This is a genomic window from Candidatus Oscillochloris fontis, assembly GCF_004138135.1.
GTDB lineage: Bacteria > Chloroflexota > Chloroflexia > Chloroflexales > Chloroflexaceae > Oscillochloris > Oscillochloris fontis.
This window is the reverse complement of sequence record NZ_RYFD01000040.1, coordinates 1-42,376: the sequence shown is the minus strand read 5'-3', so window position 1 is coordinate 42,376 and position 42,376 is coordinate 1. Positions and strand designations below refer to the sequence as shown.

Sequence of the window (42,376 nt, the reverse complement as noted above, 5' to 3'; positions counted from 1 at the left end):
GTCAACAACCGGGAGGTATGGCTGTTGACCGCAGAGGACGGGGAGGGGCGCAGAGGGAGCGCACATGGGTCTATCCTCTGCGTCCCTCTGTGTCCTCTGCGGTCAATAACCGGGAGGTATGGCTGTTGACCGCAGAGGACGGGGAGGGGCGCAGAGGGAGCGCACATGGGTCTATCCTTATGGCTTCAGGACGCCATCCTCACCTCACCCCCGGTTCCTGGAACCGGGGGTGAGGGCCGTCCGGCGGCAAACTGTAACGTACCTACAAACGATGCCCTACCCCCGTACCGCCGCCGCCACCGCCGCGATCTTGGGCATCAGCGCCGCGAAGTTCTCTGGGTTGAGCGACTGACCGCCGTCCGACTTGGCGCGATCCGGGTCGGGGTGGACTTCCAGAATCACCCCATCAGCACCGGCGGCGATGCTGGCCAGCGCCAGCGGCCCCACGAGGTACCACTTGCCCGTACCGTGGCTAGGATCGGCGATGACGGGCAAGTGGGTGCGCCGCTTGGCCAGCGCTACCGCGTTAAGATCCATCGTGTTGCGGGTGGCGGTCTCGAAGGTGCGGATGCCGCGCTCACACAGGATGACATTCGGGTTGCCCTGGGCGATCACATACTCGGCACTCAGCAGCCACTCCTCAATCGTCGCCGATAGCCCACGCTTGAGCAGCACCGGCATTCCCGTGCGCCCCACCTCTTCGAGCAGTTGGTAGTTCTGCATGTTGCGTGCCCCAATCTGCAACACATCGGCGTAGCGCGCCACCAGATCCACGTCGGTTGGGGTCATCACCTCGGTGACGATGGGCAAGCCGGTCTCGTCACGCGCCTGGGCGAGCAGTCGGAGGCCCAATTCGCCCAGCCCCCGGAAGGTGTAGGGTGAAGAGCGCGGTTTGAAGGCTCCGCCACGCAGCATCGAGGCACCCGCCTCGCGCACCGCACGCGCCGACTCCATAATCTGCTCCTCGCTCTCCACCGAACATGGCCCCGCAATCACCACGGTGCTGCCGCCACCCACCTTCACCCCGCGCACCTCCACGATGGTGTCATCGGGGCGCACCTCACGCGACACAAGCTTGTAGGGCTGGGTGATCCGCACCGTCTCCTTTACCCCACTGAAGTACTCCATCTCCTCGCGTAACGTGGGCGGAATGGTGGCTCCCACCACCGCCACAACGGTGCGCTCGGCCCCGATTGTCAGATGGCCTTGCAGGTTGTACTCCTTCAGGCGCTCAAGAACAGCATCAATATCGGCTTGGGTTGAACCAGTCTGCATCACCACGATCATAGAACGATCCTCCTCGGTTTCAGGTTGGCTAAGGGTTGGCGCGGGCATACGGCACAACGTACCGTTGGATATGGCAGCGGGGACGATCTGGTGCATACGAATCACCCCTCGTGAGGAATACGGAACGCCGCCATCTGGGCGGCAAGTTCGGGGCGCAGGTTACTGGCCCCGCGTAGGTAGATATGGATCACCTCGCGAGCAGTGCGCTCGGTGTTCCAGTGGACAAGCACACGGATACAGCGCGGCAAACTACCGGGAACACTCATCTCGTGGCCACACATCAGCGCGGTATCAACCCAGCCCAACTCACGCGCAGCCACCGCCGGAAATTCAGCATTCAGGTCGGGAGTAGTGGTAAAAATAGCACTGGCAACATCTTCGGGCCGTAGGTCGTTCGACGCGATCATCAGTTGGAGCATCTCGCGGGTTGCAGCCAGAATCGCCTCGCGGCTATTCTCGTCGCAGGTGATCGCGCCACGGATACCCCGGCACCAGATGGTCATACCTCTTCCTCTCTGCTAAACACCGGAAACAACGAAAGGGCGTGAGGCCCGGCTGCCTCACGCCCTCTACACCAATTGTCGAAATGACAGAAGTTTCTAGACAGTGCGCAGCGACCAGGCCATATGTAGGCTGGTAAACCAGTAATAGCTAAAGCTGTTGGCCAGAGTTGGCATTGGGCTAGGCTACTCCAAGAATCATAGCTGCGATGGGCAGACTATACCACACACGGTGTAGATCGTCAATGGATTCTACGAGCCGAGTAACTCCTCAGCCTCGATGATCGCCTGGGCAATATCCTTCATCTTGGCGCGCTTATCGCGGGCACGTTGGCGCAAACGCTCATAGGCATCGCGCTCATTCAAGCCCAAGCGCTGCATCAGGATTCCCTTGGCACGCTCGATCAATTTACGGGCTTCTAACGAGTCCTCAAGTTCATTCACTTGGGTACGCAGGCTTTGCACCTCTTTGAAGCGCGCCAACGCAATATTGATCGCCGGTGGCAGTTCATTCTCATTCACTGGCTTGACCAAATAGGCCAGCGCACCCGCCGCCTCGGCCTTGCGCACGGTCTCTTTGTCGGCATAGGCAGTGAGCATAATAATCGGCACTGCCATCAGGTCGCGAATGCGCGCCGCCGCCTCCGTGCCCTCCATCTCCGGCATGCGGATGTCCATCATGATCAAATCTGGCTTGAGGCGTCCGGCCAGCGTAATCGCTTCGGCTCCGTTACGGGCAATGCCGACCACATCATAGCCTAGTCCCCTCAGTTGCTCTTCGAGCGTGAGTGAGACCAGATCGTTATCTTCAGCGATCAAGATTCTGGTTGCTGCCACGGTGCTGTCCCTCAAGCTATTACAGTCGTTTCGTGAGATCGATCATACCATACTTCCTACGCCTGTGCCTAGGCATTGTGGGACGAAGCATCGGGTATGTGCAACGTCACCTCCGGTGGAGGTTCGAGGGTGGCTTTTCCGCCCTCGAAGATCTTTTTTTGGTATTGTTTGACGGCTTCGCCGCCAAACAATACCAAAAACTGGGTTTTGGGGCGCAGCCCAAGGGCGTTGCACATGCCCTACTTGCGTCTCACGTCGCTTGCGATGAACCAATTTTAATGCTATCATGAACCCAAATGAATTGACGATCTTCGGGGCAGGGTGAAATTCCCGATCGGTGGTAGAGCCCACGAGCGTGTTGCGAGGCACGCATGATCCGGTGAAACTCCGGGGCCGACGGTTACAGTCCGGATGTAAAGGAGATCGTGCAGACGACGGTATGATTGTGCAGCCTCCTGGAGGTTGCGCTCTTCTTCGCCGTATAGTTGCGTAGGTGCGGCAGTGTGCCGTTCCTCTGCGATATCCGTCTGCCTGCCCCGAAGCCAATGGCTGCGGGGTTTTTTGTTGCCCTGCGGCGATGGAGCAAGCCCGTATGCAGAACTCTCTTCCTCTCCAGCGCACCATGATTGATGCCACCCGTCCGGTGCGGCGGCGCTTCGATCTGCATTGGCTCGGTCTGCCAGTGGCATTACTGGGTCTGCTGGCACTCTGGCAGGCGGTGGTTAGTTGGGGCAACTATCGGGCCTTCATCCTCCCAGCCCCTAGCCAGGTCTGGGAGCGCTTTATCGCCACTGCCGCAAGTGGTCTGCTGTGGCGGCACACCTCGGCGACCCTGGTTGAAGCGCTAGGGGGCTTCGGGATCGCGCTCATCCTCGGTCTGACACTGGGCTACCTGTTGGCGCATAGCCCCTGGCTGGATCGGGCATTCAGCCCGATTCTGGCCGCTAGCCAGGCGGTGCCGGTGGTGGCGGTTGCCCCGCTGATTATCCTCTGGTTTGGGCCGGGACTCCAGTCCAAACTGCTGATTGCCGCACTGATCACCTTCTTGCCCATTCTCCTCAGTACGGTGATTGCGTTGCGGGGTATTGCCCCCGAACTGCGTGAGATGGCCCTGATCAGCGGGGCCAGCCGTTGGCAAATCTTGCGTTATGTAGAATCATCGCTGGCGCTGCCGGTGCTCTTTGGCGGTGTGCGGACTGGCTTGGCGCTGGCGACCACCGGCGCGGTGGTGGGCGAGTTTGTGGCCGGGCGAGAGGGCTTGGGTGCGCTGATCAATATCGCCCGTGGCCTCTTCGATACTCCGCTCATCTTCGTGGCGCTGCTCACGCTGGCCACCATGACCCTGCTCTTCTATCTGCTCGCCACCCTGCTGGAGCGTCTGCTTGTGCGTTGGGAGGCATAGGTTTCTGTCTATCGAAGGAGGTCCGTGTGTTCAAGCGTCTCTGGATGGTTCTGACCGTTGCATTCATTCTCGCTGCTTGTGGTGCGCCGGCGGCTACGACTAGCCCCACCGCCGCACCAACCACGCCCCCGACCGCTGCGGTCGCCACCGAGCCAACCCCAGCCACCCCGGAACTGCGCCGGGTCACGCTGGCGATGTCCTACATCCCCAACATTCAGTTCGCACCCTACTATGTCGCGGCGGCCAAGGGCTACTATGCCGAGGCTGGCTTGGAGGTCGTCTTCGACTACAACTTCGAGAATGATGTCGTCACTCGCGTGGCTGCATGGCCGGAGAGTAAGGTTGAATTCGCCACCGCCAGCGGTACCTCAAACCTGCTGGCGCGCCAGAATGGCTTGCCGGTCAAGACGGTCATGACTCTTTACCAGCAGTTCCCGGTGGTCTTCTTCGCCAAATCTACCATTGGCCTCCAGAGTGTCGAGGATCTCAAGGGCAAGACGGTAGGTATTCCGGGCCGTTTCGGTGAGAGCCTGTATGCCCTCATGGCCATCCTCTACGCCAACCAGCTTGACGAGAGCGTCATGAATGTGCAAGAGATCGGCTTCACCCAGGCCCAGTCGGTGCTTGAGGATAACGTACAGGTGGGGATCGGCTATGGCATGAACGAGCCGGTTGTGCTGCGCCAGCAGGGGATTGAGGTTGATGTGCTGCGCGTCGCCGATGTCTATGATCTGGCCGCAAATGGGATCGTGGCCAGTGAACAACTGATCGCGCAAGACCCGGAGTTGGTGCGAGCCTTCATTTTGGCCTCGTTGCGTGGCCTCGCCGACACCCTGGCCGATCCTGATGAAGCCTTCACCCTTAGCCTCAGTTTCATCCCCGAAGCCCAGTTGGGTGATGTGGAACTCCAGCGCCAGGTGTTGGTTGAGAGCCTGCCCTACTGGACGAGCGCTCAGACAGAGGCCGAGGGTTTGGGCTTTACCAATAGTGAGACCTGGGTTAAGACCGAGGAGTTTATGCGGGCGGCGAGCCTGCTCACCCAGCCCGTAGATGTGAGCAGCGCCTTTACAAACGAGTTTATTCAGTAGGGTGACGGCTGCGCCGCCTCCGAAGATCTCTTTTGGTGTTGTTTGGCGGCTGTGCCATCAAACAACACCAAAAAATTAGGCTTTGGGGCATAGCCCCTTGACATTTCCTTCTTGAATGCTGTAAACTATTGATTGATTAGTCAATCAATAGTTTACAGGAATCCCCCTATGCCGCCACGCGATGAACAGGACTACGAACAGCGCCGCCAACAGATCATCGACGGGGCACTGTCCGCCTTTTCGGCCAAGGGCTTTGAGAAGACCTCGAACAAGGATATTGCCGAGGCGGCCAAAATCGGCTCGCCGGGGCTGATCTACCACTACTTCAAGGACAAGGTGGATCTGCTGCACCGGGTGGTTCTGGAGCGCATGCCGCTGATCCAGATTATGGATCATGCCGAGGAGATGTTCGATCTGCCTCCAGAGGTTGCGCTGCCAGAGCTTGCGGCTCGGTTGCTCAAGGCTGCCGAGCAGTGGCCAACGGCGGCGATTGCCAAGGTGATCATTGCTGAATCGATGCACAACCGCCGCGTCGCGCAGTTGGTGAACGAGATTGGCCCAGGGCGCGGGTTGCGTATTCTCGCTACCTACCTAGAGCGCCAAATGGATGCCGGACGATTACGGCGTATGGACCCGCATGTGGCAGCCCGGATGCTGGTGGGGCCGATTGTTTCCTATGCGCTGACCCGCTACATCTTCGAGCAAGCGGAGATCATGCATGTGCCACCGGCAACAATGATTCAGGTGACGATTGAGGGCTTTTTACAGGCAATGCAGCCTGAGTAGTTAGCGCAGATCGCCTTGGATCTCGCGGTAGCTGTTGATGAACCAGCGCGTGACGGTGCGGTAGCGATCCTCACTGCCGAAGAGCAGTTGGCTACTGGCGCTCTCTGGCTCGGCCATGCCCACCCCGCCCAAGCTCTGTTCACTCACAAAGACATACAGCGGCTGGTAGAGCAGGATGCTGGGGGCCAGTTCGATCCAGCGGCGCTGGAAGGCGGCATAATCGGCGCTACGGGCACCGATCTCGCTCTCATCGTGGGCACTCTCTAGCAGATTGTCAAGCTCAGGATCAGCCAAGCCGGCATAGTTGAAGGCTTCGAGCGAGTGCCAGAGGGCGTAGACATCGGGATCGGCCCCCAGGCGCGCCCAGCTATGCAGGGCGAGGGTGAAGGTATGCTCGGCGAGGCGGCGTTGGAGCTCGGCGCTGGCAAGTTCTTCCACCTGCACCGTCACCCCGATCTCGGCCCATTGGCGCACCACCTCATCGGCAGCCGCACGGCGGCGCGGATCGGTATCCACGATCAACTCCAGGCTCAAGCGTTGCCCATCGCGCTGGAGCATGCCATCCGCTCCTGGCGTATAGCCAAGCTCGGCCAACAGCGTTGCTGCGGTGGCCTTATCGTCACGATACCAAGCAATATCCGGGTTGTAGGCCCACGATCCAGGCAGGATGGGGGTCGCAATCGGGCGCGCCATCCCCGCCATGACCTGCTCGATCAGCGCGTCACGGCTGAGACCATGCGCTAAGGCTTGGCGGAAGGTCAGGTTGTCGAGTGGGGTGCTCCGCAGATTGAAGGTGAGCAACGTATACTCATCGAGCGGCACCAAACTGCGCCGCAGTCGATCCGCGAGGCTGGCCTGGGCAAGACTCTGGGATGGGTCGGGACTGACATCCACCCGCTCGCCATAGGCACTCGCATCGGCGCGGGAGATCGCGGCGCGGGCAGCTTCGAGCGAGCCAGTAAAGCGCAATTCGAGCGAATCGAGATAGGGACGCCCCGCATAATAGTCCGGGTTGGCCAGCAAAACCGCCCCATCAGTGCGCAGTTCGCGCAGGCTGAAGGGGCCAGTGCCGACCAACATCGTTGCATAGCCAGTTGTCACCCACTGTTCCGGCGGCATCCCGGCGAGGAGGTGCGCGGGAAGGATGGGCACCCGTGCCACACTCAGGAAAGCCGCCATCGGTGCGGGGAGTGTACAGCGCACGGTAAGGTCATCCACGCGATCCACCAACACATCCTGCCAGATCTGAGCCAAGGCGGGTTCACCGGGTTGCGCAATAGATTGCAGAGTACGCAGCGTGAAGATGACATCATCGGCATTGAACGCATCGCCATCGTGCCATGTCACCCCCTCGCGCAGATGGAAGGTATAGACCAAACCTGCGGGGTCAATCTCGTATCCAGCCGCAAGGCCCGGTTCAGGCAGGCCATCAGCACCGATGCGCATGAGGCCATCGAAGAGGAGCGCAGCCAGATCACGGCCCACCGGATCGGCCAGCGGGTCGTTGAGGATGGGGATGGGCTGAATGGGGGCACCGAGCAACACTTCGCGATAGCTTCCGCCAGAGAGCGGGTTTGCCACCACCGTGTTGCGTAGCGCCAAACGCCCGAGCAGCCCGGAAACAATCAGGATACTCAGAGCGGCAATGACGATCTGCCAGCGGATGCGTCGAGCCATGTTTTAGGGGAGGTGATGATCGCTGCGATGCAGCAACCAGAATTACACCGCAGAGCCGAAGATCGGCAAGCTGGTGATCAGTGCGAGTAGCAAGAAGATAGCAGCCAACACGATGGTTGCCTGGTGCATCGTCTTTTCAAGGCCACGCCGGGTGTGGTAGATCGAACTCGATGCGTTGTTCGACATGCCAGCGGTACGGGCCTGGAGAACCACCAGAGCAATCAGCATCACGCAGATGATAATCATTGCAATATAGAGGGCCAACTCCACGATGATGTTCCTTTGTACTAATGAGTTCCGCGATCATCAACGTAGGGGCGAAGCATCGCCCTCAATGTGGCATGGGGAACATGGACTACATTGGTAGGCGATGCTTCGCCCCTACATGTTACGTTGGGCTAGTATACCACATGTAAGCGACGAAGCCCCTCAGGGTGTGTTATCATTGGATCGCCGCTATTGTTGCGACACGCACACCGCGCAGCGTCCGTTTGCCCCGAGACGAAGCGATGAGGAGGAACAGATATGCAGTTCGAGTTCCCGGCATACATCACACACCCTCGCCTTATGGAGTGGCTCAAGGAGATGGTGGCCCTGTGTGAGCCGGATAGCGTTCATTTCTGTGATGGCTCGCAGGAAGAGTACGATACCCTCTGCAACCAGATGGTCGAGAGTGGTACCTTTATTCGGCTGAACCCCGAAAAGCGTCCGAATAGTTTCCTCTGTCGCTCAGATCCAAGCGATGTGGCGCGGGTCGAGGATCGCACGTTCATCTGCACGATTGCTAAGAGTGACGCTGGGCCGACCAACAATTGGATGGCCCCCAAGGAGATGAAGGAGACCCTGCTGCCGCTCTTTAAGGGAGCAATGCACGGGCGCACGCTGTATGTCATTCCCTTCAGCATGGGGCCGCTGGGATCTCCGATTGCCCATATTGGGATTCAGATTACCGACTCGCCCTATGTGGTTACCAATATGCGGATTATGACCCGCATGGGTAAAGCGGTCTATGATGTGCTAGGCTCGGATGGCGAGTTCATCCCCTGTTTGCACTCGGTGGGTGCGCCCCTGGAAGCGGGCCAGCAGGATGTGGCCTGGCCCTGCAATCCGACCACCAAGTATATCGTTCACTTCCCCGAAGAGCGTGCGATCTGGTCGTATGGTTCGGGCTATGGTGGCAATGCACTCCTCGGAAAGAAGTGCTTCGCGCTGCGTATCGCGTCGTCTATGGCGCGCCAGGAGGGTTGGCTGGCTGAGCATATGCTCATCCTGGGCGTGAAGGAGCCGAGTGGGCGCAAGACCTATGTGGCCGCCGCCTTCCCCTCGGCCTGTGGCAAGACCAACTTTGCCATGCTCGTGCCGCCCAAGGAGTTCCGCGAGGAGGGCTGGGAAGTCACCACGGTGGGTGATGATATTGCCTGGATCAAGCCAGGACCTGACGGTAAGATCTATGCGATCAATCCTGAAGCGGGCTATTTTGGGGTCGCACCCGGTACGTCCTATGACACCAACCCTAGCGCGATGGAGAGTTGTGTCAAGGATACCATCTTCACCAATGTGGCCCTCACCGATGATGGGGATGTCTGGTGGGAGGGGCTGAGCAAGGAGAAGCCCGCACACCTGATTGACTGGAAGGGCCAGGATTGGACGCCGGAAAGCACCACGCCCGCCGCGCATCCCAATGCACGCTTTACCGCGCCCTCAATCAATAACCCGGTGCTCGATCCCGCTTGGGACGATGCCAAGGGTGTGCCGATCAATGCCTTTATCTTCGGTGGGCGGCGCAGCGGGACGGTGCCGCTGGTCTACCAGGCGTTCAACTGGATCTATGGGGTCTATCTGGCTGCAACCATGGGTTCAGAGACGACCGCTGCCGCCTTCGGGCAGCAGGGTGTGGTGCGGCGCGATCCGTTCGCCATGCTACCCTTCACTGGCTACCACATGGCCGACTACTTCAACCACTGGTTGCAGTTTGGGCGCATGATCTATAACCCGCCACGCATCTTCGGCGTGAACTGGTTCCGCAAGGATGAGAAGGGCAAGTTCGCCTGGCCCGGCTTCGGCGATAATATGCGCATCCTCAAGTGGATCGTCCAGCGCTCACACGGCGAAGCCTTTAGTGTCGAGAGCCCGATTGGTTGGATCCCCAACTACGAGCACCTCGATTGGCGTGGGCTGGACTTCAGCAAGGAGCAGTTCAACAAGGTCATGAACATTGATACCCAGGAGTGGCAGCAGGAGATCTTGCTGCATGAGGAACTCTTTATCAAGCTCTATGACCGGCTGCCCAAGGAGTTGCTGGATGTACGCAATCTGATCCTCTCCAGCCTCTGGCGCACGCCGGATAACTGGGGCGCAACCCACGAGTAGGAACATCCGCCTGCGGCGGTGGGGTGTGGGGCGGCTTCGCCGCCCCACACTTTTTTTGTCATGGTTTTGGCGGCTTCGCCGCCAAAACCATGACAAACATGATGCAACGGCACACGCCCTACGGTGCTGCTTCAATCCGTACTTGCGCCCAATCTGTAGCGATGATGCCCTGGGGCGTGAAACTCAACCCCACCACATGTGGGCGAATGAGGATGTTCACCGTGGGGTTGAAGAGCGGCAACCAGCCGACTTCACGCACGGCGATCTGTTCCGCTTGGTTGTAGAGGCGCAGCCGCTCCGCACTGCGCGCCGGATCACCGATCTGGTCGGCGCTGCTGGTGAGTTGGTCAAACTCGGGGTTCGACCAACGCCCGTTGTTGTAGGGCGAGTCGCTCTGGAGTTGCAGCGAGAGGAAGTTGTGCGGATCGGGGTAGTCGGCCCCCCAGACGCTCAGGTAGAGTTGCAGGCTCTCTTCAGCTTTGGGATCGGCTGTCAGCGCATCCAGACGGGCTACAAAGGTATCTATCGGCAAGCCGTCAAGCTCGACCTCGATCCCCAATGTATCGCGCCAGTTGCGTTGGAGCGCCTCGGCTACCTGCTGGGTGTCGGTATCATAGGCGTAACTCAGGCTGATGTTGGGCAGCCGCACCCCTGAACTATAGCCAGCTAACCCCAGTGCCGAACGCGCCCCTAACGGGTCGTAGGCGTGTGGGGTGATGGGTAGCTCGCTACCCAAAAAGCCCGGCGGCAAAATACGACCAGCAGGGAGCGCTTGCTGGGCCAAGACCTGATTGGTCAGGGTCTCTTTATCTATTGCCTGGGCAAATGCCTGGCGCACATAGACGTTATCGAAGGGCGGGCGCTGGTTGTTGAAGCCGATATAGCGCAGCACCGGCGCACTGGCCGAGCGCATATCGGGCAGATTGCGCATCTCGGCAACATGTTGGGCCGGGATACCGTTTTGGATGTTGCCCATCATATCGAGTTCGCCCGCTTGGTAACTGCGGAAGGCGGTGCTACTGTCGGGGTAGAAGATCAGTTCAATGTTACTCACCCCCGGCGGGCCGACCCAGTAGTGCGGGTTGCCCTCTAGCACCAACTTGCCCCCCGGCTGATGCTCCTTGACCCGGAATGGCCCACTGCCAAAGGCGCGGTTGACCCAATCGTCCCCGGCGGCATCAATCTGCCCTGGAGGCACCACAAAGGCCAGCGCATAAGTGAGTTGGGAGAGAAAATAGCCGCGTGGCGAGTCGAGGGTGATCTCCAGCGTGTGCGCATCCAACGCCCGTACCCCACTCAATTCCTGGCTCGCACCCGTGTGGAGCGCCTCGGCACCGACAATATGCTTGAGGAACTCAAAGGCGAACGCGCTGCCCGTATCGGGGGCGATGGTGCGCCGCAGCGCGTCGGCAAAGTCCTGCGCAGTGACGGGCGTGCCATCACCATAGGCCAGGTTTTGGCGCAAGGTGAAGGTGTAGACCGTGCCGTCGGCATTGGTCTGCCAGCGTTCGGCCCCATCGCCCACCACCGCCAAGTTGGGATCGAGGCGCACCAACCCCGCAAAGACCAGATTGATGGCGATGTTGGTCTGGTAATCCGCGACCCGCGCCGGATCAAGGCGGGTAATGTCATTCACCCCCTCGATACTCCAGCGCAACGTACCACTCGGAGCCAGCGGGGCAGGCGGCGGTGCGGGGGTGCATCCGACGAGCAGCCCGATCAGCACCAGGAATGCGACGAACAGGTTGGCAAAACGGCGGGTGCGGTACAAACCATTCATAATACCATTCCAAGTATCTGGGCCAGATCGCGTAAGGTCTGCTGATACCCGGTAACATTGGCCCCATCGGCGGCAGCCGAGACAACACTCCCAGCCATCATATGCAGCACAGCCAGCGCAGTGGGGGTGTTTAGGTCATCCTCTAAGGCGGCCAGGAACTCAGCGCGGGGAACATCGGGCGCGAGAACTGGCCCTGCCCCTCCCTCCAGATCCAACGCCATGTGCAGCAGCCGCACCGCCTCGGCTGCGTGGGCGACCTCGGCACGCTGGTAGTCGAACTCCTGGCGGTAGGGCTGGCTAAAGAGGTACCAGCGCAGCGTATCGGCGCTATGCTCCTTGAGCGCATCGCGCGCAAAGACGAGGTTGCCCAATGATTTGCTCATCTTCTCACCATCGAGCCAGACGAGGCCGGTATGCATCCAGATCTGCACAAAGGGGCGCTTGCCGGTCACGGGTTCAATCTGGGCAATCTCGCAGGGGTGGTGCGGGAAGATCAGATCGGCCCCGCCACCGTGGATGTCAATCTGTTCACCCAGATAGCGAGTGGCCATCGCACTACACTCGATATGCCAGCCTGGCCGCCCCAAGCCCCACGGGCTTGGCCAAGTCGGATCGCCCGGCTTGCCGGTCTGCCAGAGCACAAAATCGAGTGGATCGCGCTTGAACGGGTCGCTGGGGTTATTGCCGCGCTGGTTAGCGACTGCGAGCAGTTCATCGTAGCCCATACGCGCCATCTTGCCGAAGTCGGGGTCACTCTGGACGCTGAAGTAGACATTCCCCGCAACCACATACGCATGACCAAGTTCGATCAGGCGCTCAATGATCACGATCATCGTGCCAATCTCTTCACTCGCACGCGGGAAGTAGGTCGGCATGAGAATATTGAGCGCCGCATAATCGGCCAAGAGTTGCTGAGTCTGATGTTCGGCCAGATCCTGCCAACTAACACCATCGCGGGCGGCGCGCTCAAAGAGCGGATCGTCCACATCGGTAACATTCTGGCAATAGCGCACCTCGGCCCCATGCCAACGCAAGAAACGCACGAGCAGATCGAAGATCAGGAAGGTACGGGCGTGGCCGATATGGGTCGTGTCGTAGGGCGTCACCCCACAGACATAGAGCGTCACGGGGCGATCAGTGGGCAGAACAAAGAGATCTTTCTCGCGTGAGAGCGAGTTATAGAGACGCATGATCACTCCTCAAGTAGTAGGGGCAAAGCAGCACCGACAAATCCCCTGCGGGACTCCGTGGCTCATGATGCGCGATGCTTCGTCCCTACGGGTAGACCCTGGGTATGCAGATCATAGGTAGACGGATCAATCATACAGCGCGTCACCAGGATCGTACTATCATCGTGCGGTTCAGCCCCATCGCTAAAGGCGAGCACCGCATCAATGATCTGTTGCACAATCTCGGCCACACTGAGTGAGCGCGGCAGACTCGCCACGAAGGCTTCGAGACGCTCAAAGCCATACAGCTCACCAACACGATTATGTGCCTCAACGATACCATCACTCATAAAGATCATTGTATCGCCGGGAACCAGATCAACCTGAAGATTGGTATAGGTAGAAGGCAGCGAGGTACCAATCGGGAGGCCACACACATCCAGAAAGGTATACTCGCTGCCACCATCGGGCAGGGTATGAATCAGCAGCGGCGAGATCATCCCCGCATTGGCGATCACCATCTGCTGTTCGCCGGGATCATAGATGGCGATGAGCAGGGCGGCATTCATCTGATTGGCTTGCAGGCGGATACACAGCGCCTCTTGCATGGCATCGAGCATCTCACCGGGGCGGTCGAGCACCTGTGCTTGAGACTCCAGGGTTGAACTGGTGAGAGCCATCAGCAGGGCCGCCGCCACCCCTTTGCCAGAGATGTCACCAATCGCAACCGCAGCGCGGCCACCGGGTAGCGCCATATAGGTATAGAAATCGCCACCCACCTCACTCGCCGGTAATGAGCGGGCATAGACGGTGAGTAACTCACTCTTCCAAGGCGGGCTACTCGGCATCAGTCCCATCTGAATATCGCGGGCCAGAATCAGGCCGTGGCGCAGCCGCTCATTCTGATCGGCAATCTCATTCAGGCTCGCCTGAAGCCGTTCGGCCATCTGGTTGAAGGTGTCGGCGAGATGGCCCAATTCATCGCGGGTGGGCACCAGCATGCGATGATCCAGGTGACCAGCCCCTAGCTCATGCGCACCTTCAGCCAGGGTACGCAGTGGCCGCACGATCCGACCGGCTTGGTAGAAGGCCCAGCCTATCGCCAACAACCCCACCACACCCACCACGCTGGTGAGCAGAATGGCGCTCCGGTAGACCTCGGTCAGAAACTCGGCGGCGGGTTGTTCAACCACCACCGACCAACTCGCATGGGTGACCGGGCTGATCAGGGCGCGCGCACCGACCATCTGTTCGCCATTCGCGCCAGCATATTCGCCCACTGTATCTTGTTCGGCAAAGAGGATGGACATATCAGAGGCAGGTTGCCAGCCCTGAGTGCGCGAGGCCAGCATCAGGGTATGTTGAGGGTCAATCAGGAAGGCGACTTTGGTATTGCCCTGCACTGCGAGTTGTAGAATCTGGCTGATACGGGCCGCACTCACCTCGGCACTCATGGCACCGACGAGGACACTATACTGGTTACGAATGGGCAGCACGACCTGAAAGTAGGGATTCCCATCGGCTCCCAACCGAATCGGGGTTCGCCCACCCTGACCCAGTGTATAGGCTTGGGTAAAGAGCGCCGTATCGCCGGGAGCCGGTTCGATCCGCCCGGCAAAGATCGAGCTTACCGCACTCGCCACCTGGGTGCCGCTGGTATCAACAATAACCAAGGCACGCAGATCCGGTGAACTATCGGCGAGGCGGTGGGTTGTAGCGTTGAGGTAGGGGCCAGGCATCTCAGGATGCAGGTCATAGGAGGCACGCAGGAGCAGTTGCTCAAGATCGTAGAGGAAGGTCGAGACATTACTTGCGATCTGGTCGGCAACCGCCTGTTGCGACGAATAGGCGTGGCGTCGCTCGACATTGAAGAGCACCCCGATCAAGAGTATGCCGACAATAGTCAACGGGAGGGTGGCTGAAATAAGGTATGACCAACGCAGCCATGTCGTAATACTGGTACGACGGCGAGGGGAGGAGTTCTGATTACGTGGCGCACTGCTTGGGCGCACTGGCAAGATGCTTCCCTGGCGATCCATTGCGGTCTGCCCTAGCTAGAGAGTGCCTACTGCCGATCTATCGCGCCCAGATACTTGAAAATGCATTATAGCATAGAGGTAGTAGCCTTAGGGGGCAAGGGGCACCTGATCGATCAGATCGGGATCGATCTTGAGCACGGTACTAGCCATCCAGCCCTCGGTCGCATCGGGGGTGCGGATGCGATACCAATCATCCTCACGTTCGAGGAGGGAGACCCGTGTGCCTTTGCGCACGACGGCGACCACAGATGTATTGGTACTCGGCCCACTGCGCAGATTGGCGTTAATGGTGGCTTCGGCTTGGGGGGGCACGGGCGTAGCGGTTGGGGTTGCACTAGGGCTGGGGGTGGGTGGCCGGGTCGGGCGCGGAGTCACCGGAGTGACACTAGGGAGGCGGGCAAGGGTGGGGAAGGGGCTGGGTTGCGCGGGCAGAGCGGACACGAAGTTGCCACAGCCAGCCAGCACTAAACCTGCAAGGAAGAACAGGAGCGCACGGAGGACAGCGCCACGGTGCATCATAATCGTACTCCTTCAACGCCAACGGCCTACCCGCATAATGCAAAGGTAGGCCGCTGTTCGCTGCTCTACTCTGTGATCCTGGTTGCTCACAGAGAATGTCTCGATATGGTCGGGGCGAGAGGATTCGAACCTCCGACCTCCGCGTCCCGAACGCGGCGCTCTACCAGGCTGAGCCACGCCCCGACGAAACTGCTAGAGCGGCGAATGGTGCCGAAGGTGGGACTCGAACCCACATGAGGTTGCCCTCAACGGTTTTTGAGACCGTCGCGTCTGCCATTCCGCCACTTCGGCGCAACGGGTGGATTATAGCAGAGGTCGCCTACGGCGTCAATTTTTACCCTCCGGTGGGGGTTCGGGGGCGGCTACGCCGCCCCCGAAAATCTTTTTTTGGTGTGTTTTGGCGGCTGCGCCGCCAAAACACACCAAAAATTGGAGTTTGGGGTGCAGCCCCAAGAACGTTGCCCATGCCCTGTCTGGTGAGAGTTCAAGGGCAATTACAATTCATCAGCGGCGGCGAGCAACGCCGCGATCCGTTCCGGGGGCAGAGGCGGATGTTTGCGGCGCAGGTAGATCTCCAAGGCGCGACGCGGCGTTAGCCCCTCTAACAACTCCGCTTCGTTCGCGTAGCGACGACGGCTCGCACGTTCGACCGTAATGGTGATCGCGGCAATCACGAACGCCCCGGCCTGCTCCAGCAGAGTACGGATCTGCTCCTCGCGCAACACGGCGGTCTGCTCGCGGGTGGCCTGGAGTTCGACCCGTACCACCGCATCGTGCAGATTGTGGCGGCCAATCAGCGTCGCTACCAGTTCGAGTGGATCGCTGCTTGAGCGCAGATCATGTTCGATACTCACAAAGGGGCGCGCCGCAAGTTGGTGGAACTGCCAGCGGGCAGCGCCGGGTTCGAGTTCGACGATCACACAGCCTTTGGGTTCTTCGCGCTCACCAAAATCTACCCGCTCGATACTACCGGGGTAAACAAGCGGCGGCTGAATGCCGATCACCTGGTGCTTGTGGATGTGGCCCATGGCCACATAATCAATATTCGCCTGGGCCAACACCGAGCGCGACATGACCAGATCTTGGCCCAGCGTCATGGCCCGTTCGGCCCCCAGTTCAGCCCCGTCCACACTACCGTGAAAGGCCAGCACTGCCGGGATGCTTGGATCGAGTTGGGCCGCTTTGTCGATCACAAAGCCTTCCAGACGGCGGCGCAGTTCATACTCGATCTCAGCGAAGGAGGCTCCACGCATCTCCTCGCGGGTCATGAGGTTGTGGCGGGTGACCCACGGCAGCGCGATGATCTGGAGTGGGCCGGAGCGGGTTTGGATCACATGCAGGCGCAGCCGGTCGGCAATCGTAATGCCATCAATATCGAGCGCCTCAAAAATCTCGACTGAATGGGCTCGCCCCAACGAGGCCGAAATATCGTGGTTGCCGGTGAGGATAAAGACCGGCACACCAGCGGAACGGATGCGATGCAGGCGGCGCGCAAACTCGCGCTGGTGGGTGGGATTGGGCGAACGGTTCTTGTAGATGTCGCCCGCGATCAGTACCAGATCAACCTCGGCTTGCAAGCCCAGTTCGATAGCCTCATCCAAGCGGCTCAGGTAATCGAGCAAGCGGGTATGCATGCCGCTCGCTGGGTCAATACGACCATAGTTCTCGACCCCAATATGGAGATCGGCAAGGTGAAGGAGTTTGATCATAGAGGAATCATAACGAGACGGCTGGTGAGGCCGTCTCGCACCATGGGTGCTGGAGGCTAGAAGATAATCCCAAAGATGACAGCAATCACAAACTGCACAATGAAGGTACCCACCACCGCCAGCCCCAGGGTGATGATCGCCTTGGACTGATCATGGATGTTCATGCTCGACTGGACGGCGATATAGGCGAAGTAGGCTTGGACGAGCAAGATGAGCAGTGTAACCAAGGCACCGAGCAGGATAAAGAGACCACCCAGCAGCGGAATAGCACCCAAAATCCAGACAACCAGTTTCAGGAGAGCAGCAACTAACGTCAGTGGCGCAACAAAGAGTGCAAAGGTATAGGCAACCTCATCCCAGGTTCCGGTACCCTCGGCAATATTGCGCCCAATGTAGAAGACCATGCCGGTAAAGATGAAGAAACCGATCAGCGCACCAAGCGCTGAGGAGAGCAAGCCACCAATGCCGCCCGATAGCCCCAAGATACCGCTAATGATCGCGGCGATACCAACATAGATCGCGGCACTGGTGGTGTTCCCGTGGCGCTCGTAGCGCTCGAAGGTCTCAACACTCGGGTTGGTGATAATATCCCGACTCTGGTTGATCATTTCGGGAATAGAGACTTGTGGATTGGACATAGGGAGCCTCCTTACACATATGGTCGGGCGGGTGTCGTCCGCTTTGCCTGTATAGTATACGCTGTTGCATAGAATTATGTTGCGGCTGAGCGGATCTCTTTACACTTCGTGCGCTCGTTATCCCACATTATCCCACGTTATCCCACATGAAATCGGGCATCTGCGAGGGATAGAGCCTCGATTGCATCTACTTCAAAAAACCGCACGAGTGTTCGTTGATCTGTCAAGAGTTTTGCGAACGTGCGTTCGTTTCCTGGGTGATATGCTATACTTGCAAGGGGGCGCATCGTGATGCGCCCCCTACGGATGCCACATTGCATAACGTGATGTGCATGGGGCTACGCCGCCTGGCTTCGACACGCTCAGCCAGCGGTACCGCTGGCTGAGCGTGTCGAAGCCAGCGTGTCACATTTCCCGTACCCCAGGAGTGCTTCATGGCAGAGCGGATCATCTATCTCGATCATGCGGCGACCACCCCGCTCGATCAGCGGGTTTTGGCGGCAATGCTGCCCTATCTCAGCGAGCAGCCGGGCAACCCATCGAGTATCCACCAACTGGGGCGGGCGGCGCTGCATGCGATTGACGATGCGCGGGAGGCAGTAGCGTTGGTGCTGGGCTGTGCGCGCAAGGAGCTCATCTTTACGGGTGGCGGTAGCGAGAGCGATAATCTGGCGATCAAGGGTGTGGCCCTGGCCCAGCAGCAGCGCGGGCGCGGCAACCACATTATTACCAGCGCGATTGAGCACCATGCGGTGCTGCACGCCATCGAGTACCTGGAGCAATTCGGCTTTACGTCAACGCAACTCCCGGTTGATGCGGCGGGCCGGGTGCGCCCGGACGATCTGCGCGCCGCGATCCGCCCGGAGACGGTGCTCGTCTCGGTGATGTATGCCAACAACGAGGTCGGGACGATCCAGCCGCTTGGCGAACTGGGCGCGATCTGCCGCGAGCGGGGTATCCCCTTCCACAGCGATGCAGTGCAGGCAGCCGGGCTTTTGCCCTTGGATGTCGAGAGCCTGAATGTGGATCTGCTCACCCTGACCGGGCATAAGTTCTACGGGCCGAAGGGATCGGGGTTACTCTATGTGCGCCACGGTACCCCACTCCTCCCCCAGATCAACGGGGGGGGCCAGGAGCGGCGGCGGCGCGCTGGTACCGAGAATGTGCCGGGGATTGTCGGGCTAGCCACGGCCCTGACGCTGGCCGAGGAGCAACGATCTGCGACGGTGGCCCGCCTGCGCCACCTGCGCAACCGCCTGATTGATGGGGTTCTGGCCACGATCCCGCGCAGTTGGCTCAATGGCGACCGCGAAGAGCGGCTGGCCAACAACGCCAACCTCGGTTTTGCATGCATCGAGAGCGAGAGTCTCTTATTGCTGCTCGACCAACAGGGGATCTGTGCCAGTGGCGGAAGTGCCTGTAGTAGTGGCGCAATCGAGCCATCACACGTTCTGACGGCCATGGGCTTGCACGCGGAGGCCGCCAACGGTTCGCTACGCTTCTCGTTGGGGCGCACGACCCAGGCTGAAGAGATCGAGCATGTGTTGGCGATCATACCCGCACTCATCAACCGCCTGCGGGCGGTGGTGACGTGTTAAGCCGTGGCTCTACGCCTCACCTAGAGCTTCCCGCAGTGTATCGCGCACGTGGGTTAACTGCTCCGCCATCTGGGTGAGTGTCTCGCGATAGTGAGGATCGAGGCGGTGATTAGCCCCGATACGGGCGCACATGCGCTCAAAGAGCGTGGCTGTTGACGAGAGATCGGAGGGCGGTTCGATGAGTTGACGATTGGTGTGCAGCAGATCTTCTATTGTGTTAAGCACCTGCTGTAATTGCTGCTGATGCTGTTTCGCCAGCCGCAGTTCTTCGCGGAGTCGCTCCACCTCTGCTTCGTGCTGGCGTTGGCTGATCCGCAGATCATTCAGTTTGGCCGAAAGTTGGGCCACCTGCGACTCAAGCCGGATGCTCGTCTCCAGCGGGTGCGCTGGTGGCGTGGGCCGCAGATCAGATGTGCCAAGCAACCGACGCACACGACGGGTAAGCGGGGATGTACGTTCCATCAAGGCAGCACCCTTCGAAATTGGGCGATGATCGCCGCGCTTTGATGTGCAGAGATGGAACTATTATAGCGGATTGTACGTGAATGTGTAGTAGAAGAATACTGAAAAAGCGTTGATGCTATATACTTAGGGGCGCACCAGATCAAATCCGATTCGCGTCACGCTCAGGCTGAGGCTGCGCCCATCTGGTTCGGGGCTGGCTGGGGCACGCAGAGAGATCGAACTCTGCCCAGGCGGAATCCTGATGGTAAAGCGGTAGATACGCGGCTGCCCTGCGCGGACAATAAAGCTTCCAAGCATGTGCTCTTGCTGGAAGATGCTCAGCATGCGCTGGATTCCTGCATCACCAAAGGCTTCCGCCTGCACCTCCAAGACTAGATTCTGCGCCTCTGGATGCGGGTTCACCAGCCAAATGGTCGCCTCGGCCTGCATCCAACGCCAACGACGAGTCGCATCTTGCTCCAAACGGTACCATCCCCGACCTAAAAAGAGGAACGGCTCACATACCGCCGGAGATGGAGGTAACTCATACCAGATCGTTGCGGAATCCTGGCCACTTGGAGCCACCGGGGCCGCCGCGATCTGGGTCAATACTGCCTCGATCTCCGCGATCTGCTGGGCGGTCACCTCGTTTCGCTCAACCAAAATGTGGCGCAGCGGAGCGTAACATTGGGCGGCATGTAGCATGGCGGCGGTATCCACAATATCGGAGCGTAGCCACGTCTGCATCGTGATCAATTGACCGATGTGGGGCATATCGAGCGCTGGGTATTCAGGTCGCCGCGAGACATAGCCACCAATCATCGGCTGTTCATGGCTGATCTGGTGGAGGAGCGAACGACTGCTCTCCTGGTTCTCGTAGGGCAGATCGAGCACCGCGCCGGGGCGCTCGCGCAGCCCCGCCACGAGCGGCGACGCATTGACGAGGTAGAGATCGCGGCTGCGAGGCGGCCAGAGTTCCCAGGTGGCCAGCAACATGACCGCTACCAGCAGTATGGTGGCCCGTTGGGGTGGCATCCGCCGCATCAGGGATTGAAGACCTAGAGCGGCAAAGATGGCGGCCACAACTATGATCGGTACCGCGTAGAGGTTGGGGCGGCGGGCGGTGCTGATCAGGGGTAACTGCTCGATCAGCACATAGGGCATGGGAATGCCGGTATTCTGCCCGAAGACATGCAGGTTGGGGCCAAGCGCAATCAGGAAGCCGAAGCCTGCCGTGAGCAACAAGCGCCAGTGTTGGCGTCCGTGCTGCCAGATTCCTACCCCGGCTAATCCGAGCAAAACCCAACCCGCAGCCGTATACGAGCCTTCAAAGCTAAAGGCTCGCGGGCGCACCGCCTCAATGAAGGTAGCGGATGTATCAGCAGCGAAGAGCGGCGATAATGCCGGGTAAAAGAGGCCGAACAGGTCGAGTGAGAAGCCGCGCACATACGCCTGCCACCCCGGATTGGCGATACTATCCTGAATGGGCAGTTGGCTGCGTACCTGAGCAATCGCAATCAGCAGCGGGGAGGTGAAGAGCAGCACCACGCCGGCAAAACTCAGGTAACGCCGCAGCCGCCAGCCGCGATCCGCCCGCAGTGTCAGGCCCGTGAGCATCCATACCAGGGTATAGACCATGCACACCAACGTCCAATACCAGTCGGTGAGCATGAGCAGCAGCACCAGCACCCCGGCCCAGAGTAGTGCGCCCCAGGTGCGGCGTTCTTCCAGCCGGATCAGGGCGAGAAAATAGAAGGGCAGCCAATACATGCTGGTCAGGTTGAGTTGGTTGGTGAGCAGCCGACCGAGCATGAAGGGTGAGGCCAGCACCAAGGCTCCGGCGAGGAGGGGCAACCGATAGCCAGGGACAAAGGCCCGCACGAGTACAAAGACACCATAGCCGGTTAAGGCACTGGCCATGATCATGGCTGTGTTATAGGCGGCAGTCGGCCCAAAGATCAGACTGACGGGTAACGCCACCAGCGCCCCCGGCGCACTGATCGCCTGGAGATACATCTGGAGGCCATCGGGGTAGTAGAGCAACGGGTTCCAGAAGGGGTTTTGGCCATGAGCCAGTGCCCAGCGCATCCACCACATATTCCAGACATTCTGGATACCATCCTGAAAGCTGCGCGCAAAGCCCATAAAGCCATGATCCCAATAACGGGCGAGTGGCCATGTGAGGGCGAGGCTAAGCAGTGTATAGAAGAGGAGTGCAAGCGCATCCAAGCGCCGGGGAGAAGAAGGCATAGGTGTGAAAGATGGGCAAGATCAGCGATCTTGCCCACCATAATCAGATCGAGGAGGGGCTAATGTACCTTCACCGGCTCATTCATTTGTGGCGCTTCGCGCTTACTCTGCCAGATCGCCCAGATTAGGGCGATCCCACACACCAACATAGATCCTAGCACTGCCGGGCTTTGGCGATCAATCGTCACCACAATCGGGGCGATGATCAGCGCGACCATGTTGATCACCTTGATCATCGGGTTGAGCGCGGGGCCAGCCGTGTCCTTGAGCGGGTCGCCTACGGTATCCCCAACCACCGATGCCTTGTGGGATTCGCTATGCTTGCCGCCGTAGTTGCCCTCTTCGATATACTTCTTGGCGTTATCCCAGGCACCACCGGCGTTAGACTGGAAGACCGCCATGAGTTGGCCAGAGAGGATGATCCCGGCTAGGAAGCCGCCCAACGGCGCGACTCCCAGCAAAAAGCCGACCAGGATCGGCACGATCACCGCGATGATCCCCAGGCTGATCAGTTCCTTTTGGGCGGCGGTGGTCGAGATCGTCACTGCACGCTCATAATCGGGGGTTACTTTGCCCTCCATGATGCCGGGGATGCGGAATTGGCGGCGCACCTCATTGACGATCTGGGCGGCGGCGCGTGAGACGGCGCGGATGGTGAGCGCCGAGATCAGGAAGGGGATGGCCCCACCGATCATCAGGCCGATGAAGACATCGGGGGCGGCGATGTTGATCGAGGTAATCGCCTCCTGGCCCACCTGCACGAGCACCTTATTCACGTCGGTGAAGAAGGAGCCATACAACGCTACTGCCGCGATCACAGCGGAACCGATGGCAATCCCCTTGGTGACCGCCTTGGTGGTGTTGCCCACTGCGTCCAGGTCATCCATGACGTTGCGTGCATTCTTGTCCAGCCCCGCCATTTCGCCGATACCGTTGGCGTTATCCGAGATCGGCCCGAAGCTGTCCATCGAGATGGTGTTGCCGGTGAGCAACAGCATGCCGATGCCAGTCAGCGAGACGCCATAGAGGACGGCGGTAAACTGGGTGGCCACCGGCTCTCCCGCATAGATCAGCACCGAGGAGAAGATCGAACCGGCGATGACCAGAATGGCCCATACACTGCTCTCCATGCCCAAGGCGAGGCCAGAGAGAATATTGGTTGCGGCACCCGTCTGGGATTGCTTACTCGTCTCTTTGACCGGCCCAAAGTGGGTACTGGTGAAATACTCGGTAAGCTTATCCAACACCAGCGCCAGGATAACCCCGGAGAGAACCGCCAGGAAGGGTCGCCAATCCACTACCCCGGTGGTCTGATCAACCATAAAGAAGGGGGTTGCCGCTGCACCGGCCAGCACCGCGATGCCCGCCGCCACATAGAAGCCCCGATTCATCGCCGCCATGGCGTTGCGGCGCTTCTCATCGGTACGCACAAAGCTATTACCGATCACCGAGGCCACCACCCCAATCGCGCGCAGCACCAGCGGGAAGATGATGAAGCGCAGGTCATACTGACCATCGCCCAGCGTACCGCGCACCGCATCACCCAGCACGAGGCCGAGGATCAACGCGGAGACGAGCGTCACCTCAAAGCTCTCGAAGACATCGGCGGCCATCCCGGCACAGTCGCCGACATTATCGCCCACGAGGTCGGCAATTACCGCCGCGTTGCGCGGGTCATCTTCGGGGATACCGGCCTCCACCTTGCCGACGAGGTCAGCGCCGACATCGGCGGCCTTGGTGTAGATCCCACCGCCCACACGCATGAAGAAGGCAATCAGCGAGCCACCGAAACCGAAGCCGAGCAGGGCATCGGGGGCGGCAATCCCAAAGACCATGAAGATGAGCGTGCCACCGAGCAGCCCCAAACCAACGGTGAGCATACCCGTCACCGAACCAGACTTATAGGCAATCTGGAGCGCCGGATTGTAGCCCTTGCGCGAGGCAGCGGCCACGCGCACATTGCCCTCGACGGCCACATTCATACCGACAAAGCCGACGGTATAGGAGAAGAGTGAGCCCATCAGGAAGGCGACTGCGCGGCCCAACGCGACCCACATCTTCGCCGCTTCAGGCGTCCCGAAACGTTCAACCGCCTCAGTCGTGGGCGGAATAACAAAGACACTTGCCCCCAACACAAAGGTCAGAACCGCAATCAGGATCGCAATCGTGCGAAACTGGCGACTCAGATAGGCATTCGCACCCGACTTAATAAAGCCCCACACCTCCTGCATCTTGGCGGTTCCCTTATCCTGAGCCAAGATCTGGCTACGCAGAATAAAGGCATAGGCAATGCCCAAGAGCGAGATCCCTAACACCACATACACTGCGGTTTGCTGAAGCGGTTCAAGCTCCTGCATATACAACCCCTTCGTTGTCATCAAGCGGACAAGCTACTGCCGGGGTAATTATAACGCCTCTTCCGCCTGATTATGGCGGAAGAGGCGTGCAGGTGGGGATGTGTGGCGGCTGCGCCGCCACACCAGACCAACAACGAGACTTAGACAAAGAGCGGCGCGAAGACGAGCGAGACGATGCTCATCAGCTTGATCAGGATGTTGAGCGAGGGGCCGGAGGTGTCTTTGAAGGGATCACCGACCGTATCGCCGACCACGGTGGCCTTGTGGACATCGGACTTCTTGCCACCATAGTTGCCAGCCTCAACAAACTTCTTGGCGTTGTCCCAGGCACCACCGGCATTGGCCATAAAGATCGCCATCAGCACGCCAGTGACGAGCGCACCCGCCAGCGTCCCACCGAGTGCCTCTTTACCCAGGCCAAAGCCGACCACCAGCGGGACGGCCACGGCCATCACACCGGGGATGATCATCTCGCGCAGCGCCGACTGCGTCGAGATGCTGACACAGCGGTTATAGTCAGGCTCGCCGGTACCCTCCATGAGGCCGGGGATGGTCTTGAACTGGCGGCGCACCTCATCCACCATCGCGCCCGCTGCACGCCCGACCGCCTCCATCGTCAGGGCGGCGAAGAGGAAGGGCAACATACCACCCACAAAGAGGCCCACCACCAACTGGGGATCGGTTAGGCTGACCGCCTGGAGATCCACAGATGCAGCATAGGCGGCGAAGAGACCGAGTGCGGTGAGCGCTGCCGAGCCGATGGCGAAGCCCTTGCCGATGGCGGCAGTGGTGTTACCGACCGAGTCGAGGGCATCGGTGACTTTGCGCACCTTGGGATCGAGATGGGCCATCTCGGCGATACCACCGGCATTATCGGAGATCGGGCCATAGGCATCAACCGCGACGGTCATGCCGGTGATGCTGAGCATACCGACAGCGGCCAGGGCGATGCAGAAGACGCCCTCACCGGCGATATTCTCACCGATCCAGTAGGCCACCAGGATAGCGACACCGATCACCAGAATGGGGGCGACGGTGGACTTCATACCCACCGCGAGTCCCGCGATGATGTTGGTGGCCGCGCCGGTCTGCGACTGTGCCGCAATGCCCTGCACCGGCTTGAAGTCGCTGGAGGTGTAGTACTCGGTGATGAGGCCGATGAGAATACCAGCCACCAGACCAGCTACGGTAGCGCCAAAATAGACCCAGGAGTTGTAGAGGCCCAGCGAGATTCCGGCGGTGAAGAGCAGGGTCAGACCGCCCGACACGAAGGTACCGATGCGCAGCGAGAGCGACGGGTTGGTACCGCCACTGCGCTGGACAATCAGGATACCGATGATTGAAGCAAGGATACCGGCGCTGGAGATGAGCAGCGGCAACAGCACCAGACTGACACTGCTGGTCGAGTTGAGATAGATCGCCAGGGCCATCGTCGCGATCATGGAGCCAACATAGCTCTCGAAGAGGTCGGCACCCATACCCGCCACGTCACCGACGTTATCCCCGACATTATCGGCGATCACAGCGGGGTTGCGCGGGTCGTCTTCGGGGATACCGGCCTCCACCTTCCCGACGAGGTCGGCACCGACATCGGCGGCCTTGGTGTAGATACCACCACCGACGCGAGCGAAGAGGGCGATAGAAGAGGCACCGAGGGCGAAACCGTTGATGATGCCCTTGCCCACCCCATCATCACCAAAGACAATGTAGAGGAGGCCCACACCCAGCAGACCGAGGCCCACCACGAGGAGACCCATCACCGCGCCGCCGGAGAAGGCCACGCGCAGCGCCTGAGGCATGCCCTGGGTGGCGGCCTGGGCGGTACGGACATTGGCCTGGGTCGCGACGCGCATACCAAAGTAGCCTGCGGCTACCGAACACGCCGCCCCGAAGAGGAAGGCGACCGCCGTCATGGGGTGCATCACATCGGCAACGAACCCAACTGCGCCGATGATCGCCGCAACGACTGCCACAAAGATGACCAGGACTTTGTACTCACTCGACAGGAAGGCCATTGCACCGTCTTGGATCGCCTTGGCGATCTGCTGCATGCGATCATTTCCAGCATCATACTTATTGATAACGCTTGCAGTGAAACCGGCAACCAGGAGGGCGATCAATCCGCTAATTGGGGTGATCCAAACTAACCCGCTCATGTTGTACTACCTCGTACTACAGCTCTCGACACCAACGTCCGAACTTTATGCCTATGCTTCCGCCATTGGATACAGTTGACATGCAAACGGCCAGACGAAACGATGCCTCCTGGTTATCGTTATTTTTCCTGCAACGTGGGGATTGGGGTAGCGTAGTCGCCCCAAGATAGTGTTTTGTCGTGGGTTTGGGGCTTACCCCAATAACTCTGCCCATGCCGTGGGCCACTATAAAGATTTACCGGGGTGGATGGTTGGGGATTGTACCATAGCCCTAGAGGTGATGCAAAGAAAAATAATATGGATTTACACGGGTGCTTTGTAGCATATTAAGACCAAATGAGGATAATATCTATTCCCGACAAGAAGTATCAAGACAAACGTGATGACCGTTCGCCCAAAACGACGAAGGCGGGCATCGGAGAGAGCGGGTTGACTGCACTACGCACCCGGCGGTAGCCAGCGGCCTCAAGCTGCACGAGCAGATCATCGCGCACCGCCAGCACATCAGCGGGGCTAGGAGCCTGACGGGGTTGGAGCACAATCGCGAGGGTGCCACCGGGGCGCAAGACACGCGCCACTTCACGCAGATCGTCGCTGAGGTTGATCCAGAATTGGACATTATTGACCGCCAGAACGCGCTCGAAGCTGCGATCTGCGTAGGGCAAGGTGCTAACACTTCCGATCTGAAGACGTACCCGCCCGGCTTTGACCATCGCGGCATTACGGCGGGTGGCCTGCTCGACCATCAACGGGGAGATATCAATTCCCTCGACCATGCCGTGGCGGGCGCGACGAGCCAGCGCCTGCACTGCCAAGCCCGGCCCAAAGCCAATCTCCAGCACATGGTCGCCGGGGCGCACCGCAAGTTGATCAACCGCCCAGGTATTCAGATCGCGGTTGGTGAGCGCCATCAACCAGCCCGCTAGGCGGCCTGCTAGACCCTGCGGGTTGCCAAACTGATCGTAGAACCGTTGTGACATCCTATCTCCTCGCATGAACTTGCAGGACATGTGCAAAGTCTTTGGGGCTGCGCCCCAAGCCCCATTTTTGTTCTGTTTTGGCGGCTACGCCGCCAAAACAGAACAAAAAAGATCTTCGGGGGCGGCGTAGCCGCCCCCGAACCCCCACCGGAGGTGACTTTGCCCATGCCCTGCATGAACTTGCGAGGTCTATTGTACCAGAGGCCGGGCGATCTGAAGGGTGATGGTCACCGTTGTACCCACATTGAGTTGGCTGGTGATACTCAGTTTGCCGCGCTGGGCTTCGATCAAGCCTTTGGCGATGGGCAGCCCCAAACCGGCATTGCCGCTCACACCACGCGCCGCATCGGCACGGTAGAAGCGCTCGAAGATATGCGGGAGGTGTTCGGGCGCAATCCCGCTGCCCTGATCGACGACGTGGATCTGCACCTGCTGTCCATGAGGTTGGGCAGTCAGCGTAATCGTGGTGTTAGCCGCACTATGGCGCAGGGCGTTATCGAGCAGAATGAGTAAGACTTGGCGCAAGCGATCCGGGTCGGCCATGACCACCCCGGCCACGCTTCCCAACTGGATCTGGATGGCATGTTCCTCACTCACGCGGTTCATCTGGCGCTGGACATCGCCGAGCAGTTCAACGAGATCAACCGGCACCTGTTCCAACTTGAGCCGCCCACTATCGAGCCGCGAGAGGGTGAGCAGATCATCAACCAGATGGCGCATGTGGTCGGCTTCGCTCAGAACATCGCCGAGCAGATCGCGCTGATCGAGATCATCAGCAGGAATGCCGCGCAGCGCCACCTCGGTGCTGGCCCGAATCAGGGTGAGCGGGGTACGTAGCTCGTGGCTCGCGTTGGCAATGAAGGATTGCTGGCGCTCCCAGGCTTGTTGGGCTGGCCCCAGCGCACGTCCGGCGATCCACCAACTGCCTAAGCCCAGCAAGATGACACTCACTCCACTCAGGGTAAGGATGACCATGAGTAGTTGGTTCAGCACATGCTCCTGGTCGGTCAGGACGCGGCCCAGTTGCAGCGCCGCCGGGCCATCATTACGGGTGAGTTTATAGGTGAAGAGGCGCACATGGCGACCATCTGCCGTGGTAATGGTACGCAGATCGCTGCCCTGACTCAAGGCCGCTTGCAAGGCTTCAAGATGTGGTTCGGGCGGGGTGTCCGAGAGGTTGGGATTAAAGAGCAATCGCCCCTTGGTATCTAAGGGCAAGACAAAGATCGCCGCTAGTTCTGCATCATACGCAGTGGCTTCAGGTAGAGGCGTAGAGGTTAAGGGTGGACGCTCAATCGTATCGGAATCTACCGCTTGGCCACTATAGGCATCAAGATAGATCTCGCTATCATCGGCAAAATAGATCTCGTAGATCAGGCGGTCGCGCTTCTCATCTAGTTTGATGCGGGTCAATTCGCGGTGTTGGTAGGTTTGCTCAATCACCTGCCGCACCTGTGCTTCCGTCAGCGGAACCCCGCGCTGGGGGCGCGGAACGAGTGGGGCCGCATCTTGGCGTACCAGCGACCAATCACGGTCGGTGGTGATCAACTCGGCGGGGATGGGGGCAGCCAAACTGTGGAACTCGTGGGTCATTTTGTGTTTGAGCGCCAGATCGGTGACATCCTGAAAGTAGCGTTCGACGATCAGGTAGCCACCACCACCCACCATAATGATCAGCGCCAGCGCAGAGAACATCGAGAGCAGCGTCAGTTGGATGCGCAGCCCCCTAAACACGACTGGCCTCCAGGCGGTAGCCGACTCCGCGCACGGTCATGATCGGGTCGCTCTCGCCGGGGGCATTCAGTTTGCGGCGCAGGTAGGAGATGTAGACATCCACCAGTGCGATCTGCACGTCACGCTCATACGACCAGACATAGTCGAGGATCTGTTGGCGGGAGAGGCTGAGACCGACATTACGCATGAGGTATTCGAGCAGGTTCCATTCGGTAGGGGTGAGATCGAGGACACGGCTCCCACGGCGCGCCATATGGCTACGCAGATCGAGGACAATCTCGCCGACCCGCAGTTCGGAGGTATCGCTACCGGGGGGGGTAAAGCGGCGGCTAAGGGCGCGCACGCGGGCTAATAGCTCCTCGAAGGCAAACGGCTTGACGAGGTAATCATCGGCTCCGCTATCTAAGCCACTGACGCGATCTTCAAGCTGACCACGGGCGGTGAGCAAGAGCAGCGACATGGGGGTACGCGCCGCCCGGATGGCACGACAGATCGCGGGGCCATCACGGGTAGGCAACATCCAATCCACAATCGCCACATCGTAGATGCCTTGGAGCGCAAGATCAAGCCCCTCTTCGCCATCATGAGCGACATCTATCGTGTAGTGTTCTTCCGCTAACACCCGGCGCATGAGCCGCGCAAGGCGCTGGTCGTCTTCGATAATCAGTAGGCGCATAGTGTAGATAGTTATTGGTTAGCTGATATGTGGGGTGCAGTGTAACATGCTTGGATTGGAATGGGCTTGGAATTTGAATCCTACGCCCCCACCGGCAATTGCACCGTGAAGGTCGCGCCCTGGCCGGGTTGGCTCTGAAGTCCCACACTGCCTCCCTGGGCAGCAACGAGGCGTTGCACAATCGCCAACCCCAAGCCACTGCCGCCGGTCTCACGGGCGCGGGCGCGGTCGGTGCGGTAGAAGCGGTCGAAGATGTGGGGTTGCTCGGCGGCGGAGATGCCGGGGCCAGTGTCGCAAATGGCGAAGGTGATCATCGAAGAATCGTGGCTCACACGCAGGGTCACGGTTCCTCCGGCGGGAGTGTAGCGAATTGCATTCTCGATCAGATTGCCCAAGATCTGCGCGAGGCGCTGAGGGTCGGCGCGGACGGGCGGGAGTGGCGGGGCTGGCTCAAGGCGGAGGGCGACGCCATGCTGCCGCGCACGTGGTTCGGCGGCGGCGGCGGCAATGGCCAAAGCGTGGGCAGGATCGAGGAGCTGCGGGCTGAGTGAGAGTTGCCCGGCATCGGCCAGCGAGATGAGGCGCAGATCGTCCACGAGGCGCGCCAGCAGACTAATCTGGCCACCGAGCGCCACGACTGCCTCGGTGCTGGGTGGGACGATCCCATCTTCAATACTCTCAACCTGAAGTTGCATGACGCTGAGCGGGGTACGCAGTTCGTGGGCAATATCGGCCACCATCTGGCGGCGCAGATCTTCTTGGTGCGCAAGTTCGTTGGCCATCCCATTGAAGGCGTGGGCCAGTTCGGCCAGTTCGGCCTCAGCCGGAAGCGCCAGTGGCTCGTGGCGAGCGCCGGTGGTGAGGCGGCGGGCGGCGTTGGTGAGTGAACGCAAGGGGCGCACGAGCCGCCTAGCAACGAAGATCGCTACCACGAGTGCGCCGACAACCGCCAGAAGGCTGCCACCACCGACGATCCAGATCAGCGAACGCACGAAGGTGCGCTGGGCCAGATTGGTCTGTTCGGTGCTTGGGAGTACCGCCACGCTGCCTACCTCGCGATTTCCGGCCAACACCGGCACCGCCGACATCCGCATACGCGGCTGCATTGGGCGTCCGTCCAGTTCGCCTTCACTATCAAAGATCACCCGATCCTTGGTGTCGGCCAGTACCACCCGGCCTTCATTTTCGCCAAACTCGGCCATACGCGCATGCAACTGGGTCTCGACCCCTATCCAGCCGTGATTAGTGGTGTAGTACTGACCTAAGGGGCCGCTCATCCGGCGCGCCAGCATGCGCGATTGGCTCACAGACTGTTCGCTGCTGATCTGCATATAGACGCGCACGATCATGCCGCTGGCCAAGAGGCCGACGAGCAGCACTGCCAGCAGCGCCACGAGGGTATGGGTGATGGTCAGGCGGCGGTAGAGCGAGCGCATAGCAACCTACTCAGCAGCAGCAAACTTATACCCCACCCCAAAGACGGTCAGGATGCGGCGCGGAGTGGCCGGATCGGTCTCGATCTTGCGCCGCAGGTTCTTGATATGGGCATCAATCGTGCGCTCGTAGCCCTCAAAGGTATCGCCTTGGGCCGCATCGAGAATCTGAGCGCGCGAGAGCGGGCGACCAGCGTTGCGCATTAGGGCGACGAGGATGGCAAACTCGGTGGGGGTAAGATCCACCGGGTGAGCATCTACCTCAGCGGTATGGCGATCCAGATCGAGGCTCAACCCAGCGCCACGGAGCATACTGGAGGGTGCGAGCGCACCACTGGCGCGGCGCAGGATGGCGCGTGCCCGCGCCACTACCTCGCGAGCACGAAAAGGCTTGGCGATATAGTCATCCGCACCCAATTCCAACCCGATCAGGGTGTCGGTCTCTTCGATGCGGGCAGTGAGCATAATGATCGGAACCGCCGAATCGCGGCGCAATTGGCGGCAGACCTCCAAGCCATCCAATTCGGGCATCATCCAATCGAGAATAATCAGATCAGGGCGTTCGCGGCGGGCAAGATCCAACGCTGACCGCCCATCATAGGCGGCCAGCGTCTCGAATCCAGCTTGGCGGAAATAGGCAGCCAAGCCCTGGACGATCTCGCGCACGTCATCAACGATCAGGATGCGTTGGGGCATGAGGTGGAAATTTCCTACTTCACCGCATTCTCCGCCGCCGTGCGGAACTCAGCGGTCGCGGCGTCAATCACCGCATTGATGTCACCACCGGCAGAGGTCACGATCTGAGTCAGGGTCTCACCATCACGCAGACGCCCGGTAATGTCACCCACCGGCAGGCCCGTCGCCTGGGCAGCGTGACGGATGAGCGCGGGCATCACCTTCATCTTCGCGGCCTGATCCTGGCGTTCGGCCACCTGCGTACCCAGGGTCGCATCATTCATCAACTCGGTGGCCTTAGTCTGCAAGCGGCTCAGCAGTTCATCGGCGCGCTCCTGGCTGATGCGCCCCTTCTCAACCTGCTTATCGAGGCTCTTCTTGGCGTTAGCACTTACCGCTGCAACCACCGCATCGGCAGAGGTGCCGTGGGCCGTAGCAACTTGGGCCAGGGTCTTGCCAGCTACTAGTTCATCCACCACCTGCTGGCGGGTCAACCCAGAGAGTTGGCTGGTCTGATTGATCAGTGCGGCGACTAGCGCCTTCTCAGTCCCCTCGCCGCGCTGCGGGCCATTGGGGCGGTCGCGCTGAAGTGGGGTCGTCTCTAGTTCGGTCAGGACGGCATCTATTTCTGCTGCACTAGTGGTTTGCACCGGGAAGGCCCAGGCCATTGCTGCGGCAAAGACACCAACAAGGGCCAAGCCAGCGAGAAAGGTCATGAGTTTGCGGGTCATGGTGTACTCCTGTTCTGTAGATTACAGCATTGTTCTGTCACTAGGCACAGTCTAGCGGGGAGTTGTGAAACTGGTATGAAGATGGAATGCGCCACTTGTGAATCATGGCTGCAACATTTGGTGGGGCGGATCGTCATAGACACAGGTAAGATAGCGAACCGCACGGAGGGTGCGGAGATACGATACACCAAGGAGGTTTCTCATGGCAACTCGACTTTATCGTAGCACAAGTGACTGTATGCTCGGCGGTGTCTGTGGTGGTCTAGCCACCTATTTCGGTATTGACAGCGTGATCGTGCGCTTTGTGTTTGCGCTGGCTATCCTGAGTGGCCTCAGCCCACTGATCTATATTGTGCTGTGGATTGTCATGCCGCAGGAGCCTGCGGTGGCTCCGCCTACGGTAGACCCGACCGGGGAGTGGCGCTACGACCCGTACACGGGGGAGGAGCGGAAGAGCTAAGAGGGTTATGGTTTTAGAACGCTGCTCCCTCGCCTGTTCACACAGCGAACAAGCGAGGGAGCGAAGGCGGAAGCGAGACGTATTAGTTGCAGAACTTTTCGCCATATCCGCATCGTTCCTTGACATCCCCCGCCCCAACGTCTATACTCGCCCGCCATGAATGCCCCGTCTGCATTGCGCCGCCCATTCCTGCACACCGCCTTTTTAGCGGGTCTGCTGCTTATACTTCTCGCCGCCCTTGCGCTGGTGGTGTGGTTAGATAATGCCGCGAACCGGGGCATTTCCTTTGTTACCAGTGCGCCACCCCCACCCTATAGCGATCATCCCCGTCTCGGCATCAATCTCTACAACCTCCAGTACGAGCCTGATCACGCTGCGGTTGAACGCAGTTTTGCTCTGGCCCGCGAGCTTGGTGCGCAGTATGCCCGTATCCAGATGACCTGGGAGGATCTGGAGATCCATGGGCGCGGTGATTTTGAGGATCGCCGTAACCTCGAAACGCTAGGCGCGGTCTCGGCGTGGGCCAAGTATGATCGCATCGTCGCCGCCGCGAATGCCGCCGAGGTCGAGTTGATTGTGCGCCTCGAACGCCCCCCGGCCTGGGCACGCCCACAGGCGTTGGCGAGCACCGAATTTCAGGAGGGGTTGCTCCTGGATGGCAACTCCACCGGCCCTCCCGACGATTATGCCGATTTTGGTCACTTTGTGCAGGCGGTCGTCGAACGTTACGATGCTGATGGGATCGAGGATGCGCCCGGCGGGCTACATATCCGCTTCTTCCAGATCTGGAATGAGCCGAACCTGCGTGGCGAGTGGAACTGGCAGGAGCCTAGCCCGGAAGATTTCGTGCGCCTGTTGCGCATCGCTGCCGAGGCCGCCCGCAGCGCCAACCCGCAGGTGGTCATCCTCTTCCCTGGCCTCTCACCCACCGATGGCCTCGATTGGCGCGCCCCGCTGAGCGAACTGGACTACCTGGATCGGATCTATCAGGCGGGAGGCGCGGACTACTTCGATATTCTGTCGGCGCAGAGCTATGGCCTCGGCCAATCACCCACTGAGCATCGCTATGTCTTTTTGCGCGGACGCGGCAACTGGAGTTGGAGCCAGCCGATTGATACGCGCAGTGATGTCAGCCGGGTGGTGCTGCTACGTGAGATTATGGAACACCACGGCGACACCCAGACTCCGGTGTGGGTGAGTGAGTTCGGTTGGAACAGTGCCCCCGATAGCCTCCCGCCAGAGCGCCGCAGCACCTGGGGCCAGCCGGTGACTGAGGAGCAGAAGGGAGCCTACTTGATCGGCCAGATCGAACGTGCCCGCCAGGAGTGGCCCTGGATGGGGGTCATGAATGTCTGGATGTTGCGTTTTGGTGGCTATGCCGAGCCTGACCTCAATGATCCGACGCCCTACTTCGCCTTGGTGCGCCGCGATTGGCAACCGTTGGCGAGTTATGTCATGCTCCAGGAGTATCTGGCGCGCCCCAGCGTCGCCGGGGTGGGCGCACATAGCTGGGATTCCCCGGCGGTGACGCAGGGGGGCACGGGGTGGCAGGTGCGCTTCAGCGGGGCGCGGATCAGTCTGGTGGGGGTAGATGTGGCGACCGAGGTACAGATTGATGGCCGGGCCATAACGCTCAGCCCGGCTCAGGTGGGGAGTGTCGCGGCGCTGCAATCGGGGTGGCTGGAGCCAGGCGAGCACCTGCTCGAACTGAGTGGCGCAGCCCCGACATGGTTCGGGGTGGATCAGGTGCGCCCGTGGGGCTGGGCGTGGGATTATGGCCCGCTCCTACTGATCATCGCATGTGCCGGAGTGGGGGCACTCCTGGTTGGAGGAACACCATGGCGCACCCGTCGCAACGCCTGAGCCGTCAGGAGATCATCGTTCTCATCGCCATGGGGCTGGGGTTACTGATTGCCTACCGGGTCTCGGCCCAACTGCCCTTCACCGCCCTGGGATTAGCCATCTTCACCCCGCTGGCGCTCTGGCGTCCCGATCTGGCGCTGGCCTATGTGCCCTTCACGGTGGCGCTCTATTTTATGCCCAAGGGGCTGTTTGATGCCCGTTTTGGCATCCGCGAGAGCGGTATCTATGTGCCACTGCACGAGGTCGTGCTGCTGATTACTCTCGCTGGGGCGGGTTTACGGCTGCTGATTTTTGGTGTTTTTTGGCGGCTTCACCGCCAAAAAACACCAAAAAAGATCTTCGGAGGTGGCGTAGCCGCCCCACTCCTGCCGATTATCCTCTTTCTGGCCGCAGGCGTGTGGGGCTTTGTGATCGCCGAAGCGCGTGGCGCGGCGCTGCGCGAGCTACGCTGGGTGATCGTCGAGCCACTGATCTTCTTTGGGCTATTGCGTTTCTACAGCGACCAACGCGGCCCTAGGTACCTCCATCTATTGATCATCTTCTGGCTGAGTGGCGGTGCGCTGGTCGGCTTAGTGGGCATCCTCCAACTGGCGGGACTCAACCTGGCCCCGCTGATCGGCATTAAGAGCGGCTACAGTGAAGACCTGATCGCCGTCGAGGGCGTGCGGCGTGCCACGGGCCTCTACGGCCACCCCAACAACCTCGGTTTGGCCCTCGGACGCCTCTGGCCGGTTGCGGCAGCGCTGGCGCATGCCGCCTTCTGGCATGGGCCGGGCGGGGCGGCTCGGCTGCGCCGCGCATGGCCGCTGCTGCTCCTCACTTTGCTCAGTTTGGGCGGGTTGCTGGCCTCCTTCTCACGCGGAGCCTACCTGGGGGCTTTGGTCGCCGGGGTCATCCTTGCCATCACGCTCATCCCGGCCCATCTGCGCCCACCCCGGCGGGTTCTGCTCGGCTTGGGGTTGGTGGGCATGCTAGGGTTGCTCGTGCTCGCCTTCAGTGTCGAACGTTTCAACCTGATCGGAGGCAGTAGCAGCATCCGCCTGCAAACCTGGGCCTCGGCACTGGCCATGCTGCGCGATCATCCGCTGGGGATCGGGCTGGATCAGTTTGGCTTGATCTACCCGTACTATATCGCCCCCGAACTGGCCAGCACGAATGAGATCCATACCGCGCATCCCCACAACCTGATCCTCGACATCGCCCTGCGCATGGGGCCACTCGGCATCATTGCCGTTGGCTGGTTGCTGTTGCGCTTCTACCGCCAGCCGATTCCGCCCACATCGGCGTTGATGATCGGAGCCAGTGCAGCGATGAGTGCCGCCCTGGTGCATGGGCTAGTGGACTCGTTCTACTTCTGGCCCGATCTGGCCTTCGCCTTTTGGATGCTGCTGGCAATCCGGTTAGGGCGGGGGCAAAATCCTTGAGGCTATGCCTCCCGGCGGAGGTTCGAGAGTAGGGGCGAAGCATCGCCCGCCAGATGGCCGGGGGAAGCCCACACATATTGGGAGGCGATGCTTCGCCCCTACATACATGAATCCCCACCGGGTTGGGTCACACGGATACGTTATAATACGCCCATTAACCTAGGCAACAACAATGATGTGACAGCAATCCGCTGAAGGAGCGCGACGATGAGCGACAGCCCCAAAAGTAGTTGGCAAATTAAAGGTACGGCGGTACTTGATGAATTGATTGCCCTGATGGGCTTGACCGCCGAAGATGCCCGCCTGCTCGCCGCGCTAGAGGCGACGGCGGCAGCACGTGGCCCGCAGATGGCCGAGGATTTCTATGGGCGGCTCGGAGCGCATGCCCAGGCCGTCGAGTTTATTACCGATAAACCCATGGCTGGCCTGCATACGACGATTATCGAATGGTTTACCCAACTCTTCTGTGGTAAGTACAATGCCCAATACGCTGCCCGCCGCCTGCGGATTGGGGAAGTGCATGTGCGCATCGGGTTGCCCGTGCGCTACCCGTTGGCGATGCTCGATGTCATTCTGCCCCACGGCGTCGCCATCGCCGAGACCTCGCCCGAACCAGCGGCCGCCCGGCGTGCCTTCTTCAAGGTGCTGGCGCTTGATGTCGCGATCTTCAACCAAGCCTACGAAGATAACCAACTTGCCCACTTGGTTGAGATGGTCGGTGGCGAAACCCTGGCTCGGCGCTTGCTGACGGGGCAGGCGTAGGGGAATCCGGTGGGCGTAGAGACGCAATATCTTGCGTCTCTACGCCACCAACGGCAAACTGATCTGCACCGCCGTTGATTGATCGGGCACACTGGTGACACTGAGTGTCCCGCCCATAATCGCCAACATCGTGCTGTGTAGCGCCAGACCGTGGCCTCCATCGCCACGCGGCGGGCCAGATTGCATGCCTACCCCATCGTCAACGATACGCAGGGTGAGCAACGTAGTTCCACCCGCCCCCGCCCCCGGCTCACACTGCGCTTGTACCGTCAGCCCCAAACGACGCCCCGGCGTATCGCCACGCCCGTGGCGCGCCGCGTTGCGTAGCGCCTCGCGGGCCGCATAGTAGAGCGCCTCAGCCGCCAGGGGATCGAGGTGGTGTGCCGCTTGCTCGACATCCGCCGCGACCGTCCACCCCACCTGATCAAACGCTCCGACCAGATCGGTCTCTAGCGCCCGCCGTAATGCGCCCAACGCCCCCAAGCGTGCCAGATCAGCCCCGATAGCCGGCGGGAGATCATGGAGCAGATCGGAGATCATGCGGTGTGCGGTCTGAAGATTGCTCATCGCCGACTGCAATGCGGGATCACTATGAGTCTGCCCGCCCATCTCCAACAGGCTGGCGTGGATCTGTGGCAATACCTCATCGTGCAGCACGCGCCGCGTCCGTCGATCAAGCACCTGGCTCTCGGCGAGGCGGCGGCGTTGCAACGCGGCCAAGCGCCGGGTCATCTCGGTGGCGGCACGCGCATCCAGGAGGCGCTCGCTCGCCGCCCGTGCGACTTCGATCTCCTCCTGGGTGTAAATGCCGCCGTCGCTCTTGGGGCCAATCAGCAGCCAGCCGATCAGGCCACGCTCGTTGCGCAGCGGTACCGCCCAACCCGCCCCACCATAGTGCTGGGGATCTATCGGCAGACAGAGCGGGAATTGATGCTCCGTAGTTTGCGGCAGCGCCAGATCGCCCAGCGCGGGTGGCACACCATGCGGATAGGCCAAGGCCGGGCCAGCCAGATCGGCCAGCGAACCCCACGGCAACAGGTAGGCGCGGCGGGTATTGAGCAACTCGGCACACAAGACCTGGAAGGTCGCACTTGGTTCGCCCTCCGCCGAACTGCTCGGCCCAAGCAGACGTGTATAGAGGTTCTGGCTGGTGACAAAGGGACGCAGCCGTGCGAGGCCCCCCGCATGCGGCCCCTGCGCCGAACGCCACCCCACCAGCGCCATGAAGATCGTCATCAGGATGGTCGCAATCAGCAACTGGTAGATCGGCTGCTCTGGGATACCAAACGCACTCAACGACCAGCCCATCACCAGGGCATAGCCACCGCCTAAGAGCAACTTGCGCCGCCACTGGCGTGCCAACTCGCCACGCGGCAACGTGGCCCCGGTAAAGACCTCATACGCCACGACGGCTTGGCCGATCAGCACCACCGCGCCCATAAAGAGCGTATTGATCAGACAATCGAAACTGATCAACAGCGTAATCCCCTGCATGGTCAAGCCCGCAAAGATCTCGTTCCGCGTGCGATCAAGAAACCAGATCGAACCCACCCCGATCAGCATGACAATCAATAAGAGCACCCCCGAAGCTGCCAACAACCACGGGCGAGCGCGCTGGCGCGCCAGATCGCCCATAAAGCGCTCCGAGGCAGCAAAAGGACGCCGCAGCGTCAGCAGCGCCAACACGATACACAGCGTTGCAAAGGTCGGGTAGAGCGAACGCGACAACGTCGTGAGGCTGAAGAGGTCGGCGGGGCCAATGGGGGGCCGGGCCAGATCGGCATAACTGGGCAGTGGATCAAAGAAGAGCGCCATCAGCAGGGCCACGCTACCCAACAGACTCACCCCAGCCACCCAGATGCGCTGGGGGTAGAGCTGCCAGCCACCGCTGTACCAGACCATCACCACATACCAGAGGTAGGGCGCAATAATCAGCACCAACCAGCCGGTACGCCAGTAGAAATCCATATTGTCGTCAAAATCACCAAAGACCCGCCCGACCACAATCGTATGGCCAATAAAGAAGAGGCCACCAAAGATCAGCCCACCGCCCGCCAGCCAGGTACCCCAGGTTCGTCGTTCCGCACTCAGCAAGACCGTCATCCCCAACCAGAGCAGGGCAATTGTGTTGAAGAACGAACCGGAGATCAAGGCCCAATCGAGTACTGCGAGCAAGAAATAGCGCAGATCACCACTCAACCCATTGCCCACGCTCGTCCTCCACTACTGGCGTACCATCGTCGGCCCAACGAATGAGGCGACCGGCCTGAACGATCAGAGCGGCACGGGTACGGGCAACCTTTTCATCCGTAGCGCTATCACTCAGCTCCCAGGCGGCGTAGATCTGGCCATTAGTACGGCTGATGGTGCGCTTGTCGCGGAAACCGAGGCGGGCGGCGATCTGCTCGTTACTCATTCCCCGCGCCAGCATATGTGCCACTTGCTGCTCGTTAGGTTCGAGCAGGGCCATTGGGGCATGGGCATCCTTGCGGCTCACCTCCTGCACCCGTGATTCAATCTCAGGATCAATATAACTGCGCCCAGCAACAGCATCGCGGAGCAGCGGCACGATCATCTGTGGGAGCAGATAATTGGACTTGCGCACATAAGCATAGTGGCTGAGGATACCCGAACGGCGAAAGGCGCGGTAGTAGGCATCATCATCCTGGATGGAGTAGAAGACCACCGGCAGGCGCGGATGTTCACGTCGAATGGCCACTGCCGCCTCAATCCCATTCCACTCGCCCTCCAGTTGTACATCCATCAGGATCGCGTCGGGGGCCACCTCTAGACAGCGCGTTAGGGCCACCTCGCCACTGCCACAATCACCAACAATCGCGACCTCACCCGTCGCACGCAAGCCAGCACACAGGGCGGGGCGCAATTTCTGGTTATCTTCGACCACGAGAAGTTGGAGCATAGTAGTGCCTGATGTTCAATGCCCATAGGGGCGAATCATCGCCCTCACCAACCATGATAACCGCTTCGGGGCGATGCTTCGCCCCTACGAGATGATTTACCTCCAGCATAGAAGGCATGTCAAGCACCTGAGTGCGTCGAATTGCGGATCTAAGCGGTGGTATCGGCATCTGGTTGCTGACATACTAGAGAAAGAAACACCATCAACAAAGGAGCACCCGCTATGCGTCACCTCCACACGATCCATACCCGCCTCGCCAAGAGCCTCTTCTACCCCAGTGCGGCAGCCAGCAGCTTTGTTATGATCCTGGTGATCGGGCAGACCCTCATGTTAGGTGAATTTGTGGCCGGGTTCCTCGTCTGGAACCTCATTTTAGCCTGGATTCCCTACGTGATTGCCATGTGGGCCGAAGCGAGCGCCCAGCGCAGCATGTGGCGCGCCATCATCCCCGGCATCGCATGGCTGCTCTTCCTGCCCAACGCACCCTACCTGCTGACCGATCTCATCCACCTCGAACGCTTCGGGTTCGTCTGGTGGTACGATCTAGGACTGCTCATCGCCCTCGCATGGTCGGGAATAATCTTAGGGGTAGCCTCGCTCTTCATCATGCAGCGGATGGTTCGCGAACGCATGGGAGCCTTCGTGAGCTGGATCTTCGTACTCACCAGTTGCGGACTGAGTGGTATCGGGATCTACGTAGGACGCTTCCTGCGCTGGAACTCCTGGGACATCCTCTTCAACCCGCACTGGCTGATCAGCGATACGCTCTACCTGCTCAACACCCCCGCCTACTACCCGCAAATGATCGGCGTAAGCGGCCTCTTCGCCGGGTTCCTTGCCCTCGGCTACCTAACGCTCGTGGCGGTGCGGCAGGCGTAGAGACGCAAGATATTGCGTCTAGAGACGCAAGATATTGCGTCTCTCTAGACGCAATATCTTGCGTCTCTCTAGACGCAAGATATTGCGTCTCTACGCCATCCGGGGTGGTAGGGACAACCCGCGCAAAAATGCTTGCACCGGGCCAACTACTTGGTCACCGCCGATATAGATCACCCCCGGATCATAGCGTAGCTCACAACGCTGCTTGCGGCCATAGGTGATACTATAGCTCTCGGTATGACCTCCATCAGGGGCATCTGCCGGTTCAACCCGGCGCAGATCGCCACACTCAATCGGCTCAAGTTGGGCAAAGAGCGTCGCGACTGCTCCTTCATCCGCAGGCCACTCCCAATGCCCGACATTCACTTGGGTCTCTGGTACCCGCCCCTTGCGCACCAAGGTGATCGTGCGTTTGGTAATGACGACCTCTTCGTGCCACTGGAGTTCGGGTAGAATCGGCCCCGCATCGGAGCTATAGGCTACCAAGGCGATACCATGCATCAGCCCCTCCTAATTATGCTCATCGCGGCTGAACCGTGCCATCACCGCTGCCCCCAACGCATTCGCTACCCGATCTGAGGTGGCATCCCACGCGGCATCATCATTGCCCCCTGCGGGTGCAATCATAATCTGTTCGCGGCGTACCCCCCGTGCCACCAACTGATCACGATCATTACGACTCAGGGTAATGAACCAATCTGCACGCAATAGTGGTGCCTCTGCACGAGTCTCTACGGGTAGGTTGTAGTAGAAGACCACTAGTGGGCGTTGGGCATGCCAACGATCTAACCAAGGAATAACCGCACTATGTGCTAGGCTGTCAATCAGGAGTAGATCATACTGATGGGGATTGACCCGCACCTCTTGTTGCGAGGCCAGATCAGCAACTGAAACCACCACCTCATCAATCTGAGCACCCGTCAGACGTAAGCGCGTAAAGACCTCATGGGTATATGTCTGGTGCTCAGAGCGATGGACGCTACAATCGCCTGTAATATAACAGATTCGCATTGTTGCAGCTGGGGTTTGTACATATAATCCAGAAATCTATTGTAGCCTACACTGAACAGAATTAGTAGCTCACCTTACGCACCCAGAAAATCAGGGATATGCTACAATCTGAACTATGAAAAACGATGAACTGTTCGACCTCTATAGTGATTATCTCATTAGCTCCTTCGGTCAAACGACGGCAACCGGGTTGTCCGCATTGATGGAAGGGGAAATCAGTCA

35 protein-coding genes, 2 tRNA genes and 1 riboswitch are annotated in these 42,376 nt (G+C 59.9%); of the genes, 10 read left to right on the top strand and 27 right to left on the bottom strand.

All coding sequences use genetic code 11. The features are described 5' to 3' along the window. Positions 1-276: 276 nt before the first annotated feature. The 3 genes from aroF to EKD03_RS14135 form a co-directional block, all read right to left on the bottom strand. The gene (gene aroF, locus EKD03_RS14145; RefSeq protein ID WP_129632103.1) at positions 277-1,287 is read right to left on the bottom strand and encodes a 3-deoxy-7-phosphoheptulonate synthase; all 1,011 of its coding nucleotides are present in this window, start codon (positions 1,285-1,287) and stop codon (positions 277-279) included. Positions 1,288-1,388: 101 nt separating this feature from the next. Further along, positions 1,389-1,790 (bottom strand): chorismate mutase, encoded by a 402-nt coding sequence (gene aroH, locus EKD03_RS14140; protein ID WP_129632091.1) that lies wholly within the window; start codon positions 1,788-1,790, stop codon positions 1,389-1,391. A 249-nt stretch (positions 1,791-2,039) separates the two neighbouring features. Continuing rightward, a complete protein-coding gene (locus EKD03_RS14135) occupies positions 2,040-2,624 on the bottom strand; it encodes an ANTAR domain-containing response regulator (RefSeq protein ID WP_129632088.1) in 585 nt (194 codons plus the stop codon). A 303-nt stretch (positions 2,625-2,927) separates the two neighbouring features. Then, positions 2,928-3,052: riboswitch (FMN riboswitch) on the top strand. 164 nt (positions 3,053-3,216) lie between these two features. On the opposite strand from EKD03_RS14135, the gene EKD03_RS14130 reads away from it, so the two are divergent. From EKD03_RS14130 to EKD03_RS14120, 3 genes are all read left to right on the top strand, one after another. Continuing rightward, entirely contained in the window at positions 3,217-4,026 is an 810-nt protein-coding gene (locus EKD03_RS14130; protein WP_174842876.1) for an ABC transporter permease, read from the top strand. A 26-nt stretch (positions 4,027-4,052) separates the two neighbouring features. Beyond that, on the top strand, positions 4,053-5,114 hold the full coding sequence (locus EKD03_RS14125) for an ABC transporter substrate-binding protein (protein ID WP_129632085.1): 1,062 nt from the start codon (positions 4,053-4,055) through the stop codon (positions 5,112-5,114). A gap of 168 nt (positions 5,115-5,282) precedes the next feature. Continuing rightward, complete coding sequence (locus EKD03_RS14120; protein ID WP_129632082.1) at positions 5,283-5,900, top strand: TetR/AcrR family transcriptional regulator; 618 nt, start codon at positions 5,283-5,285, stop codon at positions 5,898-5,900. Here EKD03_RS14120 and EKD03_RS14115 read toward each other — a convergent pair whose 3' ends face one another. Then, complete coding sequence (locus tag EKD03_RS14115; protein ID WP_129632079.1) at positions 5,901-7,577, bottom strand: peptide ABC transporter substrate-binding protein; 1,677 nt, start codon at positions 7,575-7,577, stop codon at positions 5,901-5,903. Positions 7,578-7,619: 42 nt separating this feature from the next. After that, the gene (secG, locus tag EKD03_RS14110) at positions 7,620-7,847 is read right to left on the bottom strand and encodes a preprotein translocase subunit SecG (RefSeq protein WP_129632076.1); all 228 of its coding nucleotides are present in this window, start codon (positions 7,845-7,847) and stop codon (positions 7,620-7,622) included. Positions 7,848-8,102: 255 nt separating this feature from the next. On the opposite strand from secG, the gene EKD03_RS14105 reads away from it, so the two are divergent. Further along, a complete protein-coding gene (locus tag EKD03_RS14105; protein WP_129632073.1) occupies positions 8,103-9,947 on the top strand; it encodes a phosphoenolpyruvate carboxykinase (GTP) in 1,845 nt (614 codons plus the stop codon). Between the two features lie 118 nt (positions 9,948-10,065). On the opposite strand, the gene EKD03_RS14100 is transcribed toward EKD03_RS14105, so the two are convergent. From EKD03_RS14100 to EKD03_RS14065, 8 genes are all read right to left on the bottom strand, one after another. Continuing rightward, positions 10,066-11,727 carry a peptide ABC transporter substrate-binding protein gene (locus tag EKD03_RS14100; protein ID WP_129632070.1) on the bottom strand — a complete coding sequence of 554 codons (1,662 nt, stop codon included), beginning with the start codon at positions 11,725-11,727 and terminating at the stop codon, positions 10,066-10,068. Further along, positions 11,724-12,917: a cysteine--tRNA ligase gene (cysS, locus tag EKD03_RS14095; protein ID WP_129632067.1), complete on the bottom strand. Its 1,194-nt coding sequence runs from the start codon at positions 12,915-12,917 to the stop codon at positions 11,724-11,726. The genes EKD03_RS14100 and cysS overlap by 4 nt, the downstream gene beginning before the upstream one ends. A 62-nt stretch (positions 12,918-12,979) precedes the next feature. Continuing rightward, the gene (locus EKD03_RS14090) at positions 12,980-14,935 is read right to left on the bottom strand and encodes a SpoIIE family protein phosphatase (RefSeq protein WP_129632064.1); all 1,956 of its coding nucleotides are present in this window, start codon (positions 14,933-14,935) and stop codon (positions 12,980-12,982) included. Positions 14,936-15,022: 87 nt separating this feature from the next. Further along, positions 15,023-15,454, bottom strand: a complete 432-nt coding sequence (locus EKD03_RS14085) for an SH3 domain-containing protein (protein ID WP_129632061.1) — start codon at positions 15,452-15,454, stop codon at positions 15,023-15,025. A 106-nt stretch (positions 15,455-15,560) separates the two neighbouring features. After that, positions 15,561-15,637: transfer RNA gene (locus EKD03_RS14080), tRNA-Pro, on the bottom strand. A gap of 22 nt (positions 15,638-15,659) precedes the next feature. Beyond that, positions 15,660-15,745: transfer RNA gene (locus EKD03_RS14075), tRNA-Leu, on the bottom strand. 203 nt (positions 15,746-15,948) lie between these two features. Beyond that, positions 15,949-17,163: a metallophosphoesterase family protein gene (locus EKD03_RS14070; protein WP_129632058.1), complete on the bottom strand. Its 1,215-nt coding sequence runs from the start codon at positions 17,161-17,163 to the stop codon at positions 15,949-15,951. 56 nt (positions 17,164-17,219) lie between these two features. After that, the gene (locus EKD03_RS14065) at positions 17,220-17,801 is read right to left on the bottom strand and encodes a YIP1 family protein (RefSeq protein ID WP_129632055.1); all 582 of its coding nucleotides are present in this window, start codon (positions 17,799-17,801) and stop codon (positions 17,220-17,222) included. Positions 17,802-18,235: 434 nt separating this feature from the next. Between EKD03_RS14065 and EKD03_RS14060 the strand changes: the two genes are divergently transcribed. Beyond that, positions 18,236-19,399: a cysteine desulfurase family protein gene (locus EKD03_RS14060; RefSeq protein ID WP_129632052.1), complete on the top strand. Its 1,164-nt coding sequence runs from the start codon at positions 18,236-18,238 to the stop codon at positions 19,397-19,399. 9 nt (positions 19,400-19,408) lie between these two features. Here the strand turns inward: EKD03_RS14060 and EKD03_RS14055 are convergent, their stop codons facing one another. From EKD03_RS14055 to EKD03_RS14010, 10 genes are all read right to left on the bottom strand, one after another. Further along, complete coding sequence (locus EKD03_RS14055; protein ID WP_129632050.1) at positions 19,409-19,861, bottom strand: hypothetical protein; 453 nt, start codon at positions 19,859-19,861, stop codon at positions 19,409-19,411. A 126-nt stretch (positions 19,862-19,987) separates the two neighbouring features. Next, positions 19,988-22,093 carry a hypothetical protein gene (locus tag EKD03_RS14050; RefSeq protein ID WP_129632047.1) on the bottom strand — a complete coding sequence of 702 codons (2,106 nt, stop codon included), beginning with the start codon at positions 22,091-22,093 and terminating at the stop codon, positions 19,988-19,990. A gap of 59 nt (positions 22,094-22,152) precedes the next feature. After that, positions 22,153-24,450 (bottom strand): sodium-translocating pyrophosphatase, encoded by a 2,298-nt coding sequence (locus tag EKD03_RS14045; RefSeq protein ID WP_129632044.1) that lies wholly within the window; start codon positions 24,448-24,450, stop codon positions 22,153-22,155. A gap of 140 nt (positions 24,451-24,590) precedes the next feature. Beyond that, entirely contained in the window at positions 24,591-26,606 is a 2,016-nt protein-coding gene (locus EKD03_RS14040; RefSeq protein ID WP_129632041.1) for a sodium-translocating pyrophosphatase, read from the bottom strand. Between the two features lie 368 nt (positions 26,607-26,974). After that, positions 26,975-27,586 carry a class I SAM-dependent methyltransferase gene (locus EKD03_RS14035; protein WP_202976798.1) on the bottom strand — a complete coding sequence of 204 codons (612 nt, stop codon included), beginning with the start codon at positions 27,584-27,586 and terminating at the stop codon, positions 26,975-26,977. Between the two features lie 189 nt (positions 27,587-27,775). Next, positions 27,776-29,320 (bottom strand): ATP-binding protein, encoded by a 1,545-nt coding sequence (locus tag EKD03_RS14030; RefSeq protein ID WP_238613526.1) that lies wholly within the window; start codon positions 29,318-29,320, stop codon positions 27,776-27,778. Further along, positions 29,313-29,996, bottom strand: coding sequence for a response regulator transcription factor (locus EKD03_RS14025; protein WP_129632038.1), 684 nt, complete (start codon positions 29,994-29,996; stop codon positions 29,313-29,315). The genes EKD03_RS14030 and EKD03_RS14025 overlap by 8 nt, the downstream gene beginning before the upstream one ends. Positions 29,997-30,076: 80 nt before the next feature. Further along, a complete protein-coding gene (locus EKD03_RS14020) occupies positions 30,077-31,432 on the bottom strand; it encodes a sensor histidine kinase (protein WP_129632034.1) in 1,356 nt (451 codons plus the stop codon). 6 nt (positions 31,433-31,438) lie between these two features. Continuing rightward, positions 31,439-32,125, bottom strand: a complete 687-nt coding sequence (locus EKD03_RS14015) for a response regulator transcription factor (RefSeq protein ID WP_129632031.1) — start codon at positions 32,123-32,125, stop codon at positions 31,439-31,441. Between the two features lie 14 nt (positions 32,126-32,139). After that, positions 32,140-32,835 (bottom strand): hypothetical protein, encoded by a 696-nt coding sequence (locus tag EKD03_RS14010; protein ID WP_129632028.1) that lies wholly within the window; start codon positions 32,833-32,835, stop codon positions 32,140-32,142. A 202-nt stretch (positions 32,836-33,037) separates the two neighbouring features. Between EKD03_RS14010 and EKD03_RS14005 the strand changes: the two genes are divergently transcribed. The 4 genes from EKD03_RS14005 (at position 33,038) to EKD03_RS13990 (ending at position 37,344) form a co-directional block, all read left to right on the top strand. After that, positions 33,038-33,295, top strand: coding sequence for a PspC domain-containing protein (locus EKD03_RS14005; protein ID WP_129632025.1), 258 nt, complete (start codon positions 33,038-33,040; stop codon positions 33,293-33,295). 156 nt (positions 33,296-33,451) lie between these two features. Further along, positions 33,452-35,158 carry a glycoside hydrolase 5 family protein gene (locus tag EKD03_RS14000; protein WP_129632022.1) on the top strand — a complete coding sequence of 569 codons (1,707 nt, stop codon included), beginning with the start codon at positions 33,452-33,454 and terminating at the stop codon, positions 35,156-35,158. Next, positions 35,134-36,582, top strand: a complete 1,449-nt coding sequence (locus EKD03_RS13995) for an O-antigen ligase family protein (protein WP_161569270.1) — start codon at positions 35,134-35,136, stop codon at positions 36,580-36,582. The genes EKD03_RS14000 and EKD03_RS13995 overlap by 25 nt, the downstream gene beginning before the upstream one ends. A 207-nt stretch (positions 36,583-36,789) precedes the next feature. Further along, on the top strand, positions 36,790-37,344 hold the full coding sequence (locus tag EKD03_RS13990) for a protoglobin domain-containing protein (RefSeq protein WP_129632016.1): 555 nt from the start codon (positions 36,790-36,792) through the stop codon (positions 37,342-37,344). Positions 37,345-37,383: 39 nt separating this feature from the next. Here the strand turns inward: EKD03_RS13990 and EKD03_RS13985 are convergent, their stop codons facing one another. Both EKD03_RS13985 and EKD03_RS13980 read right to left on the bottom strand, forming a co-directional pair. Then, positions 37,384-39,555, bottom strand: a complete 2,172-nt coding sequence (locus EKD03_RS13985; protein WP_129632013.1) for a sensor histidine kinase — start codon at positions 39,553-39,555, stop codon at positions 37,384-37,386. Continuing rightward, positions 39,533-40,264 (bottom strand): response regulator transcription factor, encoded by a 732-nt coding sequence (locus EKD03_RS13980; protein WP_129632010.1) that lies wholly within the window; start codon positions 40,262-40,264, stop codon positions 39,533-39,535. The genes EKD03_RS13985 and EKD03_RS13980 overlap by 23 nt, the downstream gene beginning before the upstream one ends. 222 nt (positions 40,265-40,486) lie before the next feature. On the opposite strand from EKD03_RS13980, the gene EKD03_RS13975 reads away from it, so the two are divergent. Continuing rightward, positions 40,487-41,143, top strand: a complete 657-nt coding sequence (locus tag EKD03_RS13975; RefSeq protein ID WP_129632007.1) for a DUF1361 domain-containing protein — start codon at positions 40,487-40,489, stop codon at positions 41,141-41,143. A 90-nt stretch (positions 41,144-41,233) separates the two neighbouring features. Here the strand turns inward: EKD03_RS13975 and EKD03_RS13970 are convergent, their stop codons facing one another. Together EKD03_RS13970 and EKD03_RS13965 are read right to left on the bottom strand one after the other, a co-directional pair. Further along, positions 41,234-41,644, bottom strand: coding sequence for a hypothetical protein (locus tag EKD03_RS13970; RefSeq protein ID WP_129632004.1), 411 nt, complete (start codon positions 41,642-41,644; stop codon positions 41,234-41,236). Positions 41,645-41,653: 9 nt separating this feature from the next. Next, positions 41,654-42,154, bottom strand: coding sequence for a hypothetical protein (locus tag EKD03_RS13965; protein ID WP_129632001.1), 501 nt, complete (start codon positions 42,152-42,154; stop codon positions 41,654-41,656). Between the last annotated feature and the right edge of the window lie 222 nt (positions 42,155-42,376).

What these genes read in the sequence shown, in the direction of transcription:
- EKD03_RS14035 (WP_202976798.1), bottom strand. Translation starts at nt 27,586, where the DNA reads ATGTCACAACGGTTCTACGATCAGTTTGGCAACCCGCAGGGTCTAGCA.
- EKD03_RS13980 (WP_129632010.1), bottom strand. Translation starts at nt 40,264, where the DNA reads ATGCTCCAACTTCTCGTGGTCGAAGATAACCAGAAATTGCGCCCCGCC.
- EKD03_RS13965 (WP_129632001.1), bottom strand. Translation starts at nt 42,154, where the DNA reads ATGCGAATCTGTTATATTACAGGCGATTGTAGCGTCCATCGCTCTGAG.
- EKD03_RS14120 (WP_129632082.1), top strand. Translation starts at nt 5,283, where the DNA reads ATGCCGCCACGCGATGAACAGGACTACGAACAGCGCCGCCAACAGATC.
- EKD03_RS14060 (WP_129632052.1), top strand. Translation starts at nt 18,236, where the DNA reads ATGGCAGAGCGGATCATCTATCTCGATCATGCGGCGACCACCCCGCTC.
- EKD03_RS14005 (WP_129632025.1), top strand. Translation starts at nt 33,038, where the DNA reads ATGGCAACTCGACTTTATCGTAGCACAAGTGACTGTATGCTCGGCGGT.
- aroH (WP_129632091.1), bottom strand. Translation starts at nt 1,790, where the DNA reads ATGACCATCTGGTGCCGGGGTATCCGTGGCGCGATCACCTGCGACGAG.
- EKD03_RS14065 (WP_129632055.1), bottom strand. Translation starts at nt 17,801, where the DNA reads ATGTCCAATCCACAAGTCTCTATTCCCGAAATGATCAACCAGAGTCGG.
- EKD03_RS13970 (WP_129632004.1), bottom strand. Translation starts at nt 41,644, where the DNA reads ATGCATGGTATCGCCTTGGTAGCCTATAGCTCCGATGCGGGGCCGATT.
- EKD03_RS14020 (WP_129632034.1), bottom strand. Translation starts at nt 31,432, where the DNA reads ATGCGCTCGCTCTACCGCCGCCTGACCATCACCCATACCCTCGTGGCG.
- EKD03_RS13995 (WP_161569270.1), top strand. Translation starts at nt 35,134, where the DNA reads ATGGCGCACCCGTCGCAACGCCTGAGCCGTCAGGAGATCATCGTTCTC.
- EKD03_RS14010 (WP_129632028.1), bottom strand. Translation starts at nt 32,835, where the DNA reads ATGACCCGCAAACTCATGACCTTTCTCGCTGGCTTGGCCCTTGTTGGT.
- EKD03_RS14070 (WP_129632058.1), bottom strand. Translation starts at nt 17,163, where the DNA reads ATGATCAAACTCCTTCACCTTGCCGATCTCCATATTGGGGTCGAGAAC.
- EKD03_RS14115 (WP_129632079.1), bottom strand. Translation starts at nt 7,577, where the DNA reads ATGGCTCGACGCATCCGCTGGCAGATCGTCATTGCCGCTCTGAGTATC.
- EKD03_RS14045 (WP_129632044.1), bottom strand. Translation starts at nt 24,450, where the DNA reads ATGCAGGAGCTTGAACCGCTTCAGCAAACCGCAGTGTATGTGGTGTTA.
- EKD03_RS14100 (WP_129632070.1), bottom strand. Translation starts at nt 11,727, where the DNA reads ATGAATGGTTTGTACCGCACCCGCCGTTTTGCCAACCTGTTCGTCGCA.
- EKD03_RS14130 (WP_174842876.1), top strand. Translation starts at nt 3,217, where the DNA reads ATGCAGAACTCTCTTCCTCTCCAGCGCACCATGATTGATGCCACCCGT.
- aroF (WP_129632103.1), bottom strand. Translation starts at nt 1,287, where the DNA reads ATGATCGTGGTGATGCAGACTGGTTCAACCCAAGCCGATATTGATGCT.
- cysS (WP_129632067.1), bottom strand. Translation starts at nt 12,917, where the DNA reads ATGCGTCTCTATAACTCGCTCTCACGCGAGAAAGATCTCTTTGTTCTG.
- EKD03_RS14025 (WP_129632038.1), bottom strand. Translation starts at nt 29,996, where the DNA reads ATGCGCCTACTGATTATCGAAGACGACCAGCGCCTTGCGCGGCTCATG.
- EKD03_RS14040 (WP_129632041.1), bottom strand. Translation starts at nt 26,606, where the DNA reads ATGAGCGGGTTAGTTTGGATCACCCCAATTAGCGGATTGATCGCCCTC.
- EKD03_RS14055 (WP_129632050.1), bottom strand. Translation starts at nt 19,861, where the DNA reads ATGGAACGTACATCCCCGCTTACCCGTCGTGTGCGTCGGTTGCTTGGC.
- EKD03_RS13990 (WP_129632016.1), top strand. Translation starts at nt 36,790, where the DNA reads ATGAGCGACAGCCCCAAAAGTAGTTGGCAAATTAAAGGTACGGCGGTA.
- EKD03_RS14000 (WP_129632022.1), top strand. Translation starts at nt 33,452, where the DNA reads ATGAATGCCCCGTCTGCATTGCGCCGCCCATTCCTGCACACCGCCTTT.
- EKD03_RS14105 (WP_129632073.1), top strand. Translation starts at nt 8,103, where the DNA reads ATGCAGTTCGAGTTCCCGGCATACATCACACACCCTCGCCTTATGGAG.
- EKD03_RS14050 (WP_129632047.1), bottom strand. Translation starts at nt 22,093, where the DNA reads ATGCCTTCTTCTCCCCGGCGCTTGGATGCGCTTGCACTCCTCTTCTAT.
- EKD03_RS14015 (WP_129632031.1), bottom strand. Translation starts at nt 32,125, where the DNA reads ATGCCCCAACGCATCCTGATCGTTGATGACGTGCGCGAGATCGTCCAG.
- EKD03_RS13975 (WP_129632007.1), top strand. Translation starts at nt 40,487, where the DNA reads ATGCGTCACCTCCACACGATCCATACCCGCCTCGCCAAGAGCCTCTTC.
- EKD03_RS14090 (WP_129632064.1), bottom strand. Translation starts at nt 14,935, where the DNA reads ATGGATCGCCAGGGAAGCATCTTGCCAGTGCGCCCAAGCAGTGCGCCA.
- EKD03_RS14085 (WP_129632061.1), bottom strand. Translation starts at nt 15,454, where the DNA reads ATGATGCACCGTGGCGCTGTCCTCCGTGCGCTCCTGTTCTTCCTTGCA.